This window comes from Flavobacterium palustre (assembly GCF_014639535.1).
Lineage (GTDB): Bacteria > Bacteroidota > Bacteroidia > Flavobacteriales > Flavobacteriaceae > Flavobacterium > Flavobacterium palustre.
The window spans coordinates 1-41,032 of record NZ_BMGA01000012.1 but is presented as its reverse complement, the minus strand read 5'-3'; the positions used below and the strand labels follow the sequence as shown (position 1 = coordinate 41,032).

At 34.1% G+C, this 41,032-nt stretch carries 39 protein-coding genes and 1 tRNA gene; 17 read left to right on the top strand and 23 right to left on the bottom strand.

Translation table 11 applies throughout. The features are described from left to right. Positions 1–17: 17 nt before the first annotated feature. Positions 18–103 (top strand) — tRNA-Leu (locus tag IEV84_RS16020). Positions 104–217: 114 nt separating this feature from the next. Here the strand turns inward: IEV84_RS16020 and IEV84_RS16015 are convergent. Further along, complete coding sequence (locus IEV84_RS16015; RefSeq protein WP_188495768.1) at positions 218–871, bottom strand: endonuclease III domain-containing protein; 654 nt, start codon at positions 869–871, stop codon at positions 218–220. A 407-nt stretch (positions 872–1,278) separates the two neighbouring features. Between IEV84_RS16015 and IEV84_RS16010 the strand changes: the two genes are divergently transcribed. From IEV84_RS16010 to lon, 8 genes are all read left to right on the top strand, one after another. After that, on the top strand, positions 1,279–2,700 hold the full coding sequence (locus IEV84_RS16010; RefSeq protein ID WP_188495766.1) for a glycogen synthase: 1,422 nt from the start codon (positions 1,279–1,281) through the stop codon (positions 2,698–2,700). Next, a complete protein-coding gene (locus tag IEV84_RS16005; RefSeq protein WP_188495764.1) occupies positions 2,697–3,977 on the top strand; it encodes a glucose-1-phosphate adenylyltransferase in 1,281 nt (426 codons plus the stop codon). Before IEV84_RS16010 ends, IEV84_RS16005 begins: the two co-directional genes overlap by 4 nt. A gap of 66 nt (positions 3,978–4,043) precedes the next feature. Next, the gene (gene glgB, locus IEV84_RS16000; protein WP_188495762.1) at positions 4,044–5,948 is read left to right on the top strand and encodes a 1,4-alpha-glucan branching protein GlgB; all 1,905 of its coding nucleotides are present in this window, start codon (positions 4,044–4,046) and stop codon (positions 5,946–5,948) included. 204 nt (positions 5,949–6,152) lie between these two features. Further along, on the top strand, positions 6,153–8,549 hold the full coding sequence (locus tag IEV84_RS15995) for a glycoside hydrolase family 31 protein (RefSeq protein WP_188495760.1): 2,397 nt from the start codon (positions 6,153–6,155) through the stop codon (positions 8,547–8,549). A gap of 34 nt (positions 8,550–8,583) precedes the next feature. Then, positions 8,584–9,402: a M48 family metallopeptidase gene (locus IEV84_RS15990; protein ID WP_188495758.1), complete on the top strand. Its 819-nt coding sequence runs from the start codon at positions 8,584–8,586 to the stop codon at positions 9,400–9,402. Positions 9,403–9,541: 139 nt separating this feature from the next. Continuing rightward, the gene (locus tag IEV84_RS15985; protein ID WP_188495756.1) at positions 9,542–10,828 is read left to right on the top strand and encodes an MFS transporter; all 1,287 of its coding nucleotides are present in this window, start codon (positions 9,542–9,544) and stop codon (positions 10,826–10,828) included. A 52-nt stretch (positions 10,829–10,880) separates the two neighbouring features. After that, on the top strand, positions 10,881–11,750 hold the full coding sequence (locus IEV84_RS15980) for a DUF6252 domain-containing protein (RefSeq protein ID WP_188495754.1): 870 nt from the start codon (positions 10,881–10,883) through the stop codon (positions 11,748–11,750). 218 nt (positions 11,751–11,968) lie between these two features. After that, complete coding sequence (lon, locus tag IEV84_RS15975) at positions 11,969–14,419, top strand: endopeptidase La (protein ID WP_188495753.1); 2,451 nt, start codon at positions 11,969–11,971, stop codon at positions 14,417–14,419. A 110-nt stretch (positions 14,420–14,529) separates the two neighbouring features. On the opposite strand, the gene IEV84_RS15970 is transcribed toward lon, so the two are convergent. The 4 genes from IEV84_RS15970 to IEV84_RS15955 all read right to left on the bottom strand — a co-directional run bounded on the left by IEV84_RS15970 (position 14,530) and on the right by IEV84_RS15955 (position 18,204). Continuing rightward, positions 14,530–15,627, bottom strand: coding sequence for a PAS domain-containing sensor histidine kinase (locus IEV84_RS15970; protein WP_188495750.1), 1,098 nt, complete (start codon positions 15,625–15,627; stop codon positions 14,530–14,532). A gap of 192 nt (positions 15,628–15,819) precedes the next feature. Beyond that, positions 15,820–16,662, bottom strand: coding sequence for a hypothetical protein (locus IEV84_RS15965; RefSeq protein ID WP_188495748.1), 843 nt, complete (start codon positions 16,660–16,662; stop codon positions 15,820–15,822). 25 nt (positions 16,663–16,687) lie between these two features. Continuing rightward, positions 16,688–17,506 carry a 3-deoxy-8-phosphooctulonate synthase gene (gene kdsA, locus IEV84_RS15960; RefSeq protein WP_188495746.1) on the bottom strand — a complete coding sequence of 273 codons (819 nt, stop codon included), beginning with the start codon at positions 17,504–17,506 and terminating at the stop codon, positions 16,688–16,690. Positions 17,507–17,676: 170 nt separating this feature from the next. Further along, complete coding sequence (locus tag IEV84_RS15955) at positions 17,677–18,204, bottom strand: 2-dehydro-3-deoxyphosphooctonate aldolase (protein ID WP_229732720.1); 528 nt, start codon at positions 18,202–18,204, stop codon at positions 17,677–17,679. Between the two features lie 181 nt (positions 18,205–18,385). Between IEV84_RS15955 and IEV84_RS15950 the strand changes: the two genes are divergently transcribed. Both IEV84_RS15950 and IEV84_RS15945 read left to right on the top strand, forming a co-directional pair. After that, on the top strand, positions 18,386–18,943 hold the full coding sequence (locus IEV84_RS15950) for a YeeE/YedE family protein (RefSeq protein WP_188495744.1): 558 nt from the start codon (positions 18,386–18,388) through the stop codon (positions 18,941–18,943). Between the two features lie 86 nt (positions 18,944–19,029). After that, a complete protein-coding gene (locus IEV84_RS15945) occupies positions 19,030–19,443 on the top strand; it encodes a DUF6691 family protein (protein WP_188495742.1) in 414 nt (137 codons plus the stop codon). A gap of 79 nt (positions 19,444–19,522) precedes the next feature. Here the strand turns inward: IEV84_RS15945 and IEV84_RS15940 are convergent, their stop codons facing one another. The 11 genes from IEV84_RS15940 to IEV84_RS15890 all read right to left on the bottom strand — a co-directional run bounded on the left by IEV84_RS15940 (position 19,523) and on the right by IEV84_RS15890 (position 28,127). Continuing rightward, positions 19,523–19,801, bottom strand: a complete 279-nt coding sequence (locus tag IEV84_RS15940) for an ATP-dependent Clp protease adaptor ClpS (protein WP_188495740.1) — start codon at positions 19,799–19,801, stop codon at positions 19,523–19,525. Between the two features lie 44 nt (positions 19,802–19,845). Next, positions 19,846–20,679 (bottom strand): 50S ribosomal protein L11 methyltransferase, encoded by an 834-nt coding sequence (gene prmA / locus IEV84_RS15935; protein WP_188495738.1) that lies wholly within the window; start codon positions 20,677–20,679, stop codon positions 19,846–19,848. Positions 20,680–20,815: 136 nt separating this feature from the next. Continuing rightward, entirely contained in the window at positions 20,816–21,469 is a 654-nt protein-coding gene (locus tag IEV84_RS15930) for a 3'-5' exonuclease (protein WP_188495736.1), read from the bottom strand. Continuing rightward, a complete protein-coding gene (locus tag IEV84_RS15925; protein ID WP_188495734.1) occupies positions 21,470–23,404 on the bottom strand; it encodes a DUF294 nucleotidyltransferase-like domain-containing protein in 1,935 nt (644 codons plus the stop codon). Positions 23,405–23,539: 135 nt separating this feature from the next. Next, positions 23,540–24,310 (bottom strand): TerC family protein, encoded by a 771-nt coding sequence (locus IEV84_RS15920; protein ID WP_188495727.1) that lies wholly within the window; start codon positions 24,308–24,310, stop codon positions 23,540–23,542. Between the two features lie 37 nt (positions 24,311–24,347). Next, positions 24,348–24,725 carry a DNA topoisomerase IV gene (locus tag IEV84_RS15915; RefSeq protein ID WP_188495726.1) on the bottom strand — a complete coding sequence of 126 codons (378 nt, stop codon included), beginning with the start codon at positions 24,723–24,725 and terminating at the stop codon, positions 24,348–24,350. A 52-nt stretch (positions 24,726–24,777) separates the two neighbouring features. Further along, positions 24,778–25,350 (bottom strand): pentapeptide repeat-containing protein, encoded by a 573-nt coding sequence (locus IEV84_RS15910; RefSeq protein ID WP_188495725.1) that lies wholly within the window; start codon positions 25,348–25,350, stop codon positions 24,778–24,780. Continuing rightward, on the bottom strand, positions 25,351–25,572 hold the full coding sequence (locus IEV84_RS15905) for a DUF6095 family protein (RefSeq protein ID WP_066330032.1): 222 nt from the start codon (positions 25,570–25,572) through the stop codon (positions 25,351–25,353). Between the two features lie 99 nt (positions 25,573–25,671). Beyond that, a complete protein-coding gene (gene murQ, locus IEV84_RS15900) occupies positions 25,672–26,487 on the bottom strand; it encodes an N-acetylmuramic acid 6-phosphate etherase (protein WP_188495724.1) in 816 nt (271 codons plus the stop codon). A gap of 180 nt (positions 26,488–26,667) precedes the next feature. Beyond that, on the bottom strand, positions 26,668–27,363 hold the full coding sequence (locus IEV84_RS15895; RefSeq protein ID WP_188495723.1) for a ZIP family metal transporter: 696 nt from the start codon (positions 27,361–27,363) through the stop codon (positions 26,668–26,670). Beyond that, a complete protein-coding gene (locus IEV84_RS15890; protein WP_188495722.1) occupies positions 27,363–28,127 on the bottom strand; it encodes a class I SAM-dependent methyltransferase in 765 nt (254 codons plus the stop codon). The genes IEV84_RS15895 and IEV84_RS15890 overlap by 1 nt, the downstream gene beginning before the upstream one ends. A gap of 137 nt (positions 28,128–28,264) precedes the next feature. Here IEV84_RS15890 and IEV84_RS15885 point away from each other — a divergent pair, with 137 nt between their 5' ends. Next, positions 28,265–29,428, top strand: coding sequence for a THUMP domain-containing class I SAM-dependent RNA methyltransferase (locus IEV84_RS15885; protein WP_188495721.1), 1,164 nt, complete (start codon positions 28,265–28,267; stop codon positions 29,426–29,428). Positions 29,429–29,504: 76 nt separating this feature from the next. Beyond that, complete coding sequence (locus tag IEV84_RS15880) at positions 29,505–29,741, top strand: hypothetical protein (protein ID WP_188495720.1); 237 nt, start codon at positions 29,505–29,507, stop codon at positions 29,739–29,741. 189 nt (positions 29,742–29,930) lie between these two features. Here IEV84_RS15880 and IEV84_RS15875 read toward each other — a convergent pair whose 3' ends face one another. From IEV84_RS15875 to IEV84_RS15860, 4 genes are all read right to left on the bottom strand, one after another. Next, positions 29,931–30,755 carry a DUF6048 family protein gene (locus IEV84_RS15875; protein WP_188495718.1) on the bottom strand — a complete coding sequence of 275 codons (825 nt, stop codon included), beginning with the start codon at positions 30,753–30,755 and terminating at the stop codon, positions 29,931–29,933. Next, positions 30,727–31,248, bottom strand: a complete 522-nt coding sequence (locus tag IEV84_RS15870; RefSeq protein ID WP_188495716.1) for a DUF6452 family protein — start codon at positions 31,246–31,248, stop codon at positions 30,727–30,729. Before IEV84_RS15870 ends, IEV84_RS15875 begins: the two co-directional genes overlap by 29 nt. 88 nt (positions 31,249–31,336) lie before the next feature. Beyond that, entirely contained in the window at positions 31,337–32,749 is a 1,413-nt protein-coding gene (rlmD, locus tag IEV84_RS15865) for a 23S rRNA (uracil(1939)-C(5))-methyltransferase RlmD (protein ID WP_188495714.1), read from the bottom strand. Positions 32,750–32,913: 164 nt separating this feature from the next. Beyond that, positions 32,914–34,236: a serine hydrolase domain-containing protein gene (locus IEV84_RS15860; RefSeq protein ID WP_188495712.1), complete on the bottom strand. Its 1,323-nt coding sequence runs from the start codon at positions 34,234–34,236 to the stop codon at positions 32,914–32,916. 171 nt (positions 34,237–34,407) lie between these two features. On the opposite strand from IEV84_RS15860, the gene IEV84_RS15855 reads away from it, so the two are divergent. Then, the gene (locus IEV84_RS15855; protein WP_188495710.1) at positions 34,408–34,857 is read left to right on the top strand and encodes a hypothetical protein; all 450 of its coding nucleotides are present in this window, start codon (positions 34,408–34,410) and stop codon (positions 34,855–34,857) included. 59 nt (positions 34,858–34,916) lie between these two features. Here the strand turns inward: IEV84_RS15855 and IEV84_RS15850 are convergent, their stop codons facing one another. Further along, positions 34,917–35,528 carry an NAD(P)H-dependent oxidoreductase gene (locus IEV84_RS15850; RefSeq protein WP_188495708.1) on the bottom strand — a complete coding sequence of 204 codons (612 nt, stop codon included), beginning with the start codon at positions 35,526–35,528 and terminating at the stop codon, positions 34,917–34,919. 100 nt (positions 35,529–35,628) lie between these two features. Between IEV84_RS15850 and IEV84_RS15845 the strand changes: the two genes are divergently transcribed. Beyond that, positions 35,629–36,525, top strand: coding sequence for a LysR family transcriptional regulator (locus tag IEV84_RS15845; RefSeq protein WP_188495706.1), 897 nt, complete (start codon positions 35,629–35,631; stop codon positions 36,523–36,525). A 44-nt stretch (positions 36,526–36,569) separates the two neighbouring features. Here IEV84_RS15845 and IEV84_RS15840 read toward each other — a convergent pair whose 3' ends face one another. Both IEV84_RS15840 and IEV84_RS15835 read right to left on the bottom strand, forming a co-directional pair. Then, complete coding sequence (locus tag IEV84_RS15840) at positions 36,570–37,556, bottom strand: aldo/keto reductase (RefSeq protein ID WP_188495704.1); 987 nt, start codon at positions 37,554–37,556, stop codon at positions 36,570–36,572. Positions 37,557–37,566: 10 nt separating this feature from the next. Further along, a complete protein-coding gene (locus IEV84_RS15835; protein ID WP_188495703.1) occupies positions 37,567–38,193 on the bottom strand; it encodes an SGNH/GDSL hydrolase family protein in 627 nt (208 codons plus the stop codon). A gap of 159 nt (positions 38,194–38,352) precedes the next feature. On the opposite strand from IEV84_RS15835, the gene IEV84_RS15830 reads away from it, so the two are divergent. Then, positions 38,353–39,396 carry a sensor histidine kinase gene (locus IEV84_RS15830; protein ID WP_188495701.1) on the top strand — a complete coding sequence of 348 codons (1,044 nt, stop codon included), beginning with the start codon at positions 38,353–38,355 and terminating at the stop codon, positions 39,394–39,396. Between the two features lie 1,413 nt (positions 39,397–40,809). Beyond that, the coding region (locus IEV84_RS16550) for an MBG domain-containing protein (protein ID WP_229732719.1) at positions 40,810–41,032 on the top strand (223 nt) is incomplete at its 3' end.

Genomic DNA, 41,032 nt, shown 5'->3' with positions numbered 1-41,032 from the left:
TACCACAAGAATAGAATGCTCGGATGGTGAAATTGGTAGACACGCTGGACTTAAAATCCAGTGAACAGCAATGTTCGTGCGGGTTCAAGTCCCGCTCTGAGTACTTAAAAGCTTCAATTGGCTATGCTGATTGGAGCTTTTTTTTAAACTTATTGAGGATTATTAACGGATTAAAACCTATCTAAATTGAATCCGGTTTCTTTTCCTAGTTGAAAAATTAAATTTTATTTTGAAATGGATTTTTAGGGTATTTACAACAGGAATTTATCGGGCATTTTGTGCATTTAGGTTTTGGCCGACATATTTCTCTCCCTAAGAATGAAATTGCCATACCTATTTCGTTCCAAATTTCTTTTGGTAAAACAGCCATTAATTGTTTTTCTGCTTTTAAACCATCTTGTATTGGATTTATTATCCCTATCCTCGGAGCTACCATGATGACATGTAGATCAGTCATGATTCCTTCTAATGCTATATTAGCTTCTTTCATAATTACGTTAGCTGACTTTCTGCCAATTCCTTTAATTGCGGTTAACGATTTCATTGTTAGCGGAATATTTTCTTCGTTTTTAATTGTTTTTGCAATATTAAGAATCCATTCGGCTTTGTTTTCGTAATATTTAACGCTATGTATATGCGGAATTATTTCATTAAGATTAGATTGGACAAGATTTTCCATTTTAGGAAATTTGAGAAAGAAATTTGGCGCTATCTTATTAATATTTTCATCAGAATCCTGAGCTGATAAAACAACCATAATTACTAATTCGTATAGATTGTTGTAGTTTAACGGATGTTTTTTGAATTTGTATTTTTTTAAAATTGGATTTAATTCTTCTTTCCAATTTATCGCATCGCTAAATAAGTCCATTTTAAAATTTAATAAATTGTTTTTTTAGCTAAAATTTTAGCTTTTATTGTTACTAAATTATTACTATTGATTTGTCTTGCTGTTTATAGAGTTGTAATTATATAATTTTAGACATCAAATTATAAGAAATATACGATTAGCTAGGGAGATTTTTTTAAATTTATCAAATTTAATTCATTCTGTCAAAAATAGTTTTTTTTGAAAGATTTTAATGATAAAAAAACTTTATTTTAGGGGTCAATATTTTTTTTCTTTTACTGTAATTGTTAGTGTTTTTTACTATATTTAGAAAAACTTAAAAATGAAGTTAGTAGCTAATTTGCCGGTGTTGGTATTTATTTAATTATAATTTAACAAATCTTTTTAATATTATATTTTTTTAATCCTTATTAAACTTAAATCAATAAATGGAAATATTTCATATTAGTGCAGAGTGTTATCCAGTGGCTAAAGTAGGTGGCTTAGCTGACGTAGTGGGAGCTTTGCCAAAATACCAAAACAATGCCGGACATCAATTAAGGGTTGTAATGCCTTGTTATGAAACTAAATTTAGAAATGAAAATGATTTTGAGTGTGTTCATTGGGGCTCAATTCAATTAGGCAATTTTAATTTTCCTTTTAGTGTACTTAAAGAAAAGACAGATAAGCTTGGGTTTGAACTGTATTTGATGGAAATACCGGAGCTTTTTGACAGGAAAGATGTTTATGGTTATGAGGACGACATTGAACGTTTTGTTTCTTTTCAGATTGCAACTTTAGATTGGATTATAGGAAGAGAAACAATGCCTGATGTTATTAATTGTCATGATCATCATACAGGTTTAATTCCGTTTATGATGCAATATTGTCATAAGTATCATAAATTATTTAATACGCCTTCAATGATTACCATTCACAATGGTTTGTATCAGGGAAAGTTTAGTTTTGAAAAGTTAAATTATTTTCCTGAATTTGATTTAAGTCATGTGAAAATATTAGAATGGGATAATTGTATCAATTCATTAGCTGTAGGAGTAAAATGTGCCGCAGCAGTTACGACAGTTTCACCAAGTTATTTGAATGAAATAAATTATTCGGCTAATGGTTTAGAATCGTTATTTAATCTTGTTCGTTATAAATCCAAAGGAATTTTAAACGGGATAGATGTTCAGGTTTGGGATCCGGCGAAAGACAAAATGTTAGAAAAGAATTATTCGATTTCCAATTTTGAGAAAGGAAAGCAACAGAATAAAGAAATCCTTTGTACACTTTTTAATCTTGATCCTGCCAAACCATTATTTAGTTTTATAGGGAGATTATGGGATGAAAAAGGTGGTGATTTATTACCGCAAGCATCTGCTTTGGCTCTGTCGGAGAATTATAAAGAAATTAATATTTTAATATTAGGTTCAGGAAATGCACATATTGAAAATCAATTGAATAGTTTATTGGTTGATTATAAAGGAAATTACAATACGTTTATTGGTTATAATGAAGAATTAGCGCATTTAATTTATGCAGGAGCCGATTTCTTATTGATGCCTTCCAGAGTAGAACCTTGCGGATTAAATCAAATGTACTCATTGCGATATGGAACTATACCTATTGTTAGAAGAACAGGAGGATTGAAAGATACTGTAATTGATTTTGGAGATGACGGAAACGGAATTTGCCATGATCAGTCTTCGGTAGGGGATATTTGTTATTCCATTCAAAGAGCGGTGAGTTTGTACAAGGATAAAGAACATTTGAATCAAATTAGAAAAAAAGGAATGATTACAGATCATTCCTGGGAGAAAGCAAGTCAGGAATATATAGAAATGTACAACTTAATACTTAACAAAATATGAAGGCAAAAAAGAAAAACGTTATTGCTATTATCCTGGGAGGTGGTCAGGGATCAAGATTGTATCCATTGACAGAAACCAGATCTAAACCAGCAGTGCCGGTTGGTGGAAAATACAGATTAGTAGATATTCCTATTTCAAATTGTATGAATTCAGACATTTACAGAATGTTTGTATTGACACAATTTAATTCGGCTTCGCTTAATGCGCATATTAAAAACACTTATGTTTTTAGTGCATTCAGTCAGGCTTTTGTGGATATTTTAGCTGCTGAACAAACTCCTGATAACCCAACCTGGTTTCAGGGAACAGCTGATGCCGTGAGACAATGTATGCCTCATTTTTTAAATCATAATTTTGATTATGCTTTAATTTTATCAGGTGACCAATTGTATCAAATGGATTTTAACGATATGATTGAAGAACATATCAGGAAAGAAGCAGATATTACCATTGCTACATTACCGGTTAATGCTAAAGATGCTCCTGAATTTGGAATCTTAAAAACCAATAGTGATAGTTGTATTGAGTCTTTTATAGAAAAACCAGCGGCGGCACTTCTACCGGATTGGGAATCGGATGTAAGTGAACAAATGAAGGCAGAAGGTAAAAACTATTTGGCTTCTATGGGTATTTACATTTTTAACAAAAAACTTTTGGTGGATTTAATGGCTAATCCTGATACCAAAGATTTTGGTAAAGAAATTATTCCGCAGGCTGTTGGAAATAAAAAGATACTTAGTTATCAATATGAGGGATATTGGACAGATATTGGAAATATTGATTCGTTTTTCGAAGCTAATATTGGATTAACTGAAGATGTGCCTAAGTTTAACTTGTTTGATGATGTTAATAAGATTTATACAAGACCCAGGATGTTACCGCCATCTAAGTTTAAAAATACATTGGTAGATAAATCCTTAATTTCCGAAGGATGTATTTTAAATGCTAAAGAAGTCGTACATTCGGTTATTGGAATTCGTTCTCGAATAGGAAAAGATTCAGTTGTCAAAAATACTTATGTAATGGGTAACGATTTTTACCAAAGTATTGAAGATATGGAAGTGGATACTAAAAACAATAAAATATTAGTTGGAATAGGTGAAAACTGTTATATCAATAATGCGATAGTAGATAAAAATTGCCGAATAGGTAATAATGTACACATTAACGGAGGATCACATCTGGAGAATACTACAACCCAATTGTATGCTATTAAGGATGGAATTGTAGTAATAAAGAAGGGTGTAACTTTACCTGATAATTTTAGAATCGAATAGAGTTAATCAACTGTTTTTTATATCAATATTCTATTTTCTAAGATTTAGAATTATACCAATAATACTATGAGTAAAGTTATTTCGCATTCCCTTTTTACTGATTTTGATATTAACTTATTCAAAGCTGGAAAACATTTTAGATTATATGAAAAGTTAGGTGCTCATTTAATGGAATTAAATGGAGTTCAAGGTGTCTATTTTGCAGTTTGGGCACCAACAGCTCATTCTGTTTCTGTTGTGGGAGATTTTAATTTTTGGACTCAGGGAGAACACGAACTATATGTGCGTTGGGATTCTTCAGGAATTTGGGAAGGCTTTATTCCTAATGTATCCAAAGGTTCAAATTATAAGTATAAAATACTTTCTAATAATGACGGATTAGTTACTGAGAAAGCAGATCCATTTGCTTTTTATTGCGAAAAACCACCGCATACTGCTTCTGTAGTTTGGGATCTTAATCATGAATGGGAAGATTCTAAATGGATGGAAACCAGAAAAGAGCACAATGATTTAGATAAACCTTATTCGGTTTACGAAGTACATTTGGGTTCCTGGAAACGTGGTGAAGGAAACCGGTTTTTGAGCTATCTGGAATTAGCAGAAGATTTAGTTGCTTATGTAAAAGAAATGGGATTTACCCATGTTGAGTTTATGCCGGTAATGGAATATCCTTATGATCCATCGTGGGGGTATCAATTAGTGGGGTATTTTGCTCCAACATCCCGATTTGGAAATCCGCAGGATTTCATGGTTTTGGTAGATAAATTGCATCAGGCAGGAATTGGGGTTATACTGGATTGGGTTCCTTCTCATTTTCCGGATGATTCTCATGGATTAGGTTATTTTGACGGTTCGCATCTTTATGAGCATCCTGACCGCAGAAAAGGTTATCATCCTGATTGGAAAAGTTTAGTGTTTAATTATGGAAGAAACGAAGTACGTTCTTTTTTGATTAGTAATGCTTTATTTTGGTTGCAACATTATCATATTGATGGTTTAAGGGTTGATGCTGTAGCATCGATGCTTTATTTAGATTATTCCAGAAATCACGGTGAATGGGAACCAAATATTTTTGGAGGAAATGAAAATCTGGATACCATTAGTTTTCTAAAAGAATTCAATGAGGTTGTATATTCTAATTATGAAGGAGTGCAAACTATTGCAGAAGAAAGCACTTCATTTCCGATGGTTTCCCGACCTACATCGGTAGGAGGACTTGGTTTTGGAATGAAATGGATGATGGGCTGGATGCACGATACTTTAAAATATTTCCAAAAAGCAACAGTATATCGAAAATACCATCAAAACGATTTGACTTTTTCGATGACTTATGCTTTTACTGAAAATTTTATGTTGCCTTTGTCTCATGACGAAGTGGTATATGGTAAAAAATCAATTGCCGATAGAATGCCCGGGGATGAATGGCAAAAATTTGCCAATTTACGTTTGCTTTACGGATATATGTTTACACATCCGGGAGGAAATTTACTTTTTATGGGAGGCGAATTTGGTCAAATGGCCGAATGGAATTTTCAGGAAAGTTTAGACTGGCATTTATTGCAATATCCGGTTCATAATGGTGTGAAAGAGTTAATTAAAGATTTGAATAAATTATACAAATCGCAACCTGCTTTATACCAAAAACAATTTAGTCATGAAGGTTTTGAATGGATCAATTATTCCGATCATCAAAATGCGGTGCTGTCTTATATTCGAAAAGGAAATAATCCAAAAGACGATTTGATTGTAGTGTGTAATTTCACCCAAATTGTTCGTAAGAATTACCGAATAGGTGTTCCAAGAAAAGGAAAACTTACTGAAATTTTTAATAGCGATTCAGAAAAATACCAAGGGAGTAATGTGCTGAATACAGCCGATTTAAAGATAGAATCTTCACCTTATGGAGGAAGAGATTATTCAGTTGAATTGTTGTTGCCACCGTTGAGTGTGACTGTTTTTAAAATTTCTTAATCAGTAATTTTTCTATTTTAAAAATCAGACTTCATAAAATTTAATTTTTTAAGAGAGAAGTATTAATATTATTATTAATGCTTCTTTTTTTTGATAATTAGTCAACTATTACGATTTCGTTAATTAAAAAGCGATTGTTTATTTATAAAAAAGTTTTTTTGTAAGTTTGAGAGAACACACAAATACTAATCTAAAAGGACTGAAATGATTACAAATACAGAATTAGAATATAAAGGGGATTTGTACCCGTCAAAAGTGGTTTCTTATACACAAGATGTTGATTCAGTATATTTTTATACAGATAACAATGTTATTTTAAAACTAACTGTTTTGAGAGATAGTTTAATTCGTTTTCGTTTTACAACGAAAGGCTATTTCAGTAATGATTTCTCTTATGCCATTGACGAAAGTCATTCACATGGATACAATCATTTAAAAATAACAGAAGAGGAAAGTTATTATCAAATTGCAACTAACAAAATCATCTGCAAAATTCAAAAAGCCGATTTAAGAGCTTCGATATATGATTTAAAAGGGAATGTGCTATTAGAAGATGAATTGGGTTTTCATTGGGAAGAATGTTATGAATTTGGTGGTAACATTGTAAAAATGAGTAAAGCTTCCCGGGACGGTGAATGTTTTTATGGTTTGGGAGACAAAGCTACTCAAATGAATCTAAAAGGGAAAAGAGTCGAAAATTTTGCTACCGATCAATATGCTTTTCAAAAAGAACAGGAACCATTGTATAAAGTAGTTCCTTTTTATATAGGACTACATCATAAGCAAGCGTATGGGATTTTCTTTGATAATACTTTCAGAACTTTTTTTGATTTTTGCCACGAAAGAAGAAATGTAACCAGTTTTTGGTCAGATGGAGGAGAGATGAATTATTATTTTTTCTACGGTCCCAATATGCAGGATGTGGTAACTTCTTATACGGATTTGACAGGTAAGCCTGAATTACCGCCATTGTGGGCATTGGGATACCATCAATGTAAATGGAGTTATTATCCGGAGAGTAATGTAAAAGAGGTTGCCGCAAAGTTTAGAGAATTGCAAATTCCTTGTGATGCAATTTATCTGGATATTGATTACATGGAAGGTTTTAGATGTTTTACCTGGAACAAAGAATATTTTCCGGATCCAAAACGAATGGTTACTGAATTAGCTGAAGACGGATTTAAAACCATTGTTATTATTGATCCAGGAATTAAAATAGATAAAGAATATTGGGTTTACAAAGAAGCTTTGGCAAAAGATTATTTTTGTAAAAGAGCCGACGGTCCTTATATGAAAGGTAAAGTTTGGCCGGGAGAATGTAATTTTCCTGATTATACAAATCCCGAAGTAAGAGAGTGGTGGGCTGGATTATTTAAAGAATTAATTTCAGATATTGGAGTAAAAGGAGTTTGGAATGATATGAACGAACCTGCCGTAATGGAAGTTCCTAATAAAACTTTCCCTAACGATGTACGTCATAATTACGATGGAAATCCTTGCAGTCATAGAAAAGCACATAATATTTATGGGACCCAAATGGCCAGAGCTACCTATAACGGAGTGAAACGTTTTGCTTATCCTAAAAGACCATTTATTATTACGAGATCAGCTTATTCAGGAGCGCAACGTTATACTTCGTCCTGGACGGGAGATAATGTAGCTACCTGGGAACATCTTTGGATAGCAAATATTCAGGTGCAAAGAATGTCTATTTCAGGAATGGGATTTACGGGTTCTGATATTGGAGGTTTTGCTGAACAGCCTACAGGCGAATTGTATGCAAGATGGATTCAACTTGGAGTATTCCATCCGTTTTGCCGAACACACTCTTCCGGAGATCATGGCAATCAGGAACCTTGGGCTTTTGACGAAGAAGTTATTGATATAACCCGAAAATTTGTTAATCTTCGTTACCAATTATTACCGTATTTGTACACCATGTTTTGGCAATATATCGAAGAAGGTACTCCTATGCTGAAGCCATTAGTGTATTTTGATCAGGAAGACATTCAAACTCATTATCGAAATGACGAATTTATTTTTGGAAACCAAATTTTAGTTTGCCCAATTTTAGAGCCTAATGCCTTAGGGCGAAGAATGTATATTCCTCGTGGACAATGGTACAATTACTGGACAAATTGTTTGGTAAAAGGAGGAAAGGAAACGTGGGTAGATACTAAATTTGACGAAATTCCCGTTTTTGTTAAAGCAGGTGCTATTATTCCAAAATATCCGGTGCAACAATATGTGGGTGAATTGGAATTTGACGAATTAACATTGGATTTGTATTACAAAGAAGGTAAAGAAAAATCAGTAGTCTATGAAGATGCTCAGGATGGTTACGATTATAAAAAAGGACGATTTAGCTTTTTGTCTTTCCAAATGACAGGAAAAGAGTTAGAATTGAATATTCAGTTACACAAAGAAGGGAAATACGATACCAATTATACTAAGTTTAAAATCAATTTTATTGGATTGCCATTCGAAGTGAAAATAGTTGAAATTGATAATGAAGAGATCGTTTTTGATGCTGCTGCTTTTAAAGAAAATCAGTATTTAATTGTTCCTAAAGACTTTAATGTTTTGCATATTATAGGATAATAATCGTATTTTTGTTTGTACAAAAATAACTACTATGAAAAAGAATATATTATTTACAGGAATTGCTGCTTTGGGATTAATTTATTCCTGTGCAACTAATCCATTAACCGGAAAAAAGACATTGAATTTTGTTTCCAATAGCGAATTATTTCCTTCTTCTTTTCAGCAATATGGAACTTTTTTAAAGGAAAATAAAGTTGTTTCGGGTACTGCTGAGGCTAAAAAAGTAGAAGCTGTTGGAATTAAAATAAAACTGGCGGCCGAACGTTATTTGGCTTCTTTAGGGCAGACAGATTATTTGAAAGATTACCAATGGGAGTATAAATTAGTTGATAGTAAGGAAGTTAACGCCTGGTGTATGCCCGGAGGTAAAATTGTAGTTTATTCGGGAATTTTACCAATAACTAAAAACGATGCCGGTTTAGCAACGGTCATGGGACACGAAGTTTCACACGCTCTGGCTAATCATGGTGCGCAGCGTATGAGTGCGTCACAATTGCAAACTTTAGGGGCGGCAGGTGTTGCAGCTGCAACAGGAGGTAAAAGTGCCGAAAAGCAACAAATGTGGCAACAATATTACGGAATTGGTTCTCAAGTAGGAGTGATGCTTCCTTTTAGCAGAAGTCATGAAACCGAAGCGGATAAAATTGGATTGACATTAATGGCTATTGCAGGTTATAATCCTGAAGAAGCGATTAATTTCTGGACCAGAATGTCGGCTAATTCAGGAGGTCAGGCACCGGCAGAGATGTTGAGTACACACCCTTCTGATGCGACCCGAATTGCAAATTTAAAAGCTATGATTCCTGAAGCTAAGGCTATTGCAGCTAAGTTTGGAGTTGTATTCAAATAAGAGACAGAGAAAAATTTTAGAAGCCAGTTCATTAGAATTGGCTTTTTTTATGCTTATTAAAAAGATATTTTTAATTGATTTAATGGTATAAAATGTATAAAAAAACTATAAATTCGTCCACAAAAAAAGAGAGCAAGATATGAATTCATTACAGAAAGGGGATAAAAAATTATTAAATGCCTGGGCATTTTACGATTGGGCTAATTCAGTGTACAGTTTGGTAATTACTTCGGCGGTTTTCCCCATTTTTTATTTGGCTTTATTCAGTAAAGAACAAACTTATATTCATGTCTTTGGTACTGAAATTAAAAATTCTGCTTTAATTAGTTTTGTTACAGCAGCAGCTTTTTTGAAAGTAGCTTTTATTTCACCACTCTTATCCGGAATTGCAGATTATGTGGGAAATAAAAAGTTTTTTATGAAATTCTTCTGCTATTTAGGAGCTTTTTCCTGTATTGGTTTGTATTGGTTTAGTTTGGAACATATTTATGTTAGTTTGCTTTTTTATTTTTTAGGATTAATAGGTTTTTGGGGGAGTTTGGTTTTTTATAATTCTTATTTACCCGATATTGCTTTTGAAGAACAACAGGATGCTATAAGTGCCAAGGGATATTCTTTGGGGTATTTCGGAAGTGTACTTTTGTTAGCTGCAAGTTTGTTTTTGATCATGTCTGCTCCGGATGCTGAAAAAATCATGCAAATGCGATATTCTTTTGTAATGGTTGGAATTTGGTGGATTGTGTTTAGTCAATATACATATTATTATTTACCAAAAGGTAATGAAAATTCTCAAAAAATAACAAATGATATTCTATTTAACGGATTTAAAGAACTTAAAAAAGTATGGATTTCACTGGAAGAGAATTTTGCGTTAAAGAAATACCTAATAAGTTTTTTTGTGTATAGCATGGCAGTGCAAACGGTAATGCTGGTGGCTACTTATTTTGGAGAGCAGGAAATTCAATGGGAATCTAAAGCGGCTGCAACTACCGGATTGATTACTTGTATTTTATTAATTCAAATAGTAGCTATTTTTGGTGCCTTATTAACTTCAAAGGCATCAAAAAAATATGGAAATATTACAACTCTGATTGTTATAAATTGTTTTTGGACTGTATTGTGTGTTGCGGCTTATTTTATAAAGTTGCCTTTGCATTTCTACATTATGGCGGCCTTAGTTGGTTTAGTTATGGGTGGAATTCAGTCATTATCACGTTCCACTTATTCTAAATTATTGCCCGAAACACAGGATACAGCCTCTTTTTTTAGTTTTTATGACGTTTCTGAGAAAATTGGAATTGTAATTGGAATGCTTGTTTATGGAATTATTGACCAAATTACAGGTAGTCCAAGATTTGCAATTGTATTTTTAGCTGTTTTTTTTATTGTTGGAGTTCTTTTGTTGAGAAAAGTACCGAAGAAATAGTAAGAAAAATAAAATAAAAAATTATATTTGGAGATAATAAAAAAATCCATTTATGAAAGTATTCAAAAGTAAACTACAGTTAGTGGTTTTGTTTTTTGCAGTATTATTTACATCTTGTACCTACGAGCCTGTTGATGGTACGGTTGAAACAGTTCCGGGTGGTAATACCGCTTCAGGAGTTTTTAAGGCTGATTTTAGTGGTAATACATGGACAGCAAAAGAAACACAAGCTATAATTTCAGGAAATTTCATTGAAATTGCAGCGGTTAATTCAAAGGGAGAAAGTTTTGGAATTGTGATTGAAGGAAGTATTGCGGGGACTTATGCGGCCAACGTAAATATTGTAGCTTACACACCAGCAGGTACAGAATACGGTTATTGGGCTTATAATGATAATAATCCAACGGAAAATACAGGTTCCGTTATTATTACCAAAATTGATACGGAAAAGAAAACCATATCAGGAACTTTTCAATTTAAGGGTTACTGGTCAGATACTGATGATCCTAAACCTGCAATTCAGTTTACAAATGGTGTCTTTAAAGATATTCCGTATATTACTCAGGAGGAAACTACTGATGTTTTTACTGCAAAAGTAGGTAGTACTAATTTTGTTGCGACTGATATTTCTACTGCTGAAATTGATGATTTTATAACCATTGGTGCTTTAGATGCAAATTTTAATAATTTATCAATTGTTATAAAAAATACTTTGGGTACAGGAAGTCATACTATTACAAATACTCTAAGTGGGAATGTTCAGGGGTATTATGAAGATGTAAATGACGAATACAAAGCAATTTCCGGAAGTATTACAATTACTTCGAAAACAGCTGATAGAATTAAAGGAACATTTAATTTTACTACAAACGGGACACCGCCATTTGTTATAACCGAAGGAACTTTTGATGTGGAATATTAGATTACATTTCTAAATTTTATAAAATTAAGAGCCCTCAAAATTACAATTAGTTTTTGAGGGTTTTCTTTTAGGCTTTGTGGCATAAAGATTGACTTATATACATTATACAAGCTGTTGTTTTATATTACTTGTTGATTTTCAGTAGTATAAAATAAGGAATACTAACTTTGTTATTAAAAGCTTTAATTATTTAATGACAAAAAGACTTAAATTACACTATGTCAAAACATAAAATACTTACTATTGACAATCTGTCACAACAAGAATTTGATTCGGAAGCCGAATTGATTCCTTTATTGACTCCGGAAGACGAAGAAGAAATGAATAAAGAACAGTTACCTGAATCTTTACCAATTCTTCCATTACGTAATATGGTTTTGTTTCCGGGTGTGGTAATTCCAATTACTGCAGGAAGAGATAAATCAATTAAATTAATTGATGATGCCAATGCCGATGGAAAAATTATTGGGGTTGTTGCTCAAAAAAATGAAGAAATCGAAGATCCTTCTTTAGAAGATATTAATGCTATTGGAACTGTTGCCCGTATTTTGCGCGTGCTTAAAATGCCTGACGGAACTACAACTGTAATTCTTCAGGGTAAAAAACGTTTCGAAATCGAATCGGTAACTTCTGAGGAACCTTATATTTCTGCGGTAATTAAAGATTTTTCAGAAGAAAGACCGGATAAGGAAGATTCAGAATTCTTGGCAATTTTGGAATCTATAAAAGAATTGGCTATCCAAATCATTAAGGTAAGTCCTAATATTCCATCTGAAGCTACTTTTGCTATCAAAAACATTGAAAGCCAGTCTTTTCTAATCAATTTTGTTACTTCTAACATGAATTTGTCAGTTAAAGAAAAACAAGATTTGTTAGCTATCAATAATTTAAAAGACAGAGCTTTAGAAACTCTGAAATACATGAATATCGAGTTGCAAAAACTCGAACTCAAAAATGATATTCAATCTAAAGTTCGTTTTGATTTAGACCAACAACAAAGAGAATATTTCCTGCACCAACAAATGAAAACCATTCAGGAAGAATTGGGTGGTGCTACTCAGGAGGAGGAAATGGACGAAATGTTAGTGAAATCGAAGTCTAAAAAATGGGATGAGAAAACGCAAATTACTTTTGAAAAAGAGTTATCAAAAATGCGTCGTATGAATCCTCAGGCGCCTGATTTCAGTATTCAAAGAAATTATCTGGAATTGCTTTTGGACTTACCCTGGAATGAATATTCTAAAGATAATTTTGATTTAAAAAATGCTCAAAAAATTCTTGACAGAGATCATTTCGGGTTGGAAGAAGTAAAGAAAAGAATGATTGAACACTTAGCGGTTTTGAAGTTAAGAAAAGATATGAAGTCGCCTATTATTTGTTTAACTGGGCCTCCGGGAGTGGGGAAAACTTCGATTGGGCGTTCGGTAGCAGAAGCTTTAGGTCGTGAATATGTTCGTATTTCTTTAGGTGGATTGCGTGATGAAGCTGAAATTCGCGGACATCGAAAAACTTATATCGGAGCGATGCCTGGACGTATCATTCAAAGTTTGAAAAAAGCAGGAACTTCCAATCCCGTTTTTGTTTTGGACGAGATTGATAAATTGTCAAATAGTAATCATGGCGACCCGTCTTCGGCATTATTAGAGGTTTTAGATCCGGAACAAAATAGCTCGTTTTACGACAATTTTGTCGAATTAGGTTATGATTTGTCTAAGGTAATGTTTATTGCTACGTCTAATAATATGAGTGCTATTCAGCCGGCATTGAGAGACCGTATGGAAATTATCAAAATGTCAGGTTATACTATTGAAGAAAAAGTCGAAATTGCCAAACAGCATTTGTTTCCGCGCCAGTTGAAAGAGCATGGACTGACTTCAAAAGATTTGACAATTGGAAAGAAACAATTGGAGAAAATTATTGAAGGTTATACTCGTGAATCAGGAGTACGTGGTTTGGAGGCTAAAATTGCTCAGGTAATCCGTAATGCAGCTAAATCGGTGGCAATGGAAGAGGAATACAGCAAAAAAGTAACTGACGAAGATATTGTAAAAGTACTTGGCGTTCCAAGATTAGAGCGCGACAAATACGAAAGTAATGATGTGGCCGGAGTAGTTACCGGATTAGCATGGACAAGTGTTGGTGGCGATATTTTGTTTATAGAATCTTTACTTTCTCCCGGAAAAGGAGGGATGAGTATTACCGGAAATTTGGGTACGGTAATGAAAGAATCGGCTACCATTGCTTTGGAATATATTAAAGCGAATGCGGAGCAATTAGGTTTGACTTCGGAATTATTGTCTAAATACAATATCCATCTGCATGTTCCTGAAGGTGCAACGCCAAAAGACGGACCTAGTGCCGGAATTGCAATGCTAACTTCTTTAGTGTCATTGTTTACACAAAAAAGAGTAAAGAAAAACATTGCAATGACAGGAGAAATTACCCTAAGGGGAAAAGTTTTGCCGGTAGGAGGAATTAAAGAAAAAATTCTGGCTGCCAAAAGAGCTAACATCAAAGAAATTATTTTATGTCACGAAAACAAAAGTGATGTTGATGAAATTAAACCTGAATATTTAACAGGTGTTACTTTTCATTATGTAAAAGAAATGAGCGAAGTATTAGCGATTGCCATTACCGATCAAAAGGTAAAAAACGCTAAGAAATTATAGTAATAATAATGTTAATATAAATCCGGAATTGAATTTCTATTCCGGAATATTGTCTCATAGATTTACAGATTGTATTGTTTAATTTGTGAATCTATGAGATATTATTTTAATCATTGAAATGTTATTTCAAATTTAGCTCCTTTATTGACTTCGCTTTCAAGAGAGATATGTCCTCCGAGGTTGGTAATGTGGTTGTACACTAAATACAATCCGATGCCGTTGCTGTCAACATGCTCGTTAAATGTTTGATACAATCCAAAAACTTTGTCTTTGACTTTTTCTAAATCAAATCCTATTCCGTTATCAGAAATAATTAATAGAGTTTTGTTGTTGCGTTTTTCTGAACGAATTGTAATTTCTGGCAAAACATCCGGTTTTGCGTATTTTATAGCATTTGTAATTAGATTTAAAAAAATACTTTTTAAATAAGCTTTGTTGAAATTTACTTTATTGGTTGCAGAAAAATCGGTGTTAATTGTAGTTTTTGAATTTTGAATTAATGAATTTACAGCAATTAAAACTTCGTCCAAAGCATTTTTTAAATCAATTTCTTCTAATTGTGAATCGGCTTGTTTTTTAGAATTTAAAAGCCCGATATATTGATCCAGATTTTCTTTTAAAGTATCTGCCGTGCTTTTTAAAATAGAAATAAATTCTAAGGTTTCTTCATTTTGAATATCGTTAGTATCCATCAATTCAAAAACAGAAAGCATATTGTTAACAGGCGATCTTAAATCGTGAGCAGCCGAATAACTGAGTTGTTTGAACTCTTTGTTTATTTCGGTAAGTTGTTTGATGTGTAGTTTTCGTTCCTGTTCTAATTCTTTTTTATCGGTAATATTTTTAGCTACTGCGTAGATTAATTTTTCTTCTTCAACAGGTATTGAAGTCCATAAAAGCCAGATAATACGTCCGCTTTTAGTTAAATATCTGTTTTCAAAGCTAAATAATGGAACTTTGTTTTTAAGTTCGTTTCGGGCTAAACTGGTCTTTTCTTTATCCGTATTATAAACAAAATCGTTGATAGGTCTTGCTAATAATTCTTCGTTAGAATATTCTAAAAGTTTTGAAACGGCTGGGTTTATCCTTTTAAAATAACCATCATATCCTGCAATACAAAACAAATCTTGTGATAGGTCAAAAAACTTCTCGAAGTTGTTAAAAATATCAAAACCCTGAACAACGCCATTTTCTCTATTTTTTGTCATAATTATTTATTATAATAATGTCGGTATTGTAATAAATAGGTTTTTTAAAAAGACTTGGGGAGTTTTTCTAAAATAAAAATAAGCATTTAGAAACTAAAAATACTTATAAAATAGATCGTATTGTGTGCTAAGAACATAAAAAAGGCTTATTAGGCAATAAGCCTTTTTGATAGATGTGAAATTTATCAGAATTTATATCCTGAAAATTCCGCCTAAAGCAATAATTCTCTGGAAAAAGAAAAAATCCTGCGAAGCTTTGTCGGCATTGCTTTGCGTAGTGCGAATATCCTGCATGTTGATATATCCGCCTTTTAATTCTCCCTGAATATAAAAGTGTTTTAAGAAAGTAAGGTTTAAACCTGCTTTTGCAGATATTCCATAACCCGAGACATGAAAATCATCGTGGCGTTCTTTTCCTAATAATGTCGTATTGGTTTTTGGGTAAAGTACTCCAATCCCAATACCTTCGGTTAAATTGACCTGAATTTTATCAGTATTTTTAATTTTGAATAAGGTCGAAATATCATCATGTCTTGAAAATTCAGTATTAACATAATTCAGTCCGTCAGTATGCTCGTATTTTAAAAATGCTTCAGTTAATTGTGTGGCAGTATTGTTGTAAGTTCCGTCAAAATTAGAACCTATGTTGATAGTTCCTGTTACATTTGCCGTTTGATTTTGTGTCATTACATATTTCATGTGATCTACGCCAATTGCAATACTGTAATGATCATTGATAAAATATCCTATTCTTAAGTTGGTTTGCGGAATAGTCATTCGAGCCGGATTAAGGTAATCAACATGCCAGCCTTTTGGTTTATCATGAGCTGTCATGTTGTTGATGGTAAAATTATAACCTTCTCCTTTAAAAGTCACATCCGATTTAGAATAACTTTCTCTGTTTCCACCCCATGAAATAAAGAATTTCCCTTTGTTATGAGCTGTATATTTGTCTTGTATTTTAATTTCTTCCTGAGCACTAAGGCAGTTCGAGAATAAGAATGTAATTATGGCAGTGTTGACTATTTTTTTCACTTAAATGTCAATTATAAATTTAAAGTTAGAATGTATTAACGGTTTTTCTAATAGCTACAAGTTTAGTCATCAGATCTTCAAAATAATCCAGATGCAGCATGTTAGCACCATCACTTTTTGCATTGGCAGGGTCGAAGTGGGTTTCGATAAAAATTCCATCAACACCTACTGCAATTCCGGCTTTGGCAATGGTTTCAATCATATCCGGTCTTCCTCCGGTTACACCTGCGGTTTGATTAGGTTGTTGCAATGAATGTGTCACATCTAGTACTGTAGAAGCATATTGTTGCATGGTAGGAATTCCTCTAAAATCTACAATCATGTCCTGATAGCCAAACATAGTTCCGCGATCAGTAACCATTACGTTTGGGTTGTTACAATCCAATACTTTTTGAACGGCATGTTTCATGCTTTCGGGACTCATAAATTGTCCTTTTTTCAAATTGACTGTTTTTCCGGTATTGGCGGCAGCCACAACCAAATCAGTTTGACGTACTAAAAAAGCAGGAATTTGTAAAACATCTACATATTGAGCCGCCATATCAGCATCTTCATTAGTGTGGATGTCAGTTACAGTAGGAACATGAAAAGTTTCGGAAACTTTTCTAAGGATTTTTAATGCTTTTTCATCACCAATTCCTGAGAAGCTGTCAATTCGGGAACGATTCGCTTTTTTAAAAGAACCTTTAAATACATAAGGAATCTGAAGTTTATCAGTAATACTTACAACTTTTTCGGCAATGCGCAATGCCATTTCTTCGCCTTCGATAGCACAAGGTCCTGAAAGTAAGAAGAAATTACCGCTTTCTGTATGTTTAATTTGGGGGATATTTTGTATGTTCATAAGTGATTTTTAGAGATTGCAAATGTAGTTATGATTTTTGATTTAGCCGATTTTAAAAGGCTATAAATTAAGAATTAGCTAAAGTTTTTTGTCAGTCTGAGCCTGTCAAAGACCTAGTTTTAAGAGTTAAGAAAACACTTCGACAAGCTCAGTGTGACAAATTAGATAAGTTATTCTTTTTTTCGAATACTTAAACCTGTCGGACACATTAATACGCCTTTTTCGTAGATGTTCAGATATAAAACAACAGGTTTTTTTTGACCTTCCCAACGAATTTCGTAAACGTTTAAAAATCCCGCTCCCATGGCACTTCTTTTAGTTGGAAACGGACAACAGGTTTCTAGTTTGGTAAAACTGATTTTTTCGCCTTTAGGTCCGGCTAAGGCATTTAAAAAACGTTCTTCGTTTAATTGTTCATTGTAAGTGTTGTAGTAAAAAATATTGATGGGATAATCTTTATCGTAGCCGTATTTTTTGTTTTTACTGTATTCAGTAATGATAAAAGTATTGTCTTTTGCCAGCCTGAGCAGAGGTGCATTATCATCTACATTTTTTAAGGTCGATTTTGTACTGATGCAGGAACTGCTTAAAAACAAAAGAATCAGGCTAACAATTATTTTTTTAGAGATTACAAAAATTAGCAGCTTTTTATTTTCCTGTACTTTCCTGCGTAAAATGGCAATTAATTGTGATTTCATAAAAAGGAATTAATTTGGGAATATTCGGTTTTTGAATAGTCTTACAAAGATATTGAGAACTTCAAATTATGAGTTACTAATTTGCTTTTTTTTAAAGAAAGAGAATTAATTTTATCGTATGTAACATTTCTCACACTTCGTTGAGAAGATACTTTTTAATTTTGACAAAAAAATAAAAAATATGGAATTGATTTATCATACCTGGTCATGGTATATTTCGGGTTTTATAATTGGCTTAGTAATGCTGGTTTTAATTTATTTTGGAAAATCATTTGGAATGTCTTCTAATTTGAGAACACTTTGCAGTATGGCTGGTGCAGGGAAGAAAGTGTCTTTTTTTAGTTTTGACTGGAAATCACAGCGTTGGAATCTGGCTGTTGTGGCCGGAGCTATGTTAGGTGGTTTTGTTGCTACACATTATTTAAGCGATGCTTCAAATGTGTCGATTAATCCTAAAACAATTGAGCAACTTCAGACTATGAACATCGATGCTCCACAGGGAAAATTAATGCCGGATGCTTTGTTTTCAAATCAGGTTTTTGAATCTCCAAAATCGATTTTAATTTTAATTGTAGGCGGTGTTTTAATTGGTTTTGGCTCCCGCTATGCCGGAGGCTGTACTTCCGGACATGCTATTTCCGGATTGAGTAATTTACAGTTTCCGTCTTTAATAGCCGTAATAGGTTTTTTTATCGGAGGATTAATTATGGCTCATTTTATTTTACCATTAATTGTATAAGTTATGAAATGAGCATAAACCGGAATTGGTTGCAATGACCAATGGTTATATGCGAATTACATATTACCTAAAAAAAATATTAAAATATGAAATTAGTAAAGTTTATTTTAGTTGGATTTGTTTTCGGAATTGTATTAACTAAATCCGAGGCGGTGTCCTGGTATCGTATTTATGAAATGTTTCAATTTCAATCCTTTCACATGTACGGAATTATCATGGTGGCCGTTTTGACAGGAATTATTGGAATTCAAATTATTAAAAGATACCATTTAAAAGATTATTCAGGTACTCCAATTTGTATTCCTGATAAAGAACATTCGATAGCACGTTATCTTATAGGCGGAATCATTTTTGGGTTAGGATGGGCGTTAGCCGGTTCATGTCCGGGACCGATATTTATTTTAATTGGAGCCGGTTTTACAAGTGTTATTGTCGTGCTGCTAGGAGCTATGCTCGGAACTTTTATGTATGGAGTTCTCAAAAATAAATTACCGCATTAATACTGTTCACAACTAAACGAAAAAAGCATTCGCCAAGAAACGAATGCTTTTTGTTTTTATGGGATAAGGTGTAACTAAATTAAATAATTTCGGCACTTAAACCGGCTTCTAAAAGCTGTGTACATTGCGGTTTTAATTTGGTCATTGGACCGGTTTTAACGGTGCATTTTCCATTATAATGAACTATTAACGAACATTGTTCTGCTTGTTCTGCTGTGTGTTCACAAACGCGCATTAGGGTTTCAATTACGTGATCAAAGGTGTTAACATCGTCATTATAAACAATAATTTCGTTGTTTTGGGTTGTTGTTTCCTGTACGCTTACTCTTTCTCTAATTTTTTCTTTAGTAGTACTCATTGTATTGTTTTTTGTACTTTAATTATTTGATAATAAACAGAATACTAATTTACGTATTTTAGTGAAACCCAGTTGTTTCTTTCGAATTTTTTAACATAAGTTAAACCTTTTTCAGTACAGGAAGCGTCGATAAACGGAATATCTTCGGTGTAAAAGCCGCTTAATAGTAAAGTTCCGTTTGGATTCAGACAATCAACATAAGCTTGCATGTCATTCAACAAAATGTTTCTGTTGATATTAGCAATGATCAAATCGTATTTTTTGCCTTTTAATAATGAAGCATCACCTTCATAAACAGTAATGTGTTTGCAGTTGTTGCGTTCGGCATTTTCAATTGAGTTCAAATAACACCAGTTGTCAATATCGATGGCATCTATGGGTTGAGCGCCTTTCATTTCGGCAAGAATAGCAAGGATGGCAGTTCCGCAACCCATGTCTAAGGTTTTCATTCCGGTAACATCCATTTCTAATAAATGTTGAATCATCATGTGAGTTGTTTCGTGATGACCTGTTCCAAAACTCATTTTGGGTTCAATTACAATATCAAATTCAGCATTGGTTTTTGGATGAAAAGGAGCGCGAACATGGCAATTTCCTTCAACATCAATAGGTTCAAAATTCTTTTCCCATTCTTCGTTCCAGTTCACCTGATCGATTTCTTCAAAGGTGTAATCAATTTCAAATTCTTCTGAATGAAGGATATTGACATTGTCAAGAATCATTTCGTCCCATAAATCTTTTTGAACAAAGGCGGAAATACCGGTTTCGGTTTCAGTAAAACTTTCGAATGCTAATTCGCCTAATTCGGCAATTAAAATTTCAGAACCTAATTCCTTTGGTTCAACACTAAAATGGTAGGCGATATAAATATTTGACATATTGATTTAATTTTTTGCAAAGGTAGTATTTCTCTTTTATGAAAAAGTTAAAAATAGAGAAACCGATGAACAATAAGCTAAATTGTCTTTGGTGATTATTGTTTTGATAATATTATTTGAAAAAAGCAATATCATTTTATCTAAAGAGCTGATAGAGCATAATTTCATTTTTTTCTTTCAGTTTCCGTATGATTTTAAGGAAAGCTATTGCAGTAATATAAGCATCTCCCATGGCGGTATGACGGTCTTTTTTAGAGATGTCAAATTTATCGGCCAGGTCATCCAGTGTGTAATGATCCTTATGCTGTAGCAGGTTCGATTTAATTAATGTTCTCTTGTATAAAACGGCTGTATCTAAGGTTTTATTCGTGAGTTTGGCTAATCCGTTTCTTTCCAGAGCAGTATTAATCATGGTGATGTCAAATTTAGTGTGATGTGCAATAATGATTGAGTCGCCTAAATAATCCAATAGCAATTGTAAAACTTCAATTTCTGATTTATGATTCAATACATCACGTCTTATAATTCCATGAATTTGCACACTGGATTTATCAAAATGTTCCTGATCGATATAATGTTCAAAACTATCCTGAACATTGATAGTACCATTTTGAAGAACAATAGCGCCTATGCAAAGGATACGATCAGTAACATAATCAAAACCGGTAGTTTCAGTATCCAAAACCACAAAACGAGCCGATTCGATAGGAATATTCAAACTTTCGTCAATCGGTTCTTTAAGAATCCCTAAAATTTGAAGGGACTCAATAATTTTTTCTTTGAGAGTCATTTATATGGTAATTTTTCCGGGATTAAAACGCATCGAAATCACTTCCTGTAATTCTTTAATAGTTTTAAAAGTTGCTTTTAGTTTTACTTTTTCCAGTTTTGTAAGTGATTCGAGTTCAATAAACTGTCCGGAATCATGGTGCAAAAGTCCTTGTTTTGTTCGGAATTTGAGCAGGGCTTTGTACGAATAAGCACAGGACAAATACAATTCCTTGTTTTGAGGTTCCAGTTCGGCTAACTTTTCAAACCGTTCATAAGTATTACTGATGCCTTTGACAGAGTGGGACAGAATCAAAACCCTTGCGGCATCGGCAAGCGGCATCAAAGCACGTCGTTTAATATCGAAGAAATCTTTGTGAGCACCGTCCTGTTCGACAAGAAATTGTCTAAAAAAACCAGTAGGTGAAGGACTTTGCAAAGCACCACTCACCAAGTGCACGTAGAAAATAGGATTGGCATCAATATCTTCAAAAATGTAATCAGCTAATTCATTAGCAAGTTCCCGATCACCATAAGATAAGCTGTAATCAAAAAAGATAAATGAAAGTAATACTTCGTCTTTTCCGGGTTTACTAATCCAATCGTGCACTAATTCTTTCCATTGATTTAAACTTAAACACCATTTTGGATTGGAAGCCATCATTTCGGCAGGACAATAATCATAACCAATTTCGAAAAGCCCTTTATTTACTTCTGCAGCTAATTCCAGAAAATATTTTCTGGTTTTTTCCTGTAATACTTCCGGAACATCTTCATAAATTAAAGCATTGTCCTGATCGGTATGTAATAATTGTTCACTACGTCCCTGACTGCCAAGCGCAAGCCAGGAAAATCGTGCCGGAGGTGGCGTTTTCATTTTTGCCAAAGACAGTTCGATAACTCTCTTGATACAGGCATCATTAAGTTCGGTAATAATTTTTGACGTTAATGTTATCGGGATATTTTGGTTTAAATAGCCCTGTAACAGTTGCATTATTTTGGCACGAATCGGTTTGATAGCTTTGGTTTTTTTTACCCTTTTTAAAGCTTTTATCAATACGGCGGGATTATTCCCCAGAGCCACCATTACGTCGTGTTTCGATAGAATTCCTATTGCTTTTGTATTGGCTGTTCCGTCTTTTGTTAAACATAAATGACTAATGTTGCTTTTCATCATAGCCATTTGTGCCTGAGTAATAGTCATCTTTTTAGAATACGTAATTACAGGCGAATTCATAATCACATCAGCCGTGGTATTAATCGAATAATCTCCGGTAACAATTTTATTTCGTAAATCTTTATCAGTGATAATGCCTATAGGTAACATATCTTCAACAACGAGTATGGCTCCGATGTTTTTTTTGGTCATTGTTACCGCAATTTCTTTGGCAGTAGCTGCACGCGAACAGGTGATAATTTTTTTAGAATATTTAATGGGTTGTAAATCTAAAATTTTATTATCCTTATCGATAACTTCTCCAGTGTTCTCAGTATCAAAATCACTACCATACAACTTGTCGCTGTGGCTTTTTGAAAAAGGATTTTGTGTGTTAGAAGCAAAACTGTCTATGATGAAACTTCCAACATTTGAATTTTTTATGGCATAAGGTTTAAAAATAGCAATTGGTATAGCATACAAGATGGTTTCCTCGTGTGTGCGGGCTTCCATTTTATAATTTTCATGTGCAATTAACGGACGTAAACCAAAAATATCGCCTTCGTCACACATGTCTAAAATATCATTTTTTTGATTTTTTAGCAGTTCAACCGCGCCTTTGTGAACCACATAAAAAGAATCATGGGTTTCTTCATTTTCAGTGAAAATTACGGCTCCTTTGTCTTTATATATTATCGAAACCTGTTCTGAAAGTACTTCGATGTCGTGTTGATCTAAAAAATTAAAAGGAGGGAAGTTTTTTAAAAAGTCGGCTACTCTTTGCGAAATGGTGTTTTTCATTAAAAAATATTTTAGGCTGTAATAGTATCTGTTTTGAGAAAAGAAATTAAGTATGCTAATGTATTAATTTTTATGTTTTATAAAGCAAAAAAGCCCCTAATTAAGGAGCTTTTATGTGATAATTATATCGATGATTTATTTCTTTCTGGCTGTTTTCATATTTAAAATCTCAACCAGTAAAGAAAAGCTGATTGCAAAATACAAATAACCTTTTGGAATAGGAGTTACATGACTGCCAAAAATGAGTGCATTTGATAAATGGGCACTTTCGGTGATTAACATCAAACCAATTAAGATTAAGAATGATAATCCTAAAATTTGAATAGAAGGGTTTTTGTTGACAAAAGTCCCCACCGGAACGGCAAACTGCATCATGATTAATACTGAAATAATTACTGCAGTAACCATAATGTACAAGGCTCCGGGAACTCCGTTAGTCATACCCACTGCGGTTAAAATACTGTCAAATGAAAACACTAAGTCAATCAAAATAATCTGTACAATAACGCTGCTAAAGGATTTTGCTGCCGATTTTCCTATTTCTTTTTCTTCTTCTCCTTTGTGATCTACTTTTTCTCTAATTTCATTGGTGCTTTTATAAATTAAGAATAAGCCTCCTAATAAAAGAATAATACTTTGCCCTGAAATTTGTGCATTTATCCAGCTAAAATTAATTGTAAACCAAGGTTCCTTCATGGCAATCAAAATAGTAATTCCAAAAAGAAGAATGATACGCATGAACATAGCTAAGAACATCCCTATTTTAGTGGCTTTTTTACGGCTTTCTTCGGGTAGTTTTCCTGTTGCAATTGAGATAAAAATAATGTTGTCAATTCCCAGTACAATTTCCAGAAACGTTAATGTTAATAAAGCAATCCAGGCATCAGGATTTAAAAATACTTCCATAGTATTAAATTAAAGGTTAAAAGAATGAGTGCGAATATTATAATTCACCAATTTTAGTTACAGTGCCTTTTTGTTTTTCATCAGCACCTACAATACCGAATTCAAAAGTATAGGTTTTTCCCGAAGTCGTCAAGATTTTCATATTAATTGATTTTTCTTCGGCCATATTTTTAGGATGAAGCTTTTTCAAAATATATTCGCAGTCATTTACCCATCTGATTGAAGCCGTATCGGTTTTTCCTTCAAAAGTTTCGATTTCGATGCTGTCATTGCGTTCAAACAGCGTTACTTTTTTTTCGCCATTTACTTCATATTCAAAACGGAATTTACCGGTCTTAAAATCTTTGCAATTGTGTTCGGCCTGATAGCAGGAAGCAAAAAGCAGCAACGAAGGCAGTAGTAGGATTTTTTTCATTTGATTTATCAGTTTAGATTCCCCTCTATTAGAGGGGGTAGGGGGTGTGCATTTATTGAATTTTAATATCGTATTTGTCCAAAAGTCCGGGAATTCCCTGCATCGAAAATTTAGCTTTGCGCATCGGGTTGAATTCAGGGTCAATTTTATAGTTGTATGCCGTCAGGAAATTGGCTTCCTTTAGTTCAGTATCATTAAAAACGGCGTTATCCAAATTACAATTATCAAACACCGAATTCGAAAGATTCGTTCCAATGAAACTTACTTCTTTCATTGAGCAGGAATTAAACTTAGTTTTGGGCATTTTTTTATTCGAGAAAGAAGCATAGTCTAAAATACAATCATTGAAACTGACTGCAAACATAAAATCGGCACAGCTGTTAAACTGAATTCCTAAAAGTTTACAATTCGAAAAATGTACGGTTTTTAAACTAGTTCCACTCAAAGATGTCATCGAAAGATTGCAGTTGATGAACTCGCAATCCATAAAAGTATTATTGGAGAAATCGCTGTTAGAGAAATCACAGTTTTTAAAAACGCAGTCTTCAAACTCGCGATTGCTCACTTTTTTATTGATGAAAACTACTTTTTCAAATGTTTTTTGGATGTGAATTAAATCTTCCATTTAATCGTTAAATAAAGCTTTCATCATGAATTGTAAGCCTTTAAAAGCTAAAATTACTGCAGTAATACAAAATGCTATTCCGAATCCTAAAACCAGATAATGCCACACATTTTGCTGGTTCATAAAAGCATTGTGAATGAATGATGGTCCTATAAAAAGCAAAGGCAAAGCGCCTGCTAAGTATTTTACACCTTTTGATAATAATTCTTTGTTTGTAGCCATGTTTTTTTTATTTAACCGCAAAGAGCACAAAGCTTTCGCAAAGCACACTAAGTTTTATTAGTTGTAATATTTTTCAAGTCAAAGACTAATTACTAAGAACTATTTCGAATTATAAAAATCAACTGCTTTACGCACGCTGCCGTGTTCTTTCAATAATTGAGAGGCTTCCTCGTAACTTACAGGAATTTCACCCATAATCATTTTGGTTCCGCGGTCAACCAGTTTGTTGTTGCTCAATTGCATATCGACCATTTTGTTGCCTTTTACTTTTCCTAGCTGAATCATTGTGGCAGTCGAAATCATGTTCAAAACCAGTTTTTGAGCTGTTCCGGCTTTCATTCTCGAACTTCCGGTAATAAACTCAGGACCTACAACCACATCAATAGGGAATTGTGCCGTTTGCGAAAGCGGACTCGCCGCGTTGCAGGAAATACTTCCCGTGATAATATTGTTTTTATTACATTCTTCTAATCCGCCAATAACATAAGGTGTTGTTCCTGAAGCGGCAATTCCTACCACTACATCATTTTCGTTAATATTGAATTCCTGTAAATCAATCCAGGCCTGAGTTGCATTGTCTTCGGCGTTTTCCACCGCTTTGCGAATGGCTTTGTCGCCTCCGGCTATTATTCCCACAACCAAATCGAAAGGAACTCCAAAAGTAGGAGGACATTCCGAAGCATCTACTACACCTAAACGTCCTGAAGTTCCGGCGCCAATGTAAAACAAACGTCCGCCCAGTTTCATTTTAGAAACAATTTGGTCAACCAAATTTTCTATCTGAGGCAATGCTTTTTCCACAGCAAGCGGAACGGTTTTGTCTTCGTTATTGATATTGGTCAATAATTCAGTAACCGACATTTTTTCTAAATGTTCGTATTTTGAGGATTGTTCGGTGGTTTTTATGAAGGTCATTGTTTTTTTGTTTTTAAATTTCATTTCTGAATTGCCTCCAGCTTTAGCTGGAGAAAAATAAATGAGTTTCTAAATTGGCTTTAGCCGAAATTATTCTTTTTAGCTAAAGCCTTATCATGTTTTGCTAATTTTATTACTCCAGCTAAAGCTGGAGGCAATTTAAAAAGAAAATATTTTAATCTATAAAAAATAAGCCAGCGCAATTCCTAAAACAATCATCGAAACTTTGGCAACATTAAATTTGTGTCCTTCGCTGCTTTCGAAAATAATTGTCGAAGAAATATGGAATAATATCCCGATAACGATAGCTGTAATTTCGCTGTGGTATTCATTTAATCCCGTTAGATAATCAGAAGCGAAGGTTCCCAGTGGTGTCATTACTGCAAAAGTAAGCATGAAGGCAAAAATAGCCTGTTTGTTCAGATGCGAATTGATGAAAAATGTGGTCAGAATAATCGCAATAGGAAGGTGATGAATGGCAATTCCCAACGCTAAATTATCATGATTGTGTCCCACAGGAAATCCTTCCAGAAACGCGTGAATACAAAGACTGATGAACAATAACCACGGAATATGCGACATATTTGGGTGTCCGTGAACGTGCCCGTGTTCGGCACCTTTAGAGAAAAATTCCAGAATAATTTGGAACAAAATCCCCAGCATGATAAAAATTCCCGCATTGTGCTCATGACTTTCACCCATAGTATGTTCGTGACTTTCGTAGATTTCAGGCAATAGATGCATTACCGTCAAAGAAAGTAAAAACGAACCGCTGAAAGCCAACAGCAACTTTAGATTGGTTTTCTTTTTTGGCTTTAAAACCAATGCAATCAGGTAGCCTAAGAGTACAGAAAGTAAGGGTAAGAGGTAATTCATTATTTAAAAATAAGGATAAGTCGTTCGCTTTCGGTCTTATGGAATTTTTTCAGTTTGTAATCGCCAAAAATGTCCAAAAGATAAATTCCAGCTTCTTCCATCATGGTTTCAAAATCCTGTAAAGTCAGGGCTTTTACTTTTTCGGTGAAATGGAATTTTTGCCCCTGGTCTTCAAAATCAATTTCTTTAAAAATATGACCGTCGGCTACATAGCGTTTCAGGTGGAAATCGATTCCATCCACGGTTTTAACTTCTTCGGGAACCAATGTTTCGATTACCTGATTGACATTCATAAAATCAATTACGGCAAAACCATAATCAGACAAACTGTTTTTAATAGCCTTCAGCGTAGTGAGATTATCATCGTCATTTTCGAAATAACCAAAACTGGTAAACAAATTAAAGATGGCGTCGTACTTTTCTTCGAAAGGCTCACGCATATCGTGTACTTTAAAATGCAAAGTTTCATTTGAATAAGCGCTGGCTTCGGCTATGCTATTTTCGGATAAATCGGCACCAATAACATCAAAACCTAATTGGTTCAAATAAATAGCATGACGACCTTTGCCACAGGCCAAATCAAGGACTTTAGCATTTTCAGGAAGATTTAAATAATGAGTTAAATTATCCATGAAAAGCTGTGCTTCTTTGTCATTGCGTTCTTTGTAAAGAATGTGATAATAGGGAGTGTCAAACCAAGAGCTAAACCATGTTTCGTTTTGTTGATCCTGATTGGGTATAGTTGTTTTTTGTGCTGCGGACATTTATGTTGTTCAATTAATTCTATCCCGCAAATTTAGTGTATTTTTGCGGAAATATACTATTTCAGGTCGTTTAGAATTTGGACTCAAGCGGTAGCGAATAGGGAAAGCAATTTAATTATTGGAATTTAAAATGAGAAATGGAAGAAAATTTTAAGATGATAGCCAAAACCTTTTTTGGTTTTGAAGAAATATTAGCTGCCGAATTGAGAAATTTAGGCGCACAAGATGTAGAACAGGGGGTAAGAATGGTAAGTTTTAAGGGAGACAAAGGGTTTATGTACAAAGCCAATTTGTCTTTGCGTACCGCTTTAAAAATCCTAAAACCTATTTATTCTTTCAGAGCTAATAACGAAAAAGCCTTGTACAAAGGTATTTCAGGAGTAAACTGGTCTAAGTTTATCAATGCCAATCAGACTTTTGTGATTGATACCACAGCACATTCAGAATATTTTACTCACTCCGAATTTATTTCTCAAAAATGTAAAGATGCCATTGTGGATCAATTTAGAGAAAGAACCGGACAACGTCCAAGTATTGATAAGGTTCATCCCGATTTACGTATTAACATTCATATTGATAAAGACCAGGTTTCGGTTGCCTTAGATACTTCTGGTAAACCGTTGAATCAAAGAGGATATCGAAGTTCGACTAACATCGCTCCGATAAACGAGGTTTTGGCAGCGGGAATTTTGTTGCTTTCGGGTTGGGACGGACAAACGGATTTCTTAGATCCAATGTGTGGTTCGGGAACATTTTTAGCAGAAGCAGCGATGATTGCCTGCAATATTCCGGCAAACATTAACCGTAAAGAATTTGCTTTCGAAAAATGGAAAGACTGGGATAATGATTTGTTTGACAAAATTACCGACAGTTTGCTTGGAAAGGTGCGTGAGTTTCATCATACGATTAAAGGTTATGACAAAGCACCATCGGCAGTAAGTAAGGCGAAAGAAAATATCCGAAATGCAAATCTGGAAGAATATGTGAGTATTGAAGGCAATAATTTCTTTGACACCGAAAAAACATCGGAAGGGAAATTGCATATTGTGTTTAATCCGCCTTATGATGAGCGTTTGGATATTCACATGGAGGAATTTTATAAAAATATTGGTGATACCTTAAAGCAAAGTTATCCGGGAACCAATGCCTGGTTTATCACAGGAAATCTGGAAGCATTGAAATTTGTGGGTCTGCGACCATCACGAAAAATCAAATTATTCAACGCCGGATTGGAAGCCCGTTTGGTAAAATACGAAATGTACGAAGGAAGCAAGAGAACAAAGTTTCAGGAGAGAAATTAGTAGGCAGATTTCAGAAAATAGAAAATATAAAATAGAGGTTAGGAGTAACAAACTCCAAAGCATAAACTAAAAAATCATGACAAAATTACAATTGAGAGCATTTTTATACCAGCTGGGGTGTTTTGCTATTTTATTTGTATTGTTCCGTTATTTAGTGGAACGATATTCGGGTTTAACAGGTTATTGGATTCCAATTACAGCCTTTGTTATAGCCACTTTGATAGGACCGAAATTCCTTGCTGTCAAAACCAAGGACGGTGAAAAATTATTTATGAAATGGATTTTTTTAAAAGGAATTAGGGAAATTGGTTGATTAGTGTTCAGTGTTCAGTCTGCAGAAAGCAGTGGTCAGAAAGTAGAAAGTAGAAAGCAGAAAACAGTTTTCAGTTTTCAGAAATATCGACATAACGAAAAACCGCAAATTCACAAATTATATAATCTGTGAATTTGCGGTTTTTATTTTTACACTAAGTCTGGCTTTCTGTTTTCTGAAGACTGAAAACTACTTTTTCTCTGTTTTTTTCTCAGTTGGTTTTACTACTTTTTTGAAGATAGGAACAAAATAAGTTATTGTGTAATTGAAACCTACTCCAAAATCGCCGTTGTAAGTTCGGTTAAAACCCGGAATATAGAGGTTTTCGAAATTTTCAGGTTGTTTGTTTGTAATTAATCGATTCAATCGAAGACTGAAACCTACAAACACATTATCGAATACTTTGGCTTTCATTCCAGCTACCACTTCAATCCAGCTTGCCGTTAAACCATTGTATTTTTGTCCCGAAGTTAAAGATGGAATTTCCTCAAAATATTGATTCGGATTGTAAATTTTAAAAGTATTCAATTGTTGGTTGAAAGTACTAAAACCGTAGCGCAAACCTATTGAAATAATGTTTTCCATATCCAGCCAGTTTTCATAACCGTTATAATCAAAACCAACTTTTAAATAAGAACCTTTAGTGGTGAAATTCAGTCGGGCATCATCGGTGGTTTTATTTTCGTTTCCTACTTCGGCAGCGATATAGTGTTTCTTATCCCAACGATAATCACCTACTAATTCTATTCCTTTATAGTCTTTGTCATAAAAAGAACGACTTAATTTGAACAAATCAACTCCAAGACGTATTCCGTAACGGTCTTTTTTTACTGCAGGAGCGGCAATAGTATCGGTTTTTGCAGTTGGTTTCACAGCTACAGCAGTTTTAGCAGAAATCAATCCGGTTGAAATGCTGTCTTTTGCCGGCTTTGGTGCTTTGGTGTCTTGTGCATTTGCAAAAAGCAAGGACAGAAGAAGTAAGCTACTAAAAATAGATTTTAAGGTGTGTTTCATTTTCGTTAGCTATAGTACGGTTTTCAACTTCATAATATTGTATCCATTTTAAGTCAGCTGTTGGAGCATCCGTGTGTACAATTGGGTCTGTAGTATTTAAGATGAAATTAGTTTTGAATCCGCAGGCACGGGAGACAAAAATATTCTCTCTGCCGTAATTGAACTCAATAATATCTTCGTTTACCAATGCGGTATTGCTACTGCCAAAATTTAATATAAAACGAAAAGTTGTGGTGTCTAAATCTGTTTTCAAGGGAATAGCCACAGTGCTTCCGTTAATTAGTGTGCTGCCTTCATAAGTAATTCCGTCTTCCATTCCATTAGCAATAATGCTTAGATTAGTGACACTTTTTTCTGTCGAAGAGTTGTTGATGTCATAAAATGTAATCACTAATCGGGGAGTAGTAAGGGTATTACCATCACAAATATCGTCTTTCTCACAGCTGGAGAATGAGAAGCAGCTAATCAATAAGAGTACTATTATTTTCTTCATGTAATAATTATTCAGTGTTCAGTATTCAGTTTTGAGTGTTCAGTATGGTTAATACTGATTACTACTACTTGAATACTGCCAACTATTTTTATCTTCTTTCTAACAACACCACATTCTCCACATGATGCGTTTGCGGAAACATATCTACAGGACGCACTTTGGTAACTTTGTATTTCTCATCCATTAAAGCTAAATCACGGGCTTGTGTAGCCGAATTACAGCTTACATAAACTACTTTTCCAGGAGCAATTTTCAGGATTTGTTCAATCACGTCTTTGTGCATTCCGTCTCTTGGCGGATCAGTGATAATTACATCGGGTTGTCCGTGTTGCGCAATGAAAGCATCGTTGAAAACGACTTTCATATCCCCAACAAAAAACTCACAATTAGTAATGTTATTGCGTTCGGCATTGGCTTTAGCATCCTTAATTGCATCAGGAACGCTTTCTACACCAATTACTTTCTTCGCTTTTTTAGAAACAAACTGTGCAATAGTTCCTGTTCCGGTATATAAATCATAAACAGTTTCGTTTCCGGTCAATCCGGCAAAATCTCTGGTAATTTTATATAATTCGTACGCCTGATCCGAGTTGGTTTGGTAGAAAGATTTAGCGTTAATACTAAATTTCAAACCTTCCATTTCTTCCAGGATGTAATCGCGTCCTTTGTACAATTTAATATCCTGATCATACAGCGTATCATTCGCCTTATTGTTTACCACATATTGCAACGAAGTAATTTGCGGGAATGTAGCATACATGTGATCTAACAACAATTCTCTGTTGGCTTTATCATCTTCAAAAAATTGAATCAAAAGCATGATTTCACCAGTCGAAGCCGTACGCAACATCACTGTTCTTAATAAGCCTGAATGTTCTCTTGGATTGAAGAAAGTCAGATTATTTGCATTAGCAAAATCACGAATTTCATTTCTAATCGCGTTGGAGGGATCTTCCTGTAAATGGCATTTTTTGATGTCCAGAATTTTGTCCCACATTTTTGGAATGTGAAAACCAAGGGCGTTTCTGTTACCTAAATCTTCGGTGCTTCCAATTTCAGCTTCGGTTAACCAACGGCTGTTAGAAAACGAAAATTCCATTTTATTTCTGTAGAAAAACTTTTTCTCCGAACCTAAAATCGGTTCGAACTCAGGAAGTTCAATTTTTCCAATGCGTTGCAGGTGGTTTTTAACCTCATTGTGTTTGTAAAACAACTGTTGGTCGTAGTTCATGTTTTGCCATTTGCAACCGCCGCAAACTCCAAAATGCTCGCAAATAGGATCTACACGGTGTTCTGAAAGTTCGTGAAATTTCACCGCTTTTCCCTCGTAATAAGCCTTGCGTTTCTTGAACGTTTGCACATCCACCACATCTCCCGGAACTACATTCGGAATAAACACTACTTTACCATCGGGAGCCTTTGCTACCGAAACGCCTTTTGCACCCGCATCAAGGACTTTTATCTGATGAAAGACAACTTTGTCTGTATTTTTTCTACCCATGGCGCAAAAATAAGTGTTTGTTGTCTTTTATGAATTCAAATTGGCAAATATTTTTGAAAAGTGTTGATTTTTGTGGTAAATACAATTATGTCAATTTCAATTTTGCAAGCAGGTATTGTAATTCCTTGTAATTTTTGTGATGTTGTATCTGAGTGGGGGTGGGGTTAATTCCCTTTTTTTAGTAAATATATATTGTCAGTTTCTTTAATTTGCAGTGTTCTTTTTTCGGGATTGAATTCAAAAAAATAGCCTAAGTCTTTATTCCCGAAATAATTATCAGCAATGGTTTCAACTTCAAATGTTTTACCTTTTGATTCAATCAATAATTTAGTATTGTTTTTGGTACAATTTACGACTATTTGACCGGAAGAATATTGACCAAGGTATTTGTCCAGATCTTCTGTTTTTAAATTGCTGTTTTCAGAAGAAGGAATTGTAAAAGGCTGGTTGAAACAAATTTTCAGAATCCCTTCAATCAAATCGACTCTTGGATAAGCGATTCCGTTAGTGCAATAGACCAATGACAGTTTTTGTTTTGGAAAATGCCATACCGCTGTGTAAAATTCTTCGACTCTTCCGTTGTGCCCAAAACTGTTTTCGCTACCATATTTATTTGAAAATAGTCCCATACCGTATTCATTAATGATGGTTTTCATTTTAGATAAGCTGGATTTATGGACCAATTTATTAGAAAATAAAGCATCAATAAACCGAATCATATCTGTTGGTGTTGAGATAAGCGCGCCGGCTCCTCCGTGGGTATCCAAATTGGTTTTGGAAACGGGATTCCATTTGTTTTCGAAATATTTATAAGAACTGACACTGTCGTTTTTTAAGTTTGAAATGCTTTCATAATAAGTGTCTTTTAGTTTGAGTTTGGAAGTAATTCTTTTCTCAACCACATTAGCATAAGGCATTTTGAAGCTTCTTTCGATGATATAACCCAATAAAAGATAGTTACTATTGGAATAATCGTTTTTTGTTCCGGGTTCAAAATCACTGCCTTTTTCTTTTATAATCTCTAGAAGTTCGTTAGGAGTCTTGGATTTATCCATCCAATCAGAATAATTAGTGTCTTTAGTGTAGTCATGCAAACCACTTTGGTGGTAAAGCATATCAGCGATAGTAATTTTATTTGCATTGGGAAGGTTTGGGTAAAAATCACTTAATTTTTGGTCCAATTTGATTTTGCCTTCTTCGACTAATTGAAAAATCAGGACTGCTGTAAACATTTTTGTAGTGGAACCAATTCGGTATTGTGTTGCAATAGTCGCGGCAGTTTTTTTGTCAGCATCTATAGAAGAGTAGCCAATAGCTTTTTGATACTCTATTTTTCCATTTTGAGAAATGCTTAGACTACCCATTGCTAAGTTTTGTGAAGCAAGGATATCAAGAAATTGGTCTATTTTTTCCTTATTTATTTTTTGTCCGTAAGAAGAAAAACCAAAAATGGAGCTTAGAAATAGAAAGACAATTATTTTATTCATTATTTCTGCTTAGTTGGTTTTGTTGTAAAAATTGGTTTAGAAAAAGATCATTTTTAATTTCAAATATAGTAAAAGAATAATTTAAGATGATAAATGAGCTTTAATGATAATAAAATGAACGTTATGTCTAAAAATAGAAATTTTATCTTTGCTCCTAAAGCAATAAAAAGAATGAATTTAGTATTAGAAAAAAGTAAAAGTGTAGTAGGTTTTTGTGTTCTCTTTGTCGTTCTGGTTTTGGGTTGTGCCGATGCGAATAAAGAAGGAAAACAATTCCATTATCGGGCAATAAAGGGCAAGGATACAGCACTTCTTAATTTTATAAAATTGGAGGACAATCGGTTTTTTGGTCAGTACGAAATTCGATATGGAGGAGTCAGCAAAGATTCGGGTGAAGTAAGAGGAATTATTGTTGGTGATACTATTAAAGGAAGTTTTTATTACCATCCTTATGGTGGCGGAGTTTTGAAACGTTATCCTATTGCTTTGCTGAAACGAAATAATCAATTACTTATGGGCAAAGGTGTGATTTCGGTTTACATGGGAATTCCTTCGTTTTTAAAAGGAGATCCGATTGATTATTCCAATCCGCAATTTGTTTTTGATGAGATAAAAAAATAGGTTTTAAAAAAAACGTCCCAATTCCGATAGCTATCGGGAATCAGGACGGATTTTGTTTTTTAGTTTAAAGCAACCAGACAATCAGCGAATGTTTCTTCTAAATGCTCATTGTAAGCTTTCATGTCTTTTTCAATATTGGCATTTTTTTCTACATCATGAAAATGATAACTTTTTAGCGGAGTCATTCCGGTAAAAGCGTTCATTCTGTGAAATCCAAAGAAAGCACCTTCGTCAACTGATTTTTGATCGAAAAATTCTCCCGGAAGTGTAAAAGCGGTTGCCGGCGCATTCCAGGTAGTAGTGAGCATGTATTTTTTACCCTGCATCAATCCTCCGGTTCCGTAATTGATTTCCGGGTTGTCGGCTTTTCTGCCGTCACTGCGGTAAATTCCTTTGTTGTGTCCAGCAGTAAACACTTCGTCAATGTATTTTTTAAAATTGTGCGGTATTTGAAACCACCAAACTGGTGTGTGGTAGATAATGACATCGGCCCAGGCAAATTTGCTGACTTCTTCTTCAGCAGAATAACCATTTTCGATGGTTGTGGTTTGCACAATAACATCGTTAGACTGACCAAAGAATTTCTGAGTTGTTTCGGTAATGGTGTTGTTGAATAATCCGCCTGAATGGCCGAAATTTTGTCCCGCATTAATGATAAGTATCTTTTTCATAAGTTGTTTTCTTTTTTTGTTGTTACAAAGTTATAACAGATACTTGTATTATTAAAATAATATAATTTATACATTTGTATTATAATTTTAATAGTTAGTTATGGTTAATCTGGAATGGTATCGCACTTTTAAAGCTATTTATAAAACAGGAACACTCACCAGTGCGGCAGATGCTTTGTTTATTTCCCAGCCGGGAGTGAGCCTGCACTTGAGTTCGTTAGAAAGTTATGTGGGTTATAAACTTTTTGACCGTACCGGGCGCAAAATGATTCCGACCGAAAGAGGAAAGATATTGTATAATGCTATTGCTGAAGGCTTGAAAATTTTGGAAGATGCCGAGAAAAATTTTCAGCGAAGCACCGAAAAGCATACTCCTACCATTAGTATTGGGATGTGTTTTGAAACGTTTCAAATTACCTTGGAACAATACATTTCGACTTTACCGTTTAATGTGATTATTCGTTTTGGTGAATATCCGGAAATGCTTGAAAATTTAGATAAAGGAATTCTGGATTTGATTATTTCGCCACAAAAAGGAAACTCTTCCAATATTGCTTACGAAGCTTTTTCATCGGAAAGTATTGTTTTAGTGGGAGGCAGTAAAGTGGATGATTCTGAATTGCAACAATTAGTAAAACAAAAAAAATATGCGGAGGCGGAACATTATCTGAAAGCCCAAAAATGGTATGGTACCACGGGAGATATGGAACATCTTTTTCGTTTTTGGCAATTGAATTTTAGCAATTTTCCTGATTTCAGACCCAATTATATTGTCCCGAATATTAATTCTATTGTACGTTGTTTAAGTAATGCTAATGGATTTGCTGTTATTCCTGATTTTTTATGTCAAAAAGAGATTGAAAGCGGCGCCGTAAAAGTGCTTTGGGAAGGGCATAAAAAACTAATAAATACACTTTATTTTGCCAACAGAAAAAATACGGCTTATGAAAAAGAACTGGATTTAATCAAAGATTTGTTTAAAAAGGTGATGTTGTAAATTCAACACAGATAACTTTAAATTATCTGTGTTGAATTTTTTTACTACCACAAATTATGTACTTCTTTTTTGATGTAATGATTGTAAATTTCATTCATTGCAGCAATTTTTTCAGGAGTTAATGCCGGTAAATCTAACGTAGAAAGATTAGATACTACATGATTTTCGGTTGAAGCTCCCGGAATAATACAGCTTACTTCGTTAAAACTTAAAATCCATTGTAAGGCTATAGGAGCCAGATTTTCGACTTCAGGGAATAATTTTTTTAGTTCGTTTACGGCTAATAAACCCAATTCGTAATTAATTCCGGAAAAGGTTTCGCCTTTATCAAAAGCAGCGCCTTCGCGGTTAAAAAAACGATGGTCTTTACTGTCAAAAATAGATTTTTCGGAGAATTTTCCGGTCAGTAATCCGCTGGCTAATGGAACACGGGCAATGATTCCTACGTCTTTTTTCTTTGCTTGTTCAAAAAGTAGTTCTGACGGGCGTTGTCTGAAAAGATTAAAAATAATCTGAATCGAAGTGACATTTTCAAATTCCATTGCTTTGAGTCCTTCTTCTACTTTTTCGACACTTACTCCCAGATTTTGAATTTTTCCTTCTTTCTTTAATTTGTCAAAAAGCTCAAAAATCTCAGGACGATAAAAAACCGCAGTAGGAGGGCAGTGTAATTGAATCAAATCCAGTGTTTCCACACCTAATCTCTGCAAACTGTCTTCTACATATTTTTGCAATACTTGAGGTTGGTAGCCTTCGTTAACATGCGGATTGATATGACGACCGCATTTGGTCGCCACATAAATGCGTTCAGAACGCGAGCGAATCAATCGACCTACGGCTTTTTCGCTCAAACCATTTTCATAAACATCGGCAGTATCAATAAAATTGATGCCTTTGTCTATGGCAGTATTTAAAAGTTCATCGGCAGTTTTATCATTAAAAGGTGAACCCCATTTTCCGCCAACCTGCCAGGTGCCAAGGGCAATTTCGGATATTTCAAAGTTTGTTTTTCCCAGTTTACGATAGTTCATTTTGTATGTTTTATAGATTGTTTAATGTTTGTTGGATTGCTTTCTCAATTAGCGGACTCATGATTTGGTAACCGGCTGTATTGGGATGTACGCGATCTTCTGAAAGTTCTAATTTTAGTCCTTGCTGTTCATCAGCCATTGCCGAATGGTAATCTACAAAGGGAATTTCATTTAAAAGCGCATAGTTTTTTAAAATTCTATTTAATTCAATAATGCGTTCAGCAGGTTTTTCTTTTGGATTCCAATAAAAAAAATTAGCTGGTAATACCGAACAAAGAATCACTTTGATGTGATGTACTTTGGCCAGTTCTGCCATTGAAAAAATATTATCGGTAATCATTTTGGTAGTTGCAGTTCCGGTATTTCCGGCAATATCATTTCCGCCGGCCAGAATAACTACTATCTTTGGAAACAGAGCAATAACGTCGGCTCTAAAACGCAATAGCATTTGGGGCGTGGTTTGTCCGCTGATTCCCCGATTAATATAGGATTTGTTTTCGAAAAAAACAGGCAGTTCTCTACTCCAAAATTCTGTTATCGAATCGCCTAAAAATACTACCCGGTTTTCGCCGGATACAGGAAGTGCCAGCATTGCATTTTCTTGTTGGTATTTTGCTAAATAAGGCCAGTCTTGCATTGCAATATTGTGGATTTAGATTTGCTGTGGGTTAGAAAACAAAGCTAAGGAAATTTTTTAAGTTAATATTTCTGATTTTTCTTAGAAAAATAATCTTTAGTATATAAATAAAATATAGTTTTTTCGTACATTTGGTTTGTCCCAAATAATCTAAAATGTATGGAATTTTACAAAAAATTATCTTCAATAGGTTTTCTTAGAAAAAATTATGCCTTTAAATTTCTTTTTGTTGCTTTCATCGGAATACATATTCCTTTAATAGGAATTTTGTTTTTTGTACTGTATTCAAAAGATCATTTTTCAAGTACCAATTTATTGCTTTTCTCATTAGTAATGACCTTGTTAGCAACAGTGGTTACTTTGTTTTTATTAAAAAAACTGATTCAGCCTCTGGAATTGGCTTCCAAAGCACTGAATGATTATAAAAGGAAGCGTACCATAACAGAGTTGCCGTTGGAATTTTCAGATGAGGTAGGTTTGTTACTGTTTAATATTCAGGATTCTATCATCGAAAGTGAAAAATTTATTACCGAAAAACAAAACTTGATTTATTTGCTTTCGCATGATTTAAGGACTTTTGCCGGAAATCCAAAATCATTGGCAACCATGATTATCGAAGCCAATCCGTCCAATGGAGTAAAAGAGTTAGCTCAAATGATTTGTCAGTCGTCAGATGAGCAGTTTCGATACATTGAAAAATTTATTAAAATGCTCAAAGAACAGGATGAGATGTTGCAAACGGCTGTTGAAGTAAAAGAAATCAATTTGAAAAGTATGATTGATGGAATAACTCTCCAGCTAAGACAGTCTATGGCGGTTAAAAAAATCGAATTGATTAGGAATATTGGGATTGAAAGGATTGATTTAAAAATTGATTCGGAATTGCTCACAAGAGTTATTTTTAATTTACTTCACAATGCGATTAAGTTTTCTTTTTCAGATTCAAAAATACAAATAGATGTTTTTAATGATAAAGAAAAAACAGTTATAAGAATTAAAGACCAGGGCGTTGGCTTTGACAGTAAGGATAATGAAAAAATCTTTGCCAAATTTACTAAAATGAGCCGTCCCGGGACTTCAGACGAATCTTCAACAGGAATAGGTCTTTATTTATGCCGACAAATTATAGAGAGAAATGGAGGAGCTCTCCTTTCCGGTAGTGAAGGTGTCAATAAAGGAGCTGTTTTTACAATTGTTTTTTAGAAACATTCTTTATAAATAACTTAAAAACAGATAAATATGTAGTTTGTAGTTTTTTTTATTGCTTTCATCGGAAATATAAAATAGTGTATTACTAATTCTATAAATTAGTAATGAATTGATTGAAAATCAGCTAAAAACCATGTTGTTTTTACATACTTCTTTTAAGGATTTCAATTAGTTTAACTCATCATACATTATTTATTTAAATCCATTGCGTATGAAAACAATTCTACTCCGCTCCAGATTTTTTGCCTTTGTTTTTTTAATTGCTAATTTACTGTTTACCAATACCTCTTTTGGACAAATAGTGATGCTTGATCAGGCCGATTTGGATTATGCTCCAGGCGAAACAGTTTATATAACTGGTTCCGGTTGGCAACCAGGCGAAACAGTACTACTTGAAGTAGCTAATCTCACGAATCCTGATGTTGATTGCGGTCCTGTAACGCCACCACCACACGAATCATGGACAACTATTGCTGATGAAAATGGAAATTTTACTGCTTCCTGGTATGTGAATGATTGTGAATTAGGTGCTGATTTATTATTGGGTGCTTTAGGTCAGGAGTCGGGATTTACTTATGAGGTGTTTTTTACGGATGGAAATGTTGCATTTGGTTCTTCCGAAGTACCAAACAACATTGATTTATTAGTCGAAGTAACTTACACACCAGCTTCACCTTCAGGAGCATTAGAAAAAACGGAAATATTAAGTTTTAAATCTCAAAATACAGTAACTATAGCTGCTCTTAACGGAACTCCTATTTCTTGGAATTTCTTGCCTGATAATTTAAATTTATATATTTGGGATGGAACCAACACTAATAATTACAATCAAAACTTTATTGTTAGTGGGAATTATACAGGTAGTAATGCGGTTAAAGGGATTTATATTTCATGTTCGTCTCCTACAATTAATAGTATACAACCTTTAAATCAAAATTTGACTTACGGAGAGAATGCAACGTTTTCGGTTGCTGCCAGTGGCACAGCTTCATTAACTTATCAATGGCAGGAACAAGTAGGAGGATTAGGAGATTTTAATAATATAGCTAATGGAGGAGTATATTCTGGAGCCACTACAGCTACTTTGATTCTTACAAAACCTACGGTTTCAATGAGTGGTAATAAATACCGTTGTGTTGTTACTAATTCTTGTGGTAGTGTGAATAGTGATGGTGGTGCTACATTAACGGTGAATCCAGCTGTCTTAACCTACAATGCCAATCCAGCGAGTAAAACATACGGCGATANGTATCGAGTAAAAATGTTGGCACTTACACAAGCTTTACAGTTAACTCACTGACATCATCAAATTCAAATTATAAAGTAACAGGAGGAACAGTAGGTGTAGATATTACAGCAGCTGTCTTAACCTACAATGCCAATCCAGCGAGTAAAACATACGGCGATGTGAACCCTGCCTTCAGCGGAACTGTAACAGGCTTTGTGGGCAGCGATGACCAGGGTAATTCCACAACAGGAACACTTACGTTTACTACAACCGCTGCACAGTTTAGTAATGTAGGCAGTTACCCAATCAATGGTTCAGGTCTTACATCGAATAATGGTAACTACACATTTGTGCAGCACGCAAGTAATGCAACAGCGTTTACAATTAACCAGCGTTCATTGA

Coding starts and splice junctions, on each gene's coding strand:
- IEV84_RS16015 (WP_188495768.1), bottom strand. CDS start 871: ATGGACTTATTTAGCGATGCGATAAATTGGAAAGAAGAATTAAATCCA.
- IEV84_RS16010 (WP_188495766.1), top strand. CDS start 1,279: ATGGAAATATTTCATATTAGTGCAGAGTGTTATCCAGTGGCTAAAGTA.
- IEV84_RS16005 (WP_188495764.1), top strand. CDS start 2,697: ATGAAGGCAAAAAAGAAAAACGTTATTGCTATTATCCTGGGAGGTGGT.
- glgB (WP_188495762.1), top strand. CDS start 4,044: ATGAGTAAAGTTATTTCGCATTCCCTTTTTACTGATTTTGATATTAAC.
- IEV84_RS15995 (WP_188495760.1), top strand. CDS start 6,153: ATGATTACAAATACAGAATTAGAATATAAAGGGGATTTGTACCCGTCA.
- IEV84_RS15990 (WP_188495758.1), top strand. CDS start 8,584: ATGAAAAAGAATATATTATTTACAGGAATTGCTGCTTTGGGATTAATT.
- IEV84_RS15985 (WP_188495756.1), top strand. CDS start 9,542: ATGAATTCATTACAGAAAGGGGATAAAAAATTATTAAATGCCTGGGCA.
- IEV84_RS15980 (WP_188495754.1), top strand. CDS start 10,881: ATGAAAGTATTCAAAAGTAAACTACAGTTAGTGGTTTTGTTTTTTGCA.
- lon (WP_188495753.1), top strand. CDS start 11,969: ATGTCAAAACATAAAATACTTACTATTGACAATCTGTCACAACAAGAA.
- IEV84_RS15970 (WP_188495750.1), bottom strand. CDS start 15,627: ATGACAAAAAATAGAGAAAATGGCGTTGTTCAGGGTTTTGATATTTTT.
- kdsA (WP_188495746.1), bottom strand. CDS start 17,506: ATGAACATACAAAATATCCCCCAAATTAAACATACAGAAAGCGGTAAT.
- IEV84_RS15955 (WP_229732720.1), bottom strand. CDS start 18,204: ATGAAATCACAATTAATTGCCATTTTACGCAGGAAAGTACAGGAAAAT.
- IEV84_RS15950 (WP_188495744.1), top strand. CDS start 18,386: ATGGAATTGATTTATCATACCTGGTCATGGTATATTTCGGGTTTTATA.
- IEV84_RS15945 (WP_188495742.1), top strand. CDS start 19,030: ATGAAATTAGTAAAGTTTATTTTAGTTGGATTTGTTTTCGGAATTGTA.
- IEV84_RS15940 (WP_188495740.1), bottom strand. CDS start 19,801: ATGAGTACTACTAAAGAAAAAATTAGAGAAAGAGTAAGCGTACAGGAA.
- prmA (WP_188495738.1), bottom strand. CDS start 20,679: ATGTCAAATATTTATATCGCCTACCATTTTAGTGTTGAACCAAAGGAA.
- IEV84_RS15930 (WP_188495736.1), bottom strand. CDS start 21,469: ATGACTCTCAAAGAAAAAATTATTGAGTCCCTTCAAATTTTAGGGATT.
- IEV84_RS15925 (WP_188495734.1), bottom strand. CDS start 23,404: ATGAAAAACACCATTTCGCAAAGAGTAGCCGACTTTTTAAAAAACTTC.
- IEV84_RS15920 (WP_188495727.1), bottom strand. CDS start 24,310: ATGGAAGTATTTTTAAATCCTGATGCCTGGATTGCTTTATTAACATTA.
- IEV84_RS15915 (WP_188495726.1), bottom strand. CDS start 24,725: ATGAAAAAAATCCTACTACTGCCTTCGTTGCTGCTTTTTGCTTCCTGC.
- IEV84_RS15910 (WP_188495725.1), bottom strand. CDS start 25,350: ATGGAAGATTTAATTCACATCCAAAAAACATTTGAAAAAGTAGTTTTC.
- IEV84_RS15905 (WP_066330032.1), bottom strand. CDS start 25,572: ATGGCTACAAACAAAGAATTATTATCAAAAGGTGTAAAATACTTAGCA.
- murQ (WP_188495724.1), bottom strand. CDS start 26,487: ATGACCTTCATAAAAACCACCGAACAATCCTCAAAATACGAACATTTA.
- IEV84_RS15895 (WP_188495723.1), bottom strand. CDS start 27,363: ATGAATTACCTCTTACCCTTACTTTCTGTACTCTTAGGCTACCTGATT.
- IEV84_RS15890 (WP_188495722.1), bottom strand. CDS start 28,127: ATGTCCGCAGCACAAAAAACAACTATACCCAATCAGGATCAACAAAAC.
- IEV84_RS15885 (WP_188495721.1), top strand. CDS start 28,265: ATGGAAGAAAATTTTAAGATGATAGCCAAAACCTTTTTTGGTTTTGAA.
- IEV84_RS15880 (WP_188495720.1), top strand. CDS start 29,505: ATGACAAAATTACAATTGAGAGCATTTTTATACCAGCTGGGGTGTTTT.
- IEV84_RS15875 (WP_188495718.1), bottom strand. CDS start 30,755: ATGAAACACACCTTAAAATCTATTTTTAGTAGCTTACTTCTTCTGTCC.
- IEV84_RS15870 (WP_188495716.1), bottom strand. CDS start 31,248: ATGAAGAAAATAATAGTACTCTTATTGATTAGCTGCTTCTCATTCTCC.
- rlmD (WP_188495714.1), bottom strand. CDS start 32,749: ATGGGTAGAAAAAATACAGACAAAGTTGTCTTTCATCAGATAAAAGTC.
- IEV84_RS15860 (WP_188495712.1), bottom strand. CDS start 34,236: ATGAATAAAATAATTGTCTTTCTATTTCTAAGCTCCATTTTTGGTTTT.
- IEV84_RS15855 (WP_188495710.1), top strand. CDS start 34,408: ATGAATTTAGTATTAGAAAAAAGTAAAAGTGTAGTAGGTTTTTGTGTT.
- IEV84_RS15850 (WP_188495708.1), bottom strand. CDS start 35,528: ATGAAAAAGATACTTATCATTAATGCGGGACAAAATTTCGGCCATTCA.
- IEV84_RS15845 (WP_188495706.1), top strand. CDS start 35,629: ATGGTTAATCTGGAATGGTATCGCACTTTTAAAGCTATTTATAAAACA.
- IEV84_RS15840 (WP_188495704.1), bottom strand. CDS start 37,556: ATGAACTATCGTAAACTGGGAAAAACAAACTTTGAAATATCCGAAATT.
- IEV84_RS15835 (WP_188495703.1), bottom strand. CDS start 38,193: ATGCAAGACTGGCCTTATTTAGCAAAATACCAACAAGAAAATGCAATG.
- IEV84_RS15830 (WP_188495701.1), top strand. CDS start 38,353: ATGGAATTTTACAAAAAATTATCTTCAATAGGTTTTCTTAGAAAAAAT.